This is a genomic window from Arthrobacter sp. AG1021, from assembly GCF_003633665.1.
In the GTDB taxonomy this organism is placed as follows: Bacteria; Actinomycetota; Actinomycetes; order Actinomycetales; family Micrococcaceae; genus Glutamicibacter; species Glutamicibacter soli.
Genome location: NZ_RBLB01000008.1, coordinates 401,200 through 458,870 on the forward strand (window position 1 = coordinate 401,200; position 57,671 = coordinate 458,870).

At 62.9% G+C, this 57,671-nt stretch carries 52 protein-coding genes and 1 pseudogene (2 of these 53 only partly in view); 36 read left to right on the forward strand and 17 right to left on the reverse strand.

From position 1 onward, the window contains the following. A protein-coding gene (locus tag DFO58_RS10260) for a CDP-glycerol glycerophosphotransferase family protein (RefSeq protein ID WP_183043157.1) crosses the window boundary here: on the forward strand, positions 1 to 385 show its final stretch. Its footprint begins 2,387 nt before the window's first position; 385 of the gene's 2,772 nt are visible here — the last part of the coding sequence; its start codon lies beyond the left edge, outside the window; the stop codon is at positions 383 to 385. A 32-nt stretch (positions 386 to 417) separates the two neighbouring features. After that, positions 418 to 1,554 (forward strand): glycosyltransferase, encoded by a 1,137-nt coding sequence (locus DFO58_RS10265; protein ID WP_183043158.1) that lies wholly within the window; start codon positions 418 to 420, stop codon positions 1,552 to 1,554. A 367-nt stretch (positions 1,555 to 1,921) separates the two neighbouring features. Here DFO58_RS10265 and istA read toward each other — a convergent pair whose 3' ends face one another. Together istA and DFO58_RS10275 are read right to left on the reverse strand one after the other, a co-directional pair. Further along, complete coding sequence (istA, locus tag DFO58_RS10270) at positions 1,922 to 2,866, reverse strand: IS21 family transposase (RefSeq protein WP_120990565.1); 945 nt, start codon at positions 2,864 to 2,866, stop codon at positions 1,922 to 1,924. Positions 2,867 to 3,179: 313 nt separating this feature from the next. Further along, on the reverse strand, positions 3,180 to 4,409 hold the full coding sequence (locus DFO58_RS10275; RefSeq protein WP_147407249.1) for a CDP-glycerol glycerophosphotransferase family protein: 1,230 nt from the start codon (positions 4,407 to 4,409) through the stop codon (positions 3,180 to 3,182). 295 nt (positions 4,410 to 4,704) lie between these two features. Here DFO58_RS10275 and DFO58_RS10280 point away from each other — a divergent pair, with 295 nt between their 5' ends. Genes DFO58_RS10280 through mutM form a run of 4 tightly spaced genes read left to right on the forward strand, consistent with a single transcriptional unit; the run spans position 4,705 to position 7,075 of the window. Beyond that, a complete protein-coding gene (locus DFO58_RS10280; protein WP_120990569.1) occupies positions 4,705 to 5,226 on the forward strand; it encodes a DUF177 domain-containing protein in 522 nt (173 codons plus the stop codon). Positions 5,227 to 5,228: 2 nt separating this feature from the next. Next, complete coding sequence (gene rpmF / locus DFO58_RS10285) at positions 5,229 to 5,432, forward strand: 50S ribosomal protein L32 (protein ID WP_013348816.1); 204 nt, start codon at positions 5,229 to 5,231, stop codon at positions 5,430 to 5,432. A 3-nt stretch (positions 5,433 to 5,435) separates the two neighbouring features. Next, entirely contained in the window at positions 5,436 to 6,134 is a 699-nt protein-coding gene (gene rnc, locus DFO58_RS10290) for a ribonuclease III (RefSeq protein ID WP_047118939.1), read from the forward strand. Positions 6,135 to 6,145: 11 nt separating this feature from the next. Further along, positions 6,146 to 7,075, forward strand: coding sequence for a bifunctional DNA-formamidopyrimidine glycosylase/DNA-(apurinic or apyrimidinic site) lyase (gene mutM / locus DFO58_RS10295; protein WP_120990570.1), 930 nt, complete (start codon positions 6,146 to 6,148; stop codon positions 7,073 to 7,075). Between the two features lie 3 nt (positions 7,076 to 7,078). Here mutM and DFO58_RS10300 read toward each other — a convergent pair whose 3' ends face one another. After that, entirely contained in the window at positions 7,079 to 7,894 is an 816-nt protein-coding gene (locus DFO58_RS10300) for a serine hydrolase (RefSeq protein WP_120990572.1), read from the reverse strand. A gap of 151 nt (positions 7,895 to 8,045) precedes the next feature. Here DFO58_RS10300 and smc point away from each other — a divergent pair, with 151 nt between their 5' ends. Continuing rightward, complete coding sequence (gene smc, locus DFO58_RS10305) at positions 8,046 to 11,615, forward strand: chromosome segregation protein SMC (RefSeq protein ID WP_120990574.1); 3,570 nt, start codon at positions 8,046 to 8,048, stop codon at positions 11,613 to 11,615. 68 nt (positions 11,616 to 11,683) lie between these two features. Further along, the gene (locus DFO58_RS10310; RefSeq protein WP_120990576.1) at positions 11,684 to 13,126 is read left to right on the forward strand and encodes a glycosyltransferase; all 1,443 of its coding nucleotides are present in this window, start codon (positions 11,684 to 11,686) and stop codon (positions 13,124 to 13,126) included. Between the two features lie 68 nt (positions 13,127 to 13,194). On the opposite strand, the gene DFO58_RS10315 is transcribed toward DFO58_RS10310, so the two are convergent. Continuing rightward, the gene (locus DFO58_RS10315) at positions 13,195 to 14,427 is read right to left on the reverse strand and encodes an MFS transporter (RefSeq protein ID WP_183043159.1); all 1,233 of its coding nucleotides are present in this window, start codon (positions 14,425 to 14,427) and stop codon (positions 13,195 to 13,197) included. 168 nt (positions 14,428 to 14,595) lie between these two features. Here DFO58_RS10315 and ftsY point away from each other — a divergent pair, with 168 nt between their 5' ends. The 3 genes and pseudogenes from ftsY (at position 14,596) to DFO58_RS10335 (ending at position 18,998) form a co-directional block, all read left to right on the forward strand. Next, entirely contained in the window at positions 14,596 to 15,786 is a 1,191-nt protein-coding gene (gene ftsY, locus DFO58_RS10320) for a signal recognition particle-docking protein FtsY (protein WP_047118943.1), read from the forward strand. Positions 15,787 to 16,240: 454 nt separating this feature from the next. Beyond that, positions 16,241 to 18,295 (forward strand): annotated as a pseudogene (locus tag DFO58_RS10325) (acyltransferase family protein). 160 nt (positions 18,296 to 18,455) lie between these two features. Further along, complete coding sequence (locus DFO58_RS10335; RefSeq protein WP_120990582.1) at positions 18,456 to 18,998, forward strand: hypothetical protein; 543 nt, start codon at positions 18,456 to 18,458, stop codon at positions 18,996 to 18,998. A 26-nt stretch (positions 18,999 to 19,024) separates the two neighbouring features. On the opposite strand, the gene DFO58_RS10340 is transcribed toward DFO58_RS10335, so the two are convergent. Beyond that, positions 19,025 to 19,675, reverse strand: a complete 651-nt coding sequence (locus DFO58_RS10340) for a DNA-3-methyladenine glycosylase (protein ID WP_120990584.1) — start codon at positions 19,673 to 19,675, stop codon at positions 19,025 to 19,027. 127 nt (positions 19,676 to 19,802) lie between these two features. Here DFO58_RS10340 and DFO58_RS10345 point away from each other — a divergent pair, with 127 nt between their 5' ends. From DFO58_RS10345 to DFO58_RS10370, 6 genes are all read left to right on the forward strand, one after another. Further along, positions 19,803 to 20,447 carry a hypothetical protein gene (locus tag DFO58_RS10345; protein ID WP_120990586.1) on the forward strand — a complete coding sequence of 215 codons (645 nt, stop codon included), beginning with the start codon at positions 19,803 to 19,805 and terminating at the stop codon, positions 20,445 to 20,447. Positions 20,448 to 20,744: 297 nt separating this feature from the next. Then, the gene (locus DFO58_RS10350; RefSeq protein WP_353616382.1) at positions 20,745 to 21,935 is read left to right on the forward strand and encodes an ammonium transporter; all 1,191 of its coding nucleotides are present in this window, start codon (positions 20,745 to 20,747) and stop codon (positions 21,933 to 21,935) included. Between the two features lie 242 nt (positions 21,936 to 22,177). Next, a complete protein-coding gene (locus tag DFO58_RS10355; RefSeq protein ID WP_120990589.1) occupies positions 22,178 to 23,692 on the forward strand; it encodes a peptidoglycan DD-metalloendopeptidase family protein in 1,515 nt (504 codons plus the stop codon). A 167-nt stretch (positions 23,693 to 23,859) separates the two neighbouring features. Beyond that, complete coding sequence (ffh, locus tag DFO58_RS10360; protein ID WP_047118949.1) at positions 23,860 to 25,422, forward strand: signal recognition particle protein; 1,563 nt, start codon at positions 23,860 to 23,862, stop codon at positions 25,420 to 25,422. Next, on the forward strand, positions 25,409 to 26,635 hold the full coding sequence (locus DFO58_RS10365; protein ID WP_120990591.1) for a hypothetical protein: 1,227 nt from the start codon (positions 25,409 to 25,411) through the stop codon (positions 26,633 to 26,635). Before ffh ends, DFO58_RS10365 begins: the two co-directional genes overlap by 14 nt. Before the next feature lie 99 nt (positions 26,636 to 26,734). Beyond that, positions 26,735 to 27,925 (forward strand): hypothetical protein, encoded by a 1,191-nt coding sequence (locus DFO58_RS10370; RefSeq protein ID WP_120990593.1) that lies wholly within the window; start codon positions 26,735 to 26,737, stop codon positions 27,923 to 27,925. 85 nt (positions 27,926 to 28,010) lie between these two features. Here the strand turns inward: DFO58_RS10370 and DFO58_RS10375 are convergent, their stop codons facing one another. Both DFO58_RS10375 and DFO58_RS10380 read right to left on the reverse strand, forming a co-directional pair. Continuing rightward, on the reverse strand, positions 28,011 to 29,723 hold the full coding sequence (locus tag DFO58_RS10375; RefSeq protein ID WP_120990595.1) for an AMP-binding protein: 1,713 nt from the start codon (positions 29,721 to 29,723) through the stop codon (positions 28,011 to 28,013). A 171-nt stretch (positions 29,724 to 29,894) separates the two neighbouring features. Continuing rightward, positions 29,895 to 31,604 (reverse strand): AMP-binding protein, encoded by a 1,710-nt coding sequence (locus DFO58_RS10380; protein WP_120990597.1) that lies wholly within the window; start codon positions 31,602 to 31,604, stop codon positions 29,895 to 29,897. A 230-nt stretch (positions 31,605 to 31,834) separates the two neighbouring features. Between DFO58_RS10380 and DFO58_RS10385 the strand changes: the two genes are divergently transcribed. Further along, positions 31,835 to 32,704 (forward strand): VOC family protein, encoded by an 870-nt coding sequence (locus DFO58_RS10385; RefSeq protein ID WP_120990599.1) that lies wholly within the window; start codon positions 31,835 to 31,837, stop codon positions 32,702 to 32,704. Between the two features lie 646 nt (positions 32,705 to 33,350). Here the strand turns inward: DFO58_RS10385 and DFO58_RS10390 are convergent. Further along, on the reverse strand, positions 33,351 to 33,929 hold the full coding sequence (locus tag DFO58_RS10390; RefSeq protein WP_120990601.1) for a hypothetical protein: 579 nt from the start codon (positions 33,927 to 33,929) through the stop codon (positions 33,351 to 33,353). A 21-nt stretch (positions 33,930 to 33,950) separates the two neighbouring features. Then, positions 33,951 to 34,124, reverse strand: coding sequence for a hypothetical protein (locus tag DFO58_RS18465; RefSeq protein WP_157359285.1), 174 nt, complete (start codon positions 34,122 to 34,124; stop codon positions 33,951 to 33,953). 587 nt (positions 34,125 to 34,711) lie between these two features. On the opposite strand from DFO58_RS18465, the gene cls reads away from it, so the two are divergent. Then, the gene (cls, locus tag DFO58_RS10400; RefSeq protein WP_286163555.1) at positions 34,712 to 36,199 is read left to right on the forward strand and encodes a cardiolipin synthase; all 1,488 of its coding nucleotides are present in this window, start codon (positions 34,712 to 34,714) and stop codon (positions 36,197 to 36,199) included. 3 nt (positions 36,200 to 36,202) lie between these two features. Here cls and DFO58_RS10405 read toward each other — a convergent pair whose 3' ends face one another. From DFO58_RS10405 to DFO58_RS10425, 5 genes are all read right to left on the reverse strand, one after another. After that, positions 36,203 to 37,387 (reverse strand): thiolase family protein, encoded by a 1,185-nt coding sequence (locus tag DFO58_RS10405; RefSeq protein ID WP_120990605.1) that lies wholly within the window; start codon positions 37,385 to 37,387, stop codon positions 36,203 to 36,205. A 136-nt stretch (positions 37,388 to 37,523) separates the two neighbouring features. Beyond that, positions 37,524 to 38,789, reverse strand: coding sequence for an iron uptake transporter deferrochelatase/peroxidase subunit (gene efeB, locus DFO58_RS10410; protein WP_120990607.1), 1,266 nt, complete (start codon positions 38,787 to 38,789; stop codon positions 37,524 to 37,526). Between the two features lie 10 nt (positions 38,790 to 38,799). Next, entirely contained in the window at positions 38,800 to 39,951 is a 1,152-nt protein-coding gene (efeO, locus tag DFO58_RS10415) for an iron uptake system protein EfeO (protein WP_120990608.1), read from the reverse strand. A 46-nt stretch (positions 39,952 to 39,997) separates the two neighbouring features. Continuing rightward, positions 39,998 to 40,885 carry an iron uptake transporter permease EfeU gene (efeU, locus tag DFO58_RS10420; protein ID WP_120990610.1) on the reverse strand — a complete coding sequence of 296 codons (888 nt, stop codon included), beginning with the start codon at positions 40,883 to 40,885 and terminating at the stop codon, positions 39,998 to 40,000. Positions 40,886 to 41,559: 674 nt separating this feature from the next. Continuing rightward, a complete protein-coding gene (locus DFO58_RS10425; protein WP_053798023.1) occupies positions 41,560 to 42,189 on the reverse strand; it encodes a LysE family translocator in 630 nt (209 codons plus the stop codon). Positions 42,190 to 42,449: 260 nt separating this feature from the next. Here DFO58_RS10425 and rpsP point away from each other — a divergent pair, with 260 nt between their 5' ends. From rpsP to lepB (DFO58_RS10455), 6 genes are all read left to right on the forward strand, one after another. Next, positions 42,450 to 42,860 carry a 30S ribosomal protein S16 gene (gene rpsP, locus DFO58_RS10430; RefSeq protein WP_047118964.1) on the forward strand — a complete coding sequence of 137 codons (411 nt, stop codon included), beginning with the start codon at positions 42,450 to 42,452 and terminating at the stop codon, positions 42,858 to 42,860. 2 nt (positions 42,861 to 42,862) lie between these two features. Beyond that, positions 42,863 to 43,105, forward strand: coding sequence for an RNA-binding protein (locus tag DFO58_RS10435; RefSeq protein WP_047118965.1), 243 nt, complete (start codon positions 42,863 to 42,865; stop codon positions 43,103 to 43,105). A 143-nt stretch (positions 43,106 to 43,248) separates the two neighbouring features. Then, the gene (gene rimM, locus DFO58_RS10440; RefSeq protein WP_053798022.1) at positions 43,249 to 43,791 is read left to right on the forward strand and encodes a ribosome maturation factor RimM; all 543 of its coding nucleotides are present in this window, start codon (positions 43,249 to 43,251) and stop codon (positions 43,789 to 43,791) included. Continuing rightward, the gene (gene trmD, locus DFO58_RS10445; RefSeq protein ID WP_047118967.1) at positions 43,791 to 44,615 is read left to right on the forward strand and encodes a tRNA (guanosine(37)-N1)-methyltransferase TrmD; all 825 of its coding nucleotides are present in this window, start codon (positions 43,791 to 43,793) and stop codon (positions 44,613 to 44,615) included. The genes rimM and trmD overlap by 1 nt, the downstream gene beginning before the upstream one ends. 259 nt (positions 44,616 to 44,874) lie before the next feature. Further along, on the forward strand, positions 44,875 to 45,234 hold the full coding sequence (gene rplS, locus DFO58_RS10450) for a 50S ribosomal protein L19 (protein WP_053798020.1): 360 nt from the start codon (positions 44,875 to 44,877) through the stop codon (positions 45,232 to 45,234). Positions 45,235 to 45,247: 13 nt separating this feature from the next. Next, complete coding sequence (gene lepB, locus DFO58_RS10455) at positions 45,248 to 45,895, forward strand: signal peptidase I (RefSeq protein ID WP_120990612.1); 648 nt, start codon at positions 45,248 to 45,250, stop codon at positions 45,893 to 45,895. 110 nt (positions 45,896 to 46,005) lie between these two features. On the opposite strand, the gene DFO58_RS18670 is transcribed toward lepB (DFO58_RS10455), so the two are convergent. Further along, positions 46,006 to 46,248, reverse strand: a complete 243-nt coding sequence (locus tag DFO58_RS18670) for a hypothetical protein (protein ID WP_147407250.1) — start codon at positions 46,246 to 46,248, stop codon at positions 46,006 to 46,008. A gap of 350 nt (positions 46,249 to 46,598) precedes the next feature. On the opposite strand from DFO58_RS18670, the gene DFO58_RS10460 reads away from it, so the two are divergent. From DFO58_RS10460 to DFO58_RS10510, 11 genes are all read left to right on the forward strand, one after another. Beyond that, positions 46,599 to 48,434, forward strand: coding sequence for a S1 family peptidase (locus tag DFO58_RS10460; protein WP_183043161.1), 1,836 nt, complete (start codon positions 46,599 to 46,601; stop codon positions 48,432 to 48,434). Between the two features lie 311 nt (positions 48,435 to 48,745). Beyond that, positions 48,746 to 49,159 carry a hypothetical protein gene (locus tag DFO58_RS10465; RefSeq protein ID WP_120990616.1) on the forward strand — a complete coding sequence of 138 codons (414 nt, stop codon included), beginning with the start codon at positions 48,746 to 48,748 and terminating at the stop codon, positions 49,157 to 49,159. A 151-nt stretch (positions 49,160 to 49,310) separates the two neighbouring features. Next, a complete protein-coding gene (gene lepB, locus DFO58_RS10470; RefSeq protein ID WP_120990618.1) occupies positions 49,311 to 50,012 on the forward strand; it encodes a signal peptidase I in 702 nt (233 codons plus the stop codon). A gap of 1 nt (position 50,013) precedes the next feature. Continuing rightward, a complete protein-coding gene (locus DFO58_RS10475) occupies positions 50,014 to 50,757 on the forward strand; it encodes a ribonuclease HII (RefSeq protein ID WP_120990620.1) in 744 nt (247 codons plus the stop codon). Next, positions 50,757 to 51,077, forward strand: a complete 321-nt coding sequence (locus tag DFO58_RS10480) for a DUF2469 domain-containing protein (protein WP_047118974.1) — start codon at positions 50,757 to 50,759, stop codon at positions 51,075 to 51,077. Before DFO58_RS10475 ends, DFO58_RS10480 begins: the two co-directional genes overlap by 1 nt. A gap of 96 nt (positions 51,078 to 51,173) precedes the next feature. Continuing rightward, positions 51,174 to 51,539 carry a YraN family protein gene (locus DFO58_RS10485; protein WP_120990622.1) on the forward strand — a complete coding sequence of 122 codons (366 nt, stop codon included), beginning with the start codon at positions 51,174 to 51,176 and terminating at the stop codon, positions 51,537 to 51,539. Beyond that, the gene (locus DFO58_RS10490; protein WP_120990624.1) at positions 51,536 to 53,077 is read left to right on the forward strand and encodes a YifB family Mg chelatase-like AAA ATPase; all 1,542 of its coding nucleotides are present in this window, start codon (positions 51,536 to 51,538) and stop codon (positions 53,075 to 53,077) included. Before DFO58_RS10485 ends, DFO58_RS10490 begins: the two co-directional genes overlap by 4 nt. 38 nt (positions 53,078 to 53,115) lie before the next feature. Continuing rightward, a complete protein-coding gene (dprA, locus tag DFO58_RS10495) occupies positions 53,116 to 54,372 on the forward strand; it encodes a DNA-processing protein DprA (RefSeq protein ID WP_120990626.1) in 1,257 nt (418 codons plus the stop codon). A gap of 31 nt (positions 54,373 to 54,403) precedes the next feature. Next, positions 54,404 to 55,396 (forward strand): tyrosine recombinase XerC, encoded by a 993-nt coding sequence (locus DFO58_RS10500; protein WP_120990628.1) that lies wholly within the window; start codon positions 54,404 to 54,406, stop codon positions 55,394 to 55,396. A gap of 141 nt (positions 55,397 to 55,537) precedes the next feature. Next, the gene (locus DFO58_RS10505; protein ID WP_047118978.1) at positions 55,538 to 56,041 is read left to right on the forward strand and encodes a DUF3145 domain-containing protein; all 504 of its coding nucleotides are present in this window, start codon (positions 55,538 to 55,540) and stop codon (positions 56,039 to 56,041) included. A 281-nt stretch (positions 56,042 to 56,322) separates the two neighbouring features. Next, entirely contained in the window at positions 56,323 to 56,697 is a 375-nt protein-coding gene (locus DFO58_RS10510; protein ID WP_120990630.1) for a VOC family protein, read from the forward strand. Positions 56,698 to 56,711: 14 nt separating this feature from the next. Here the strand turns inward: DFO58_RS10510 and DFO58_RS10515 are convergent, their stop codons facing one another. Beyond that, positions 56,712 to 57,287 carry a dihydrofolate reductase family protein gene (locus DFO58_RS10515; RefSeq protein ID WP_120990632.1) on the reverse strand — a complete coding sequence of 192 codons (576 nt, stop codon included), beginning with the start codon at positions 57,285 to 57,287 and terminating at the stop codon, positions 56,712 to 56,714. Positions 57,288 to 57,438: 151 nt separating this feature from the next. Next, positions 57,439 to 57,671: the final stretch of a beta-ketoacyl-ACP synthase II gene (gene fabF, locus DFO58_RS10520; RefSeq protein ID WP_047118981.1), read on the reverse strand. 1,015 nt of this gene lie beyond the right edge of the window; only the last 233 of its 1,248 coding nucleotides appear in the window; its start codon lies beyond the right edge, outside the window; its stop codon occupies positions 57,439 to 57,441.

Genomic DNA, 57,671 nt, shown 5'->3' on the forward strand with positions numbered 1-57,671 from the left:
TAAGATTTCAATCCACCCTAAATTTGCGGGAAAAATTGTCGATGTTTCTGGAATTGATGACATTTCGTCGCTTTTTGCTGTTTCGGACCTACTTATCACCGATTACTCAAGTGTGATGTTTGATTACTGCACGTTGGATCGCCCGATTCTTATATACGCCTACGACTACGAAAATTATGTTAATGACGAACGCGGAACCTATTTTTCACTAGAAGAATTCTCTCCTGGTTTGATTGTCAAGGATCAGCAGTCGCTTCATAAGGCTGTTTTGGAAAGATTGACAGTTGATCTCGACAAAGATGAACGGCATAAATTTTCGCAGCGCTTCGCAGGGTTTGAAGACGGGGATTCTGCGGATCGTACGGTTGAGCGGGTATGGGGATAATAGTGAACTTACCTTTTAGAAGAGTTGTCCTCATGTCTAATCAGGTTGATAGGCTTGGCGGAGTATCACGTTTCATCGAACGAGTTTCATCTGAGTTTTTAAGACGCGGTTTTTTGGTTGAAATCATTGGAGTTAATCCGACTCCAAAAGATGAGCTTGTTGAAGTTAATCGACCGGCAGAAATGCTCGTGGATTGTCTATGGGATGAACCTGCGCCAGAGAATTGGACACTGAATCGTCGTCGTGATCGCTTGAACCCCTTTAGACGGCGCCGAAATGCTCGCCGTCACGAACTTCGGTCGAATGGATGTCGAAAGCTATCCAAAAAGTTGGTCGAATGGGGTCCCGAAACCGTGATCCTGTGTACGCAAGTATTTGGTATGGAGCATCTGATTGAGGCCGGGTACGATCCGCTTGACCGTTCCCTTCCTCGGGTTATCGGACAATACCATGGTTCTTATGAAATGTGCGTCCAAACTGGCGACTTGCGTCGAGTGTTAAAGAACTACAAAGATGTTGATCGTTTTGTGTGTTTGACTGCAGACGATGCAGCACTATTCACGAGGGCTGGTCTGAATAACGTGTCCTGGCTTCCGAACCCGGTTGCTGATCCTTCGACGGTGGTCCAGGAGCGTGAAAATACATTCGTTACTCTAGGGCGCTATGACAAACAAAAATCATTGCACTACGTTGTAAAAGCTTGGGAATCGGTTTACTCGGATTTGCCCGATTGGAAGGTTGAGCTTTATGGGGAAGGTCCGCTTGGGGCTAGTCTGCAAGAGATGATTGATGATCTCAAATTACCACGTATTCGTCTGATGGGTAAAACGGACATGGTTGGTGAAGTACTTTCTTCTTCCAAAGTTCATTTGCTTTCTTCCCAATATGAAGGTTTACCAATTGCAATTGTTGAGGCTTCACTTGCTGGTGTACCAACAATTTCATTCGATTGCGCTCCCGGGATTCGAGATTTAATTATCGACTCCGAATCGGGGATTGTTGTTAGGCAGAATAATGTATCCGAATTTGCGGCTTCAATGGAGAAACTGGCCTTAGAGCCAGAAACTCTAGCTCAATACTCGGATCGCGGCCGAATGCACGCACAGCAATATTTGCCATCGGCGATATCGTCCAAGTGGATAACACTTTTCAACGACTTGCAACGTTAGCCTTATTGAATGTTGGAATGGGCACATCAATTCAGGCAATTATGTACCAACAACCTTGTGTTACAGGTTGCGCGTTTCATTGCGTTTCAGTGTTTTGGTATCCGTGCCGAAAGTCTAGGCACCACGGTGCCATGTCTGCACTTTTCCAGTGGCACTTTGATGTTGGGGATATTTTGTGATGGGCTCGACTGGTCGCCGCATCAACTGGTGTGGCGATCAGTTCACCGGGACAGTAAAGCGCTTGGAGGTACTTTTATTTTGCGGATATGTGTATAACCAACCAGTGGCTGCGTCCCGCCCCGGGAATGGAGTATTTGCGCGCTCCTGCCGTGACTTGCACCGCTCTTGATCCCCAATGGCGAAGAACTCATCCTGATGCGAACCACTGCCTGCGGGAGCGTGGCTCGCCACGGAAGGGGGTGCGCTCATTGAGCCAATCAACCCGTTCGGCGACGGCACCGTTCGGATCATCCATGGACGCGAACCGTTGGTCATCGAGGTAGCGGATGATCCACTTCGTCACCACCTGCACCCCGGATTCCATGTTGCCTTTGTGCTGCTGCCGGTACGGTTCCGTCGGGACCGCCGCCGTCCGGTAGTGCTCTAGGAAAACTGAGTAGGATTGATTTACCTCCCGTACGCTCTCGTAACGGCTGATCGTGTTGGAGGCTGTCGAGGCGTTGTCTGGGATGATCACTTGGGCAACGCCTTGCGCATGTTCAAAAGCCCTGCGGTGCGCATCGCACCACGAGCCGAGCTTCTCGTCCAGATACCCGTAGGCGAAGAGCAGACCCGAGTAGGGCAAGGTGGCCACGACGATCGAGACTTTCGTGGCCCGGCCGGTGATCGGGTCGACGATCTGCATTTTGGTGCCAGCCCAGTTCACCTGCATGGTGTGTCCTGGCTCGTGAGCGATCGGACTGGTCAGGTTTCTTTGCTGGACTTGTTCCGCGACGAGTTGGCAGAACCGTTCGTATTGATAGTGCCGCTGCGTGCCGGTGGCTTCGGTGCGCAGGTAGCGGGCCCAGAGCACTTTTAGCGGGGGTTTCTTCCTCCCTATTCGGGCTTTGATCACTGCGTCGATATCAATCGGAACAAAACTGGTGGAGACAGCTTTGCGCCCATCGGTGAAGCATTGCTCGAGTACTTCGTCGCTCAGGTCCTTGAGCTGTTCCGGCGTGCTGAATTCTTGCTCGTCGATGACTTGACGGGCTTTAGAGATCGTTCGCGGTGAACAATTCAGCAGTGTTTGAACCTGCTGGTAGGAACGCCCCTGCAAGAGCAGGAGCATGATTTTGCGGTAATCAGCCATGATGGATGATTCCTTTCGACGGCCACGACTTTGGTGTCGTGGGTGTCAGGATCATCTTGGCGTCGAATCCGGCTAAGTGCTATCCGATCGTTACGTCAGTGCTATCCGCTACGCCCATCCGATACGCGTACAGATACTACCATATACTTCTGCTAAACAGCACCTAAACTATGCTGCAATTCTTAGCATGCGCCTGAGACTAAGTGATTGGTCTGCTCAGCACTGTGGTCACCGCTTTGACGCTAGTCAGCCTGTACGACTCCCGAAAATTAAGTGTTCTACACCTGTTGCTAGAGCCATCTAGAACGGGTCATTAAGCCCGCCCGGATTTTTCATTGAGAGAATGCGATTCGTCAATGATCTCGACAGATGCATTGAGGAACCGATTCATGCTTGCATTCTTCGACGTGTCACCGAAATAGTGCTCAACCAGATCGGCATATGAATCATCGGTCTGAGCCAGGCGTTCGCGAATCACCGTTGGTCCATTGGCTGCATTATTTGAAATCAATGAGGGGACCCGCAATAGCGCAGGGGAATCATCGACACTTGCTTCGGCACTCAATGGTTTAGTGATCAACAAGGGTTTTCCCGTAGCCAAGAAATCATAGGCAACCGCTGAAATATCGGTGATGCAGATATCGGACATCGCCCATTGCCAGCCCCACTGCGGAGACTCGTCGTAAAACAGGGTACCCGCACTATCCGCGTTGGCCTCGGTCAACCGGGTTTGGATCTTGTTCAGCGCAGCGCCATAACCCGAATCATTGATGCCGCTCCGTGGATGCGGACGGAAGATCACGTTGAATCCGCCATCCTTAATGAGGCTTTCTATCAATGCAACACCATGACTCTGTACACTTCCGTACCGCATAGACGGGCGATCGCCTTCCCAGGTGGGTGCGTAGAGAACTGTAGGAAGTTCAGGATTAACCGAAATCGGCGCGGGATAATCGACATCAATCTGCGGACGTCCTACCAAGCGTGTTCGTTCAGCAACGTTGTAACGAGTCAGATTCTTGGCGAGCCGCTCCTGAGCCGCCACGCCGGCGGAGAATACGTAGTCGTAAGCCTTCATCTGGTTCGACCACATGTAAGCCTTTTCGCTTTCACCATGGCAGATGAAGACATGTGCCGGACTGTTGAATCGCATCATTTGGAAATTGCGGATGTTCTGATTGACGTAGAAGACTGCATCAATCTGTTGGCTGGCCAGCAAGTTCTCGATATCACCAATAGTCTTGGCGTAGAAAACCGGCAAGGGGCTCTCCTTGCCCAGAGCAATCGCAGTCTTTGGGTTCCTGACGATGATAACCAGCGGCATCTTCTGAGCGAGCTGACGTAGCGGTTCGTACCACTGGCGTGCCTGATATGCATTGACCATTGAGTCTGCGAAATAGAGGGCTGCCCTGTATCGACGGTTGCCACTAGGCTGCGCAAGGTAGACCGATGGATTGGAGTGCACTTCCGCATATGCGCGACGAGTTTCCAGTTTTTTGGTCGCGAATCGAGCGAGCGTTTTCGTCGCGGAGACCAGATTCAATGAAGTACCTTCTGTCTGGGGGAATCAAAGACTTAACTGATGTAAATTCTATGCGCTTCTGGTAGGAGAAAGCTGATAAACGCCTGATGGAACCCTAGTGCGAACTAGAACACATTTGAATCACAGCCTCGATTTTGGGCAATGGGCACTCGGCACGTTATGATGAGATGTCGGACTATGTTCTATAGGAGTCATCATTAGCGATAAGCGTTCTGATCGATCGTCACATGGCGAAGTCGATCGCAACTCGCCTTTGGTTGTATCAGCCAAAGAGCTCGGCCGTTCGCCTGGCTCGATGAAAATTCTTAGCGAGCAGGTTCCGGCACCCACGGATGTGGGAAATGCACTCATCGGTATTCGTGGAGGATCTGAGCTCGACTTAGATCTTCGCCTTGAAGCCGTACATGAGGGGATTCTGGTATCGGGTACCGCTACCGCACAGATTGCGGGGGAATGTGGACGTTGCCTGGAGCCCATCGAGTACGATTTCGCGGCTGATATTCAAGAGCTCTTCTACTATGAAGGCAGCGAAGAATTCGAAGACGATGATGAAGTGGATCAGTACTGGGTCGTTGGTGACTTGATTGACATCGACCCGGTAGTGCGGAGCGCAATTGGGACCGCACTGCCATTCCAGCCGGTTTGCCGGGAGGATTGTTTGGGTCTCTGCAGTGAATGCGGAGTGAATCTCAATGATGAACCCGAACATCACCATGAGGTACTGGACCCGCGTTGGGCAGCGCTTGCGCCGCTGGCCGACATTGCCGCAGAAGATGTGGCACCCGATAATACGTCAGACAAGAGAGAAGAGAAGTAGTCGTGGCTGTTCCAAAGCGGAAGATGTCCCGTGCGAATACTCGTGCACGCCGTTCTCAGTGGAAGGCTACCGCGCCTAACCTGGTTAAGACCGTTGAAAACGGTCGCGTAACTTACAGCCTGCCTCACCAGGCAAAGGTTGTCACCGACTCGGCCGGTACCGAGCTGTTCCTTGAGTACAAGGGTCGCAAGGTCGCAGACGTCTAAGACATGTCTTCAAAAGAAGAACTGATGAAGCGTCTCGGAATCGACATCGATTCCGAGACGCTTCGTCTTGCCCTGACCCATCGTTCGTATTCGTACGAGAACGGTGGAATACCAACCAACGAACGCGTCGAATTTCTTGGCGACTCCATCCTCGGTTTTTCGGTTGCCGAATACCTCTACAAGAAGTATCCGGACCTTCCCGAAGGCGACCTGGCCAAGCGCCGTGCCGCAATCGTCAGCACCCGTGCCTTGGCCATCATTGCCCGGGACCTCGGAGTAGGGGAGCACATCTTCCTCGGACGCGGTGAAGCTCAATCCAACGGTGCCAATAAGGCTTCAATCCTTGCAGACACCATGGAAGCCTTGATCGGCGCCACGTATCTGGATCAGGGAATGGATGCAGCTCGTGCGTTGGTCCTTCGGTTCGTGACGCCCTTGCTGGAAGACGTTCGCCTTCTTGGCGCGGCGACTGACTGGAAAACTGTCATCCAGGAAGAAGTCGCAGCCAAGAAACTTGGTGACATGCGCTATCAAGTGACCGGATCCGGTCCTGACCATGCACGCACCTATGAAGCAACGCTTGTAATCTCTGACGAGCCTTACGGCAGCGGCCACGGCCCGTCGAAGAAGGAAGCGGAGCAGGAAGCTGCTCGCAACTCCTGGTTGCAACTGCACCCTGGCGAACAGATTCCACGAAGCTAAGGTCGGTTTCATTGCCGGAATTACCTGAAGTTGAAGTAGTCCGTGCCGGACTGGACAAGTGGGTTCGGGGCCGCCGAATTGAATCGGTGCAGGTCCTGGACCCACGTTCGGTCCGTCGGCATCACGACGGCCCACTCGATTTTGAACATTCCTTGACTGGTTGTACAGTAAGTACCGTCGCCCGACGTGGAAAATTCCTGTGGATGGAGCTTGACGGACTCCCGGAACCAGCCGCATTGATGGCCCATCTCGGGATGAGCGGCCAACTTCTGGTTGAAGAACCTGCCGCTCCTGATGAAAAGCACCTCAAGGTTAGACTGACCCTCAGCGACATGCCTGACGCGCCCGCCGAGCTGCGATTCGTCGACCAGAGGATATTCGGCGGCATGTTCCTGTCGCCGCTAGCAGCAACCTCTGATGGCGGCCCTGGCGGTGCGGGCAGCATGAGCAAATTCATCCCACAGGCCGCCGCCCATATTGCGCGAGACGTACTGGATCCGGTGCGAAGTGCGGAAGATCTCTATGCCTCCCTGCGCAAAAAGACGACTCAGCTCAAACGCGCAATCCTTGACCAAGAAGTCATCTCGGGCGTTGGAAACATCTATGCCGACGAGGCGCTCTGGGCCGCCGGGCTTTCCGGCCTGCGAAACACTGCCACCATCCGCCGCTTCGAGGTAACGCTTCTGAATGAGGCGCTGATTGACGTGATGACCCGTGCGCTGGAAGCTGGCGGGACGAGCTTCGACTCGCTCTACGTCAACGTCAACGGCGCCAGCGGCTACTTCTCCCGATCCCTGAATGCCTATGGGAGAGAAGGGGAACCATGCCTTCGATGCCTAGACCAAGGACACCAGTCCTTGATCCGCCGCGACCCTTTCATGGGGCGGTCCTCTTACAGCTGCCCTGTATGCCAACCGCGGCCGCGGCGAATCCCCAGATAAGTTTTAGGCTGCGTAGGCCTTGAGCACACGCTCGTTATAGCCTGCCCACGCATCCGCCGCCCACGGTCCGAAATTGCGGTCTGTGAGGGTCACGCAGGCCAGACGGTCTACGGGATCCACCCAGAGGAACGTTCCCGATTGGCCGAAATGCCCAAAGGTCTGGGAAGGATGCGACGCTCCGGTCCAGTGCGGATTCTTCGAAGAACGAAGCTCGAATCCCAAACCCCAGTCATTCGGGTTCTGCCGTCCATATCCGGGCAGGATGCCAGCCAAGCCCTCAAAATGGACCCGGGTTGCATCGGACAGGGTCTCTGGAGAAACGAGTGTCGGGTTCAGGAGCTCGGCCGCGAACTTAGCAAGATCCGCCGCGCTGGACCGACCATCCTTTGCGCAGCTTCCCGCGATTTTGGTGGAATTCATACCGAGCGGAGCGAAAACCGCCTCCTGCGCGTAGTCGGCAAAGTTGATTTCTGTTTCCTGCTGCAGGTGTTCGGCCAATTTTTCGAAACCGTAGTTGGAGTACCCGCGTTTGGCGCCCACCGTGAAACGGATGACATCTGAATCGAAGTCGTACCCAGCGGTATGAGCCAGCAAGTGGTGGACGGTAGATCCTTCAGGCCCGGCAGGATCTTCCAGGTTGATCGCTCCTTCTTCCAAGGCAATCAGGCATGCATACGAGCTCAGCAACTTGGTGACCGAAGCCAAGGCATAGACCTTGTCAAGGTCGCCATGCTGGCCAGCAATTGAACCCCGCCCATCGATGACAACAGACACTGCATTGACCACCGGCCAGTTTTCGATCTCTGATAAGACGTCCACGAAATGATCTACCCCTCGTTTTTGCTGAGCTCAAGGGCGAGCAGAAACCGGTATTCACTGAGTCGTTTCGATAGAATCATCTCGGAGAACATGGTCTGCGCGTCCATGACTAACACTATCGATATCGGGCCGAACTTAGGAATTTCACGCTGTGCATCTGAAGACTCTTACCGTTCGCGGATTCAAGTCTTTTGCATCGGCGACCACTTTTGAGTTCGAGCCTGGCGTTACGGCTGTTGTCGGACCCAACGGTTCGGGCAAATCCAACGTTGTTGATGCCCTGTCATGGGTCATGGGGGAGCAGGGGGCCAAAACGCTGCGCGGCGGCAAGATGGAAGATGTCATCTTCGCCGGAACGTCAGGGCGTCCGCCGCTGGGACGTGCCCATGTCTCGCTCACCATCGACAACACCGATGGACAGCTTCCCATCGACTACGCCGAAGTGACCATTTCACGAACCCTGTTCCGTGCAGGCGGCTCCGAATACGCAATCAACGGAAGCTCGTGCAGGTTGCTGGACATCCAAGAACTCCTGTCCGACTCGGGGCTGGGCCGTGAAATGCATGTCATCGTCGGCCAAGGCCAGCTGGACAGAATCCTCCATGCCACCGCCGAAGACCGCCGGGGCTTCATCGAGGAAGCCGCCGGGGTGCTCAAGCACCGGCGGCGCAAGGAAAAGACCCTGCGCAAGTTGCAGGCCATGCAGGGCAACATGGACCGGTTGGAAGACCTGAACTCCGAGGTCCGCCGACAACTGGCGCCCCTGGGCCGCCAGGCGAAGATTGCCCGCCGAGCGCAGACCGTCCAGCTGGACGTGCGTGATGCCAGGGCTCGCCTGCTGGCCGATGACCTGGTGTCGCTGAACAACAAGCTTGCCCAGGACATCAGCGACGAATCCAAGATCCAGGCACAGCAGCAGGACGTCACCTCGCGGCTTGAGCGCGTCCGCCGCCAGATCGCCGAACTTTCCGAGCGGAGCGAGATTCTCACGCCCCGGCTCGCCCTGATGCAGGAGACCTGGGTTGCGCTCACCACGCAGGCCGAGCGTTTTCGCTCGCTGACCGCGTTGGCGCGCGAACGGGGAAAACTGCTTGAAAGCAATCAAACGCATTTCGATTCGAGCCGTGATCCGGAACGGCTTGAAGCCCAAGCGGAGCGATTGAGCGAGGAACTCGAGGAGCTGGTCGAGGCAGTCGAAGACCGCCACGAAATCCTGGCCGAAGCCATCGAAGCCAAAGAGCAGGCCGAAGAACAATCGCGTGCAGAACAGCAGCGCATGGCCGCCATGCTGCGCGCGGCCGCTGACCGTCGCGAGGGAATGTCACGACTTGCCTCGCAGGTGGCATCGGCACGCAGCCGTGTGGATGTGACGCGCGCGGAGATCTCCAGACTGCGGGACAACGTCCAGTCCTTTGATGCGGATCTTGCGGCAGACGCGCGCTCGCACGAATCGGTCAGCACCGAACTCGACGAACAGCTCGCCGGCGAGCACCAGCTCAACGACCTGTTTGAAAAAGCAGAGGCTTCCTTCACCCGCTTAGCCGAAGACCAGAACCGGGATAGCCGGCGCCGGCAGGAACTGTCGGTCCGGATTTCCGGCCTCCGCGCGCGACTGGACGCCCTAAAGCTGAATTCGAAGCCGGATGACCGTTCCGCTCAGTTGCTCGAACGATCTCCGGACGTGCTCGCCGGGCGGCTGGGGGAGCTGCTGACGGTCACCGAGGGTTATGAGCAGGCCGTCGCCGCAATCCTGCGCGACTGCGCGGAACACCTGGTGGCGGGGCGCTCAGCCGACGCGATCGCATTGGTCAGGCAACTGGCGGATGACCAGTCCGCCAACGCATCCTTTGTCCATGCAGATGTCCCGATGGCCTCCACCCCCGACCTTGGCGAGCTGGCCATTGCGGCACGGGACATCGTGAGTTCTGCCGACGAGTTCTCGAATCTCCTGGACAATATCTTCGCCCACCACTACGTCGTCACTGACCTCGATGCTGCTCAGCAGATTTTCGAAGCGCACCCGGAAGCCAAACTCACGACCTTCGAAGGCGTGACTTTTTCCAGGCTTTGCAGTTCCATTGGAGATTCAGCCGGCGCCTCGCTGATCGCCCAGCAAGCGTTGGTCGAGCAGACGTCAGCGGAGCTGGGCCAGGCCCAGGAGGAACTAGCGCAACTGGAAATCGAACTGGCTCGGCGTGCACCGGTGCTGTCCGATGCACAGCATGCCAGGGATGAAGCCTCGGGGCAGCTGGCCGAATCCGATGCGGCAATTGAGGAATTGTCCAACTACCTGGCCCGTCTGGGCCACAAGCTTCGTTCGGCGCAATCCGAGAAGAAATCCTTGCAATCCAGGCTTGACGCTGCCATTGAAAAACTTGAAATTGAACAAGAATCCTACGAGGAAATCAGCCAGCGCATGGACATGGCGTCGACCGATTCCGAGGACGAGCCCGTCGACGAGGCGACGCGGGCTGCATTGGCGGACGCCGCGGCAGCTGCACGGCAGCAAGAACTTGAGGCCAGGCTTGCGCTGCGAAGCAGCGAAGAGCGGGTGACCGCGTTGCGCTCCCGGGTCGAGGGCCTGCGCCGCACCGCTGCCGCCGAACGCACCCATCGGGAAGTGGCGCTGAATCGCGCCGCCGAGCGCAAGGCGCAAGCTGCGAAGGCACAGCGCGTGGAACAGGCTTCCGAACGCGTGCTTCGATTCATTGAATTGTCATTGACGATGGCCGGCCAGCAACGGGACGAGCTTTCGGACAAGAAATCCGAACTTGAAGAACTGCTGGCGAGCAACCGGACCGAGGCTGAGCAGCTCGCAGCCGAACTCTCCCGGCTAGCCGATGCAGTGCATCGTGACGAAATACTCCGCGCCGAGTTGCGTATCAAGATCGAGAATCTGGAAACGAAATCCCTGGAAGAACTCGGGTACACCCCCGACCACCTGATCGCGAATTTCGGTCCTGATCAATTGATTCCCGAGACGTCAGACCCCGATGACAAGTGGGCCGAGCTTCGAGTCAATGTGGATGAAGACGGCAATGCGGTCGGCACGAAACCCTTCGACCGCGCCGAACAGGAAAAACGGCTCAAGAAAGCTGAACGTGACCTTGCCGCGCTGGGCAAGGTCAACCCGCTGGCGCTGGAGGAATTCGCGGCCTTGGAGGAACGGCATAAATTCCTTGCCGGACAGCTTGAAGATCTGAAGAAGTCGCGAGGCGACCTGCAACAGATCATCAAGGACGTGGATTCACATGTGGAGCGAGTCTTCACCGAGGCGTACAACGACACCGCGGTGCAGTTCAAGAGGATCTTCGACAGGCTGTTCCCCGGGGGCGAAGGGCAGCTGGTCCTGACAGATCCCGAGAACATGCTCACGACCGGTATCGAGGTTGAAGCCCGTCCGGCAGGCAAGAAGATCAAGCGGCTGTCTCTGCTATCAGGTGGCGAACGCTCGCTGACCGCAGTGGCGCTTCTGGTGGCGATCTTCAAAGCCCGTCCTTCGCCGTTCTACGTCATGGACGAGGTCGAAGCCGCGCTCGATGATGTGAATCTGGGACGGCTCATCACGATCTTCGAGGAGCTTCGTGAATCCTCGCAGTTGATCGTGATCACGCACCAGAAGAAGACGATGGAAGTCGCTGATGCCTTGTACGGCGTGACCATGCGCGGGGATGGCGTCTCCACTGTGATCAGCCAGAAGATGGACCGCAGTGCGTCCTGAGGCAAATAAGCCAGTTGGTGGGCTAGAGTGTGCTGAGACTTTCCTACTAGCCTGAGAAGAGCTCTGACATGGTGTCTTCGGTTCCAGCCGAATCCGGATCTGCAACGCGGGAATCCGGCACGTCGGTTTTCGTCAGCATCGTTGTGCCCGTCTACAACGCGATGCCGTACCTGACTGACCTTCTGAGCTCTCTGGATGCCCAGACCTTGGACACTTCGTTGTTCGAGGCGATTTTCGTGGACGACGGTTCCACCGACAATGGCGGGCAGGTCCTGGACGAGTACGCGGCCGGCCGCGAGCACGTCACAGTCATCCATCAAGAAAACAGCGGATGGGCCGGCAAACCCCGGAACGTGGGCATGGACAGCGCCAACGGTGAATACATTTTCTTCGTCGACTCCGATGACTGGCTGGGTGCCGAGACATTAACGCGCATGCGGGATTTTGCGCTTGCACATGACTCCGACGTCGTGGCTCCACGGCTGGTTCCTGCCGGAGGGCGCAAGGGCGGGGGGAGTACCTTTGCGCAAACGGTCATTGATGCGCCGCTGGAACACATGCTTAAGACCTTGATGCCGCAGAAGATGATCCGCGCTGAATTGTTGCGTGCCAATAACATCCGGTTCCGTGAAGACAAGGTGCGCCTCGAAGACGGAATGGCTTTGGTCAAGGCTTATTGTGCAGCGCACCGCAACAGCATTCTCGGCGACTACGAGTACTACTACATCAGGGCTCGTTCTGACGGAGCCAACATCAGCATGGCTCCAATCGATCCTGCAAGCTACACGGCATCGCTGGCGCATATTGCGACCACGCTGATGGAAGATGTTCCTGATTCGGACTACGCCAAGGATCTTGTCGCAGGGCTCTTCTCAAGAAAAGGACTCAAAGTCTACCGAGGCCAGCGTTTCTTGAAGTACCGCGAAGCCAAGCGCAAAGGATGGATTCAAGCCCATCGGGAATTTCTTGCCGAGTTCCTGCCTGATGACCTCCACCGATTCGAGGGAATTCGCCGGGAGAAAGTCGTTTGTATTCTCAACTCCGACCATGACGGACTCATCCGTCTTGCCCGTTTGGAAGCCAATGAAGAACGGTCTCCAGTCCTGGAATCCGTTGCGGCTGAAGCGCGCTACCTGAAATTCAGCGCGAGAGTCCCGAACTATGTTTCGAAGCCCGTGAGCTTGGTCGCCGAACAACGCAAGACCAAAGAGCAACAGCGCATTTCGCTTCATTCCAGCGATGGCCAGGGGGCGGACGAGCAGCCGATTGCTGCCAAGTTGCCCTTGGACGGTGCGCAGGGGCTGCTTGATTTGTCGGTGCTGCTGGCCGATGGGCGCCTCAAGCGCATTGAATTCCCACAAGGGGTGCCGGAAACGACGCACCTTGGGGCCCGGGTTTACCGCACCGCAAACGGGTACGTCAGTGTGGATGCCCGCCAGCTCAGAGCCGGAACGTTGCAGCGAGTCATGAACCGGGTAGGCAAGGTTTTCGGTCGTAGCTCCAAGCAGTAGGCGGAGCAGCAAGCGATGCGGCATTGCGCATCAGAAACCTGCTGCCAAACACTGCCGAATCTGCAATGCTAAACGGCTGGGACCGCCTTCGGGGTGCGGGGAACCACGATCCACGCAAGAACTCCGACGAGGCCTACGAGGGCAGAAAGGCCAAAGGCCAACTGGTAGCTCCAGAAGTCAGCCATTGCGCCGGCAATCAGCGGCCCGATAATAGAACCCAAGTCGGTGCACATTTGAAAACCAGCAAGTGCTTTGCCTCCGTTGCGACCTGAACCAATGACATCCGCAACCGAGGCTTGCTGGGCCGGGCCCAAGGTTCCCGCACCGAATCCGGCGATCACCGAACAGATGATGAAGCCGGCGAAAGACGTGAAGATCCCCATCGCGCCGATGCTGACAATGAGCACGCTCATGCCCAGCAACACGGGAATCTTCCTGCCGATGCGGTCGGTGAGCTTGCCGGCGAACAACAGCGCGCAGCCGTTGCCCACTGCAAAGATGGCAAGGGAGATCCCGGCGACGGACTGGCCTTGTGCTTGGCCGAAAACTGCAAGGGCGAACAGCGGGATCATGCTGTTTCGAACGCCGAAGGCCAGCCATCCGTAACTGAAGCCTGAAAACAGGGCTGCCCGGTAGGTTGTGGATCCCATGGCCTGGCGCATGGTGACGACTTCGATCGACTGTCCAGCTGCAGCAGGATTGTTGGCTTGCTCGTCAAGGTCGCGGCGGCGGCCCAACGCCATGTAGACGACTGCCGCGGCAATCACCAAAGCCACGCCGTAAATCACGAATGGCAAGCGCATGCCGAGCGGGGCCAAGACTGTTCCAAGCACAGGCCCCGCCACATTGCCAAGCAGGAATGATCCGGCGTACAGACCAGAAATTCTTCCCCTCGACTCGTCGGGAGAAAGCCTGGCAATCAGTGCCATCGCTGAAATGGTGAACATCGTAGATCCGAAGCCGCCCAAGCCTCGGGCCAGCAGAAGCTGCGTGTAATCCTGTACCGCGGCACAGAGCAATGTGGAGACCGCGACCAGCAGTACGCCAGTGACATAGATGCGAGGTTCACCCAGTTTCCCCACAAGTACGCCAGCTACCGGTGCAAAGATCAACCGGGTGAACGCGAAGATACTGACAATGACAGTTGCCGCCGCAGCTCCCACATCGAAACTCACCGCGTACTGGGGGAGGATCGGCGCGATCAAGCCGAATCCCAAAGCAATGATGAATGCCGCAACCAGCAGCACTCGAATTTCGGCAGGAATGGGCGGACGAGCCGGTGCCTTCTGTGTAAATGCCATAGTCATTGCCGCGATGTCAGGGCCCTGCCTGAGGCGGTCAGCCTTTCTGTCAAGAATTAGGGGTCCGGGGACCACAAGCCATTCTATGCCCTTCCACCCGAGCCTGTCGGATGGACGAATTTGCCTCTGAAAACGGCAAAACGCCGAAGATATGAGACGATTTAGAGCGTGACCGATTCGCTATTACTTACCATCATCATTGTCGCGGTCGTTGTAGTGGTGGGCATTGTTGCCACCGCCTTCGTAGCCAAGGGCCGCAAGCCTAGGACTCCATACACAACTGAGCGCGACGCTGACGACGTTCCCAGCGCCACCGTTGCTGGAGGCGAAACTGACACCCTTGAAGGCTCAGTCGCCACCACGGATGGCACAGATGCGCCGGTTGGCGTCGTCGAGCCTGAGGCTCCCGTTGCCCCAGCCCTAGACGTACCTGAACCTGTCCAAGGTCGTCTAGCCCGTCTGCGCGCACGACTGACCAAGTCCAACAACATGTTCTCCAAGGGCCTTCTGGCCCTGCTTAGCCAGGACTCCATCGATGAGGACGTCTGGGACGAGATCGAAGAAACCCTGCTGCTGGCGGACCTCGGTACCGAACCAACCCTGGAACTCGTCGACGCACTGCGCGAACGGGTCAAGGTCGAGGGCAGTCGAGACCCGCAACGGGTCAAGGCAATGCTTCGCGAAGAACTCCTCAAGCTCGTTGATCCGAGCCTGGACCGCACGTACCTCCCGGAGCCGCATCCGGACCGTCCGAGCATCATCATGGTGGTGGGCGTGAACGGCGTCGGCAAGACGACGACCATCGGCAAGATGGCACGCGTGCTGGTCGCGGAGGACAAGGACGTGCTCCTCGGCGCGGCGGATACCTTCCGCGCGGCGGCAGCGGAGCAGCTTGCAACCTGGGGCGACCGCGTTGGCGTGCCGACCGTTCGCTCGGAAATTGACGGTGCAGACCCAGCTTCGGTTGCTTTCGAAGCCGTGTCGGCTGGAATCGACCAAGAAGTCGACATCGTCATGATCGATACTGCCGGCCGCCTGCAGAACAAGGTTGGCCTGATGGACGAGCTGGGCAAGATCAAGCGGGTCGTCGAAAAGAAGGCAACTGTTGACGAAGTCCTGCTGGTCCTCGACGCGACGACTGGTCAGAACGGTCTTTCGCAGGCCAAGGTGTTCTCCGAAGTCGTGAATGTCTCCGGCATCGTGTTGACCAAGCTGGACGGCACTGCCAAGGGCGGCATCGTGGTAGCGATCCAGCGCCAGCTCGGCGTTCCGGTCAAGCTGGTCGGACTGGGTGAAGGCCCGGATGATCTGGCCCCATTTGATCCTGAAGCATTCGTAGACGCCCTGCTCGAAGGCTAGTTGACAGGATGCTAGGTTGCAGCCCCGCCTCGGCGGGGCTGCAGTTTTTTAAAACGGCAGGCAGGAAAATCCGACGTTGGTGACACGCGAGGCCGTTGTGAGATGGAACGCAGCGAGTGGTGACCATCATGTACCGTAAATTCCCTAATCAGAGCCTAAGCGTCCGATAAGCTTGATGCGTCAACGTCTATGTTTTCTTCTGTATTACTCAGAAGCCGCCCAGAAAGCGTGTGTAGACAGGGTGACGGGGGACGTCAGTGGCGACGCTTGCGCAGTCAGGAATGCCACCATGCACCTGATGCGACTGACGGCCGTTGAACTTGGGATCGCCGTACGGAAAGCTACAGGGATCAGACTGCCAGTGACATCGACACAGGACCACGGAACACCCAAGCCTCGAATCACGTCAAAACAAGGCGCAAAAACTTTATCGTTCAGACTCGACATTCAATGATTGCGCGCCATTGCAGTAGGTGCGGTTGTTCTGTACCACTTCTGGCCGAACCGTCTTCCTGGTGGATTCATTGGCGTGGACATGTTTTTCGTTATTTCGGGTTTTCTGATCACCTCGCACCTCATCTCCAAGCCGCCGACTGGTTTGCGTGACGTGGCCCAATTCTGGATGCGTCGAGTTAAACGTCTGCTGCCTGCCTCGTTCCTAGTTATTCTGCTCAGCGTTCTGGGCGTGTGGCTATTTGCACCGGAAACCCTATGGCGTGACTGGGGATTGCAGGCACTGGCGGCAACCTTCTATTTCCAAAATTGGTACCTTGCGCTGAACAAGGTCGACTACCTGGCCGAGGCGGATGCCCCTAGCCCGTTCCAGCATTTCTGGTCGCTGGCCGTTGAAGAACAGTTCTACTTCGTCTGGCCCGTCTTGCTTGGGTTGGTCATCGCGGCGGCTGCTTATCTTGGAAAGTCTCGGAAGAAAGCACTTCTTGCCGTGCTCGGGGCAGTGTTCTTCCTCGGGCTCGGATACTCAATCTATGCCACTTGGTCCAACTCGGGGCTCGCCTATTTCTCCACATTCACCAGGGTGTGGGAGTTCGCTGCCGGCGGGCTCGTCGCGGCCCTGGGCGCCAGCGTTTACAAAGCCAAATCCGATACAACAAGTTTGGTTGGAGCTTGGGCCGGTATCGTCGCGATCGGCTTCAGCCTGCTCTTCTTCACCGGCGAAATGCCGTTCCCGGGGTACATCGCACTGATTCCCGTTCTGGGAACGGCGCTGCTGATCCTTTCGCACTCCACTCATAGGTACTCGCCAAACCGTCTGTTGTCGGTACGCCCGATGCAGTTCATTGGCGACAACTCCTACGTAATCTACCTCTGGCATTGGCCGCTGATGGTACTGCTTCCGTTTACTCTCGAGAATTTCTACTGGTACCAGAAGATCGGCGTTCTGGCGCTGACGCTTCTGATTGCTGTCTCAACCCAGAAGCTGGTCGAAGTCAGGTTCCGGAAGTTCATTGATGCCTCTCCCAAGCTAAGCGCTTCGCGATTCCTGCTGGCTGGCAGCCTGGTGCTGACGCTGATCGCCGGCGGTTTTTACCAGTACAGCGGAGTCCAGCTGGAACGCAGCACCGACATCAACAGGGCGGTTGCCCAAGTGACCAAGGAAGTCGGGAAGTCCTGCCTGGGCGCGAACTCTTTGTCGGAAAGCTGCGACGAACCACAAGATGACTCGACCAGCTTCAATTCGCTCGCTCCTCAGCCGGTGGCTGCCAAGAGCGACAAGCCGTTCCTGTACGCAGAAGATTGCTTTGCCAGTCAGGAGACCGGCTTCTCTGAGCGCCCCGTATGCCATTATGGGGACGGGAAGACCAAGGTTGCGCTGGTAGGCAATTCTCACGCCGGCCAATGGATGCCAGCCGTGCAGAACATGGCCGATGAGCATGACTGGAGCGTGGATACCTACGTAGTCAACCGTTGCGCGGTCATGGGCCTGCCGCAGGAGTTCGACGCACAATCCTCGACAGAAGGTTGCGAAGAGCTTGGTGGTTGGGTGACCGAACAGATCGAGGAAGAAGACTACGACCTGGTGATCAGTTCAAACCGCCAATCGTTGCCTATCGCCGGATACGATTTGGAAGAATCTACCGCTCCGGCAACCGAGGCCTATGAAAAGCTCTTGGGCAAGTGGGCTGATAGCGGAGCTGATGTCGCTGTAATTCGTGATACGCCTTAGCCCGGTGAGACTCTTGACAACGTACCTGACTGCGTCGCGGAGAACCTCAGCGATCCCGGGGAATGCAGCGGCGCAGCCGACGAATGGATCCCCGAGGATCCGCAGGCTGATGCCGTTGAGGCCTTGGATAACCCGAAGGTGGTCTCCGTGGACATGAACGATCAGCTGTGTCGCGAGGACCGCTGTTACTCGGTTGTTGGCGGCCTTGTGGCGTATTGGGACCATTCGCATCTGAGCGAAACGTATGCCGCTTCCCTCAGCGGAACGCTTTCACAACGCATGAAGGACGAGCTCGACAGCGACGAACTTTTCCCGGCGTCCTGATTGATCCCGTGCGGCTCACGTTTTCGTGTGGGTCGCGCGGGATCTTTTTGATCTATTTGAACCCGCGGTATTTTGATAGCTATTCGATTAAAAATGTGAAGATAGGCGGCTTTGAAAGTTATGGTCAATCGTATACATCACTAGTATCGAGGATTCCTGAGTGAATCGGTTCGGAGACCAGCAGCTGAACCTCGCGGATGTGGCCACCATGGATCCGCAGTCCGGGGCCAAAGTGCTCGTCGACGCTGAATCGCAGGTCGTCAAGGAGTTGGGCGAGCCGGGGAAACTGACGGTAGTCGGCACGACGAAGCCGTCGTTCGAGATCACGGTCAAGGACGTCAAGGTCATGAATTCCTGCACGCTTCGCGGCAGCGGCGAGAAGATCAAGCCGGAGAACGGCTACTTTCTGCTGGTCGACGCCGAGGCATGGCTTGATTCCTCAGCAGAGAAATACGTCGACGAAGAAATCGCCTTGATGCCTTTGGATGCGTCGGTCTTCGGAACCTCGGCTGGACTGAACCAGTCGGTCGACCGCAACGTTGCCACCGTCGCCGCGTTCTCCTGCGACGTCAAGGACGCCATGGATATTGCTGTCGGGGCGGGGGACCGGGTCAAGGGCAAGATCATGCTCGATTCACCGCACCGTTCCGGGCAGGTCGTGTACGACCCCGAAGGCACCGGCGGCTGGACTTGGGACTACTAGACCCCCGGCTGTAAAACTCCAAGCAGTCAAGCCCGTGGCGCATTGCGCCCGGGCTTGAATGCTGACACGGTCCTGTTCCCCGGAATCCAGAATCTCCACGGGAACTCCGGGCCGCCGGCGATGCCCGCGACGCCCACGCGCGGTCCGCAGGCGATGGCATCCGGAACCCCGATGGGTTCCTCCACGATGAACGGCGCCGCGAGAAGGTCCAGGCCGTCGTGCTGCGGACGGGTGATGCCCAACGCCGTGGCCAAGTTTCCCGGGCCTCGCGCCAGGTCGCGCTCCACGAGTGTCGCAGGGTTGGTTCCTTCAGGCCGCTTGTGCAGTCTGCGTTCCCTGGCGAGCTGAAGCCCCTCGATGATCTCCCCGGAGCGAACCAGAACACCGGAGGCAATGCCGGCAGGCGAGCACACCAGATTCAGCGCGAAGTGCATTCCGTAACTGAAATAGACGTAGGCATGCCCCGGATCCAGGAACATCGAGGCGTTGCGCGGCGTCATGCGGTCCTTGGAGTGGCTTCCCGGGTCATAACGCCCGCTGCTTCCCAGACCCATATAGGCTTCGACTTCGGTGATGCGCAGGCGAACTGTGCCTTCGGGGCTGCTTATGCCGAGCACCGCGCCAAGGAGCCGAGGCGCGACCTCGACCGCGTCCGCGGCGAAGAACTGACGATCCATGCCTCCAGTATTGCAGTGCGACCCCATTTTGTCGGTGATCACTGCCAAGATGAAGATTGCCGGGCGACAGGGGGTTGCCGGGTACTCGCACTTAAATGATTGGGGGATCATCGTGAAGAAAATCGCGATGTCCGTTGCCGCAGCAGTTGCGGCGCTTGTTTTGGCCGGTTGCGGCGTGTCCACCGAAGAACATGAGGCCGTGCAGGCTTCGGCCGCCACGGTGACCGTCGAGAAGCAGGAGCTGGAGACCCAGCTGGCCGATACCACCACGAAACTGACCGCGGCCCAGGCCGAGGCCGAAGAGCTGCGCAGCGCCAACGACGAACGCGAAGCAGCCGAGAAGGCGGAAGCCGACAAGAAGGCCAAGGAAAAGGCCGATAAGGAAGCCAAGGCGAAGGCCGAGAAGGCCAAGGCCAACAAGGCCAAGAAGATCACCAGCCGTGAGCTGGCGCAGATCGTGAAGAAGCCGGACTCCTACCTGGACAAGAACGTGATCATCTACGCCCGGGTCACGCAGTTCGATTCGGCGACCGGTTCGTGCACCTTCCGCGCCAACGTCAGCCATGCACAGGTCGGCAAGTACGACTACGAGCACAACACGATTTTCAACGCCGGCGACGGCCTGACCAACTGCGACATCCTGGACGACGTCGTGGCCGAGGACATCGTCAAGGTCACCGCAACGGTGACGGGCTCGCTGACCTACGATACCCAGGTCGGCGGGTCGACCACCGTGCCCGAAATGCAGGTCGTGAAGATCGCCCGCCTGTAGCGCACAGCAATTCACCGCTCCACCGCGGCAGCCGTCCACCGGCTGCCGCGGTTTTTGCTTTGGTGCGTTTTTCGAAATACCCCGGTAACACAGCGGGAAAGAGACCGTTACGCACGGGCCCGGTTTGTCACACATTCGAAACCAGCGGTGGAGGCATGCGAAACATCGCTGGCCAAGAATTATGTATCGAGACGAACGCCGAGTAATCCGGTTAAGTCACAGAATTATTCACCGATACACCAAATACCGTGAGGGGATGTGGACTAGATGGAGCTGGATGTCGCCAGTCTTTGGATCTTGATCGCCGCAGCACTCGTTCTACTAATGACCCCGGCCCTGGGGCTGTTCTACGGGGGAATGACCCGTGCCACCGGCGTCGTCAACATGATGCTCATGAGCTTCTCCGCAGCGGCCATCACCGCAATCGTCTGGGTGCTGTGGGGGTACTCAGTTTCCGCCGGCGAACCGGCCATCGCCGGAATCATCGGCAACCCGATCAGCGACTTCGCCCTGCACGCCACCCCCGAATCGGGCCTGCTGGCGGCGGGCTTCGCCGGAACCTTCGCGATGATTTCCGTGGCCATCATCTCCGGAGCCATCGCCGACCGTTCGCGCTTCGCCCCGTGGCTGATGTTCGTGCCCCTGTGGGTCACCCTCGTGTACGCGCCGGTCGCCTTCTGGGTCTGGGGCGGCGGCATGCTCTCCGCCGACGGGTTCCTGGGCAAGATCTTCGGCGAAGCCATCGACTTCGCCGGCGGCGCCGTGGTCCACACCAATGCCGGCGTGGCAGCCCTGGTCCTGGCCCTCAAGCTCGGCCAGCGCCACAACTTCCACGACCGCCCGCAGCCGCACAACACCCCGCTGGTCATGCTCGGGGCAGGACTGCTGTGGTTCGGCTGGTTCGGATTCAACGCCGGCGCCGCCACCACCATCGAGCAGGCCGGACTGATCTGGGTCAACACCCTGGCCGCTCCGGGTGCCGCGGTGCTGGGCTGGATCATGGTGGAGAAGCTGCGCGGAGCCCGCCCGAGCTCGCTCGGCGTCGCTTCCGGCCTGGTCTCCGGCCTGGTGGCCATCACCCCGTCCTGCGCGGACATCGCACCGTGGGCCGCGATGCTGCTCGGCGTCCTGGCCGGCGCAGGCTCGGCCTGGGCCGTGAACCTCAAGTGGAAGCTGGGCTACGACGACTCGCTCGACGTGGTGGGTGTTCACCTGGTTTCCGGCATCATCGGCACCCTGTTCCTCGGATTCTTCGCCATGCCGACCGCCGAAAGCGCTGGCGGCCTGTTCTACGGCGGCGGAACCGGCCAGCTGGTTGCGCAGTTCATGGCGCTGCTGGTGGTGATCGTGTTCTCCGCGGCCATGACCTGGGTGATCGCCACGGTCATCGAGAAAATCAGCCCATGGCGCGTCCCGGCAGAGATTGAAATCGCCGGCATCGACGCCACCGAGCACAACGAAAGCGGGTACCAACTGATGACCAAGTAGCCGCGGTGGGCTGGTGATTCACCGGCACAACTGCACAGGGGCAGGGCTCCGGGACACCGGAACCCGGACGGAACCGCCGGTGGGCCAAGCAGCCACCGGCGGTTCAGTTTGTTGGAAAAACCTTGGAGATCAGGCTCCGCCGCGTCGTTGGGGCAATCAGGCCCGGAAAACTCTGGCTATGCGGGCCCAGACTCGATACGCTGGGAGCCACTTTGGATTTGCAGTTTGGGGACTGGCAAATTATGAAAAGGCGTCATCAGGTAAACCACGAGCCGGCCATTCCGGGCAGACCGCGCGAGAGAAAGCGCGCCCTGTACGGGGCGGCCAGCCTAGTGCTGGCACTGGGAATCTCCAGCACGCTTGCCACACCGCTGATTGCGGGCCCGGATCATTCGCGTGCCGTGGGCATGGAAGCCTCGTCCGGCGCGCTGATGGATTGGGACATCAGCTCCGATGCAGTCTACGTCGACCCGTATGCCCCGCTTGCGGTATTCGGCGGCGCCGGCCAGCTCCTGGACATCGACGGGCGCCCGTCCTCCGTGATGAAGAACGCGCAGCGTCCCGGCGCTAGCGCCGGGCAGCAGGACCAGCTGGTCGGCGGGACCCGGGGCCTCGGAGCGCAGGTCCGCGCAGAAAACGCCTCCACCTTGCTGGTCGGAGAGGTAGCGCAGATCGGCCAGCTTCCCGGCGGACTGGAACTCATGCCACCGGTCAAGACCCGGCGGATCTCCAGCCCCTACGGCTGGCGCGCAAATCCCACCGGCCCGGGCAACCAGATCCACATCGGCCAGGACTATCCCATTGCCTGCGGATCCCCGGTATACGCCAGCGAAGACGGCATCGTCACGGTGTCCTCCTGGGCCGGGCACTCGGGCAAGCGCATCACCATCGACCACGGGCACAACGTGCAGACCGGCTACAGCCACAATTCGGTGCTCATCGCCGCGGTGGGGCAGCGGGTCAAGCGCGGGGAGCTGATTGCCCGCGCCGGCACCACCGGCAACTCCACCGGCTGCCACGTGCACTTCGAGGTCATTATCAACGGCCGCTGGCACGATCCGCGCAACTACCTGCCGCTGAACCCCGGCCAGGCCCAGGCCATGATCGACTCCCGCCGGCTGACGGTCAGCGCCAACAGCGCACCCAAGGGCAGCAAGCCCTCGGCGCCCGCGAAGGAACAGCGCCCGGCCAAGGACGTCAACGACAACCCGGATGTCGTGGTGCCCGAGGACGACACCCCGATGGTTCCCAAGCCGAGCCCCTCGCCGACCCACAAGGCCCCGTCCACGGACAAACCCTCCAAGGACACACCGAAGGCCAGCGACAAGCCTTCGGCCAGCCCCACGCCGAAGCCCACCGGGTCCGCCAAGCCGAGCAAACCAGCCAAGCCGAGCAAACCGGCCAAGCCGACCAAGCCGGCGAAGCCCACCGAAACGGCGACACCCGATGCGACTGGGAAGCCGACGCAGCCGGCCACGCCGCCGGGCAGCGTGAAGCCCACCGAATCGGCTGCGCCGACCGTCCCTGCTACGCCTCCGGCCGGGCAGGAGGGCACCCCGCCGCGCTCCACCAAGGCGCCGAGCACGCCGAAGGCCCCGGTGCCGGACTCCAAGCCGGCCAGCGAGCCGAGCGAGTCCGCAGGCAGCAGCGCCGCGGCTGAACCTCCCGCCGCCACGACGGCCAAGGCCATGGAGCCCGTCGCCGCGGTGCAACCGGAATTAGACGCTGCCACTGCCGGCCGCGTGGACGGGGAATAAGCCCGGGCCGCGGGCTGCGGCGGTTCCGAGCGCCGGAAATCCGAGATCACACGATGTTGGGTGCGCCGCCGGTTAGCCATGGGGCGGATTGTTGATATTCTTGGTAGTCGAGTCCTGTGCGATTTTGTTTGCGCACCACAAGACCTATCGAAAGAAGTGCCCGGCACGTGTTTAATTCACTTTCCGATCGCCTGACAGCAACCTTCAAGAACCTGCGCGGCAAGGGCCGCCTGTCCGAGGCAGACATCGACGGTACCGTCCGCGAAATCCGTCGCGCCCTGCTGGACGCTGACGTTGCCGTCCCGGTGGTCCGCGCCTTCGTGGCCCAGGTGAAGGAACGCGCGCTCGGCATCGAGGTTTCCGAGTCGCTGAACCCGGGCCAGCAGGTCGTCAAGATCGTCAACGAGGAGCTCGTGGCGATCCTCGGCGGCGAAACCCGCCGGCTGAACCTGGCCAAGAACCCTCCGACGGTCATCATGCTCGCCGGCCTGCAGGGCGCCGGCAAGACCACCCTGGCCGGCAAGCTGGCCAAGCACCTGAAGTCCGAGGGCCACACCCCGATGCTGGTGGCCTGCGACCTGCAGCGCCCGAACGCGGTCAAGCAGCTGCAGATCAACGGCGAACGCGCCGGCGTGCCGGTCTATGCACCGCACCCGGGCGTCTCCTCCGAATTCGACACCCCGACCGGTGATCCGGTGGCGGTGGCCCGCGACGGCGTGGCCGAGGCCAAGGCCAAGCTGCACGACATCGTCATTGTCGATACCGCCGGCCGCCTGGGCGTGGACACCGAGATGATGGCCCAGGCCGCGAACATCCGCGCCGCCATCAACCCCGACGAAGTACTGTTCGTCATCGACGCCATGATCGGCCAGGACGCGGTCAACACCGCCCAGGCCTTCCACGAGGGCGTGGACTTCACCGGCGTGGTGCTCTCCAAGCTGGACGGCGACGCCCGCGGCGGCGCCGCCCTGTCGGTAGCCTCGGTGACCGGCAAGCCGGTCATGTTCGCCTCCACCGGCGAGAACCTGGACGACTTCGAGATCTTCCACCCGGACCGCATGGCCAGCCGCATCCTGGACATGGGCGACGTGCTCACCCTGATCGAGCAGGCCGAGAAGAACTGGGACAAGGGCGAAGCCGAGCGGATGGCGAAGAAGTTCGCCGACCAGGAAGACTTCACCCTGGACGACTTCCTCGCCCAGATGGCCCAGATCAAGAAGATGGGCTCCATGAAGAAGCTGCTGGGCATGATGCCCGGCGCGCAGATCTCCCGCCAGCAGCTGGAGCAGTTCGACGAACGCCAGATCGACCGCGTGGAGGCCATCGTCCGCTCGATGACCCCGCACGAGCGCGTGGCCCCGAAGATCATCAACGGCTCGCGCCGCGCCCGCATCGCCAAGGGTTCGGGTGTCGCCGTCTCCGAGGTCAACCAGATGCTTGAGCGCTTCGCCGAAGCCCAGAAGATGATGAAGAAGATGGCAGCCGGCGGCGGCATCCCGGGCATGCCGGGTGCCGGCAAGGGCGCCGCCCGCAAGGCGAAGGCCAAGGGCAAGGGCAAGAAGCAGGTCAAGTACGGCAACCCTGCCAAGGCCGCGCAGGCCCAGCTGGAATCCCAGCAGAAGAAGGCCTCCGCGCCTTCCGGCGCAGCCTTCGGCCAGGGAGCCCAGGACTTCGACCCGTCGAGCCTGAACCTGCCGGCAGGCTTCGAGAAGTACCTTGGCAAGAAGTAGCCACGAGTCGCCACAGGGCGGCGTCCAGTCCGAAACGCTGGTCGCCGCCCTGACTCTTATCTTCGAGGACACCGAAGGCCTGGATGCCGAAGGCGCGGTGCGCCGCGTCCTGGCGGAGCGGGAGGCCATTTCCCTGGTCTCCGAAGCAGTGCCGTGGAACGGGCTGGTGCTCATCGAGGTCGGCATCACGGTGGATCCCGAAGGTCTGATCCTGCTGGCCAATGCCGACGGGAGCACCCGGTTGGGGCAGCAGGTGGAGGACTTCGCCCTGGCGCTGAAGCTCGGCACCGGTGCGTTGTACGCGGACCAGGACGACTATGAGGTCGAAAGCGGTGAACCGATCCAGGATGAGCGCCTCGAGCAGATGCCGCCCGGGCGCACGCTGCTTGCCGGGGCGCTGACCGAGGCTGACATGCAGCTGCTGGCCGCGGCCTCCAAGACCGAGTGGAACCTGCTGCTCTCCGAGGACCCCGAACGCACTTCCATCGCCGTGCATGACGGGTTCCTGGTCGGCGGGTACCCCGGCGCGGACCAGTATCCGGCCGTCATGATCAGCCGCTGCGGCCCGCGCTATACGGCCAGCTTCTGGTTCCCGCAGCAGAGCTCCAAGCTCTCCGGGGAACCGGCCTGGGTGCATATCTGGCCGGTGGCCGCCGGCCCGGCAGTGCAGCCTGCGGCCGGAACCGCCGCTGGGGCGCAGCTGCAGGTGCTGGAAACCCACTATTTCGCCACCGACCCCGCGGAACTGGACGACCTGGCTTCGATGAAGGTCTCTGGCGAGCATATCGAGATCCTCAAGCGCGTGCTCACCGGCGCCGGAAGCCAGCAGGCTGCTGAGCAGGTGCTTGCCGCCTTCGGCCACGACCCCGAGCCAGCGCGGTACCTTGTCCAGGCCGGCTTGCCCGAGGGCTCGAGATTGATTCAACCGATGGGTTTCGGCAAGGCCCTGGGCCGGGCCGTGGCCATGGAAGCCCGCGCTAGCAGTTCAACGCCGCGCTGGTTCAATTCGATGTCCTGGAAACCGTGGCTGCAGCTGTGCTGGGGCCTTATCGAGGCGCTGGTCTTCTCGCTGATGCTCGCCGGCACCGACTGGGACCGGCCCTGGGTGGCGGCTTGCCTGGTTGTCGTGATCCTTGCGGTCGGCTATGTGGATGCCGCGGGCAACGTGGTGTTCGGCGCGGTGCGCTGGGTGCGGGGTATGCGCCGGCGCTAGCGGCGGCCTGCGGCGGGGCAAATCCGCGGCGGGCGCCCGCCGCGCGCCTATGATTGAAGCTAAGCACCAGTCCCACCCATCCCAAAGGGGTTTACCTTCGTGGATTCCAGCGAGTTCAGCTACCTCAACATCGAGTTCATTTTCCTGGGCGACAGGCCCGACGCGGCCGAGGTGGTGCGCACCGCCCTGGCTGACCGGCGCCTGCTGGGCTTCGTCGGCGGCACCGTTGAACGCGAGCACGCCACCGAGGTCTGCGCGCAGATCGCCACGGTCAGCCCCGCCCGCGACGCGGTGCTCTACCGCGTGGACGCCAAGGGCAAGCTGCGCGAAGGCTCCCGGGTCACCAAGCTGGTGCACGAGCTGAAGAACTCCACCGAAGCCGACTACGTGCTGCTGGACGGCGAGGAAATCGACGGCCCGACCCCTGAAGAGGACCTGCTGGGCGACTACGGGTCCACCACCGAGCTGGTCCACGGGCGCAAGCTCAAGGGCTCCGAGCTCGTGGCCGCCTCCGGGCTGGAGGAGAACGTACTGACCTTCTGGAACCACGGCACCGGGCTGATGGCCATGTCCGCCGAGCCGGTGTCCACCGTGACCATCGCGCGCTCAAACCGCCCGTTCCTCTCGCTGACCCGCAACGGCAACACGCTCAGCGCCCTGGTCACCGGCGCCGGCTCCCGGCGCGACTTCTTCCCGAAGGCCGTGCACTACCACGTGGATCTGGAACGCACCACGATCATCGAGCCGGAAGCCGGCAGCCCGGCCGAGCAGCGGCTGGCCGAGCTGGAATTCTCGCTGCTGGGCTGGGAAGCGGTGGACGACCAGACCCTGGGCGAATTCCTCAGCGACCAGCCAAAGCTGCAGGAGGCGCTCGCGCTGGTCAAGGCGCCGGGCAGCCTGAAGAGCTTCAAGCGCTTCGTGGCCCTGCTGGGCTTCGATCCGCGCAGCGTGGACTACCTGACGGGCAAGCCGCTGCCGGAGAACATCCGCGTGGTCGCCACCGGCGGCCCGGTCAAGACCATCAAGGCCGCCCTGGCCGAGCACGAACGCGAGGCCAGCGGCCTGGCCAAGCTGCTCTACCGCGGCAGCTGGGGTCCGAAGGCGCTGATCACTTCCAGCCTGGCGGTGCTGGGCTCCGGGGCGCTGGCCCATCTGGCGCTGGCCAAGTGCTCCAAGCTGTCTTCGGTTCCGAAGCCGCTGCGCAACCTGCTGATGATCGCCTGGTACGCCGACGGCCTGTTCTACCTGGGCAAGGGAGTCCTGGGCGCGGTGAAGGCGCGCGGCAAGTAGCCGCACCCCGAATTTCGCATACAAAACCCGAGGGGCTCGGACAGCTAAGCTGTCCGAGCCCCTCGGGTTTTGCGCCGTCGCGGGCTCAGCCCAGGGACTTCAGCGACGGGAAATCGGTGTCCCGGTACTCCTTCGGCGGCACCTGGCCCTTGGCATGCTGGTCGCTTTCGGCCAGGCGCAGCTCCACGCGGCGGATCTTGCCCGAAATGGTTTTGGGCAGCTCGGAGAATTCCAGGCGGCGGATGCGCTTGTACGGGGCAAGGTTCACGCGGCAGTAGCCCAGGATGCTTTCGGCGGTTTCGGCGGTGGGCTCATGGCCCGGCGCCAGCACCACGAACACCTTCGGCACCGACAGCTTCATCGGATCCGGCGAGGGGACCACGGCGGCTTCGGCGACCGCCGGGTGCTCCAGCACCACCGATTCCAGCTCGAAGGGGCTGAGCTTGTAGTCGCTGGACTTGAACACGTCGTCCGCGCGCCCCACATAGGTCAGCACACCCTCGGCGTCGCGTTCGGCGATGTCCCCGGTGTGGTAGACCGCGCCGCGGGTGGCCTGATCGGTTTTCGCCGGGTCCTCGAAGTAGCCCTTCATCAGGCCCACCGGCCGCGGGTCCAGCCGCAGGCAGATCTCGCCGACCTCCGCCAGCTGGCCGGTGGTCGGGTTGCGCAGCTCGATCTCGTACCCGGGCATCGGGCGCCCCATGGCGCCCACCTTGACCGGCTCTCCCGGAGGGTTGGCGATCTGCACGGTGGTTTCGGTCTGGCCGTAGCCGTCGCGGATGACCTGGCCCCAGGCGTTGCGCACCTGCTCGATGACCTCCCGGTTCAGCGGCTCGCCGGCGGAGACGAGCTTGCGCGGGGGAGTGCGCAGCACCGAAAGGTCGGCCTGGATGAGGTAGCGCCACACGGTGGGCGGGGCGCAGAAGCTGGTGACGTTCTCGACATCCATCTGGTGCATCAGCGCCTTGGGGTCGAAACGCTCGTAGTTGTAGACGAACACCGTGGCCTCGGCGATCCACGGGCCGAAGAAGTTGGACCACGCGTGCTTGCCCCAGCCCGGGGAGGCGACGTTCAGGTGCACGTCGCCCGGTTCCAGTCCGATCCAGTACATGGTCGCCAGGTGGCCCACCGGGTAGGACACGTGGGTGTGCTGCACCAGCTTGGCCTGCGAGGTGGTGCCGGAGGTGAAGTAGAGCAGCAAGGTCTCGTCCGCGCGCGTCGGGGTGTCCAGCGCGAAGTCCGCCGGGGCCTGGCGCGAGTCGTCGAAGTGCAGGGTGCCTTCACGTGCTTCGCCGCGCACCTGGGCGGTGGTGTAGTCGCCGGGCACCTGCTCAAGCTTGGGCAGCTGCTCGTAGCTGGTGACGATCCAGTTGGCCTTGCCGCGTTCAATGCGGTCGGCCAGGTCCACGCTGGTCAGCTGCGTGGTGGAGGGGATGATGATGGCGCCCAGCTTCATGCCCGCGAGCATGATCTCCCACAGCGCGACCTCGTTGCCGAGCATCACGATCATGGTGTCCTGGCGCTTGAACCCGTTCTCCGAGAGCCAGCGCGCCACCTGGGTGGAGCGCCGCGACAGCTCGGCCCAGCTGTAGCGGGCGCTGCTGCCGTCCGGCTCGGTGAGGATCAGCGCCGGGGTGTCCGCGCGCGCCGGATCCTTGGCCACCGCGTCGAACCAGTCGTAGGCGAAGTTGAAGTCCTCGAACTGCGGCCAGCTGAAGGCCTTGCGCGCACCGGCGTAGTCGTCGCGGTGGGCCAGGAGGAGGTCGCGCGCCGCACGGAATTTCTCGGTGTTACTCATCAGAGTCCTTTCGGCGGCAGCTGGACTGCACGGTGAACAGGGTGAACGTTTCCTTGATCAATATACTCTGGTGCTCACTTTGGACGAATTGTTGCGTCAGGTTGTGCGGTCGACTTGCGCAACACGTGCAATATTGATCAATACGACACCCTGCCGCCAGCACTCCCGGTGTCAGCTGGATTTCAATCCCGGGAAGTCCGTGTCCCGGTATTCGGTGCCCGGAGCGGTGCCGCCGCGGTGGCGTTCCTCCTCCGCCCGGCGCAGCTCCACCCGGCGGATCTTGCCCGAGATGGTTTTGGGAAGCTCCGCGAATTCCAGGCGGCGGATCCGCTTGTAGGCGGCCAGGTGCTCGCGGCAGTAGGTAAGGATGCTTTCTGCCAGCTGAGCCCCGGCGGTGTAGCCGGCGGCCGGCACCACATAGGCCTTGGGCACGGACAGCCGCAGGTCGTCCGGCGCGGGAACCACCGCCGCCTCGCCGACCCCCGGATGCTCGATCAGCACCGACTCCAGCTCGAAGGGGCTGAGCTTGTAGTCGCTGGACTTGAACACGTCATCCGCCCGCCCCACATAGGTGAGCACCCCGTGCTCGTCCCGCTCCGCGTTGTCCCCGGTGTGGTAGACCCCGCCGTGGAATGCCTGCGCGGTCTTCTCCTCGTCCTCGAAATAGCCGTTCATCAGCCCCAGCGGCCGTGGATCGGTCACCAGGCAGATCTCCCCGGTGTCCGATTCCTGCCCGGTCAGCGGGTCGCGCAGCACCACCTGGTAGCCGGGCATCGGGCGGCCCATGGCGCCGATGACGATCCGCTCGCCGGGCGGGTTGGCGATCTGCACGGTGGTTTCGGTCTGCCCGAAACCGTCGCGGATCACCTGGCCCCAGGCACGCTGCACCTGGTCGATGACCTCGGCGTTCAGCGGTTCGCCGGCCGAGACGAGCTTGGCCGGGGGAGTTGCCAGCTGGGTCAGGTCCGCCTGGATCAGCAGCCGCCAGACGGTGGGCGGGGCGCAGAAGCTGGTGACCTTCTCGCGGGCCATCTGCTCCATCAGCGCTCCGGCGTCGAAGCGCTCGTAGTTGTAGACGAACACCGTTGCCTCGGCGATCCACGGGGTGAACAGGTTGGACCACGCGTGTTTGGCCCAGCCCGGGGAGGCGACGTTCAGGTGCACGTCGCCTGGCTCCAGGCCGATCCAGAACATGGTGCTCAGGTGCCCCACCGGGTAGGACACGTGGGTGTGCTCCACGAGCTTCGCCCGCGAGGTGGTGCCCGAGGTGAAGTAGCGCAGCAGCGGTTCTTCGGCGCGGGTCGGGGATTCCAGGGTGAACTCCGTTGGCGCGGTGAATGAATCCGCGTAGGACAGGATTCCCTCGGCCGGGGTGCCGCCGATCTGCACCAGTGTGAAGTCCTCCTCCAGCGAGGCGAACTTAGGGGTCTCGGCTTCGTTGGTGATGACCCAGGTGACGTGTCCGCGCTGGATGCGGTCGCTGAGGTCCGCGGGGGTCAGCTGCGTGGTGCAGGGGACCAGGATGGCGCCGAGCTTGATGCCTGCCAGCATGGTTTCCCACAGCTCGACCTGGTTGCCCAGCATCACCGCGATGGAATCCGAGCGGCGCACCCCGGAATCGCTGAGCCAGCGGGCCAGCTGGGTCGAGCGCTCGGACAGCTCGCGCCAGGTGCGCCGGGTCGAGGAGCCGTCCAGCTCGGTGATCACCAGTGCCGGGGTGTCGACGCGCTGCGGGTCGGCGGCAACCTGGTCGAACCAGTCGAAGCCGAAATTGAAATGGGTGAAACGCGGCCAGGAGAAATGCTCGCAGGCGTGCTGGTAGTTCTCGCGCCACGCGATCAGCTGATCCCGTACCGTGAGGAATTCCTCGGTCACATCCATTTGCATCCTCCAGCTCGCAGATTCGCCGCCCATTTCCTTTGTGATGACGGTCACTGGCCAATATACTTTGACGTCCTATCAAAGGGGAAGGGTTTCCGCTCCCGGGGTGTCGTGCCGCGGCCACAAAATTGGGATGTGGGGCACATTTGAATTAAAAGATTGAAGCTTCAACTAAAGAGGCGTACTCTGGAATCAAGCAAGACAACCCGCCCGCAGAAAGGACGCCGACCATGGCACCCCTGAAGGAAGACAAGCTCTCCGCGCAGCTGTCGATGAATGCCGTGCAGCTCAAGGTCGGCGACCTGGACATCATGAGCACCTACTACCAGCAGGCCCTCGGTCTGGAAGTGCTCAAGGAAAGCGCCGCCGGCACCAGCCTTGGACGCGGCGCCGAAACCCTGGTCCAGCTCACGCCTGCCCCCGGGCTGCAGCTGCCGGCTCGCGGCGAAGCGGGCCTGTTCCACACCGCCCTGCTCTTCAAGACCCAAGCCGATTTGGCCGCCACCGTGCTGTCCGCCGCGAAGTACAACCAGAGCAGCTTCGTGGGCAGCTCGGACCATCTGGTCTCCGAAGCCTTCTACTTCACCGATCCGGAAGGCAACGGCATCGAGCTCTACTTCGACCGCCCGCGCGACACCTGGACCTGGACCGGAGACCAGGTCTCCATGGACACCATCTACCTGGACCCGAACAACTTCCTGAACACCCACCTGACCGAGGAAGCTGTCGCCGGGCAGAAGCGGGCTGGCGCCGAGGTAGGCCACGTCCACCTGCAGGTCGGCGACGTCGCGACGGCCCACCAGTTCTACGTCCAGACCCTGGGGTTCGACCAGACCGCGGCCCTGGGCAACCAGGCGCTGTTCGTCTCCGCCGGCGGCTACCACCACCACATGGCCATGAACGTCTGGAATTCCCGCGGCGCAGGACCCCGCAAGGACACCCTGGGCCTGGGCGAGGTGCTGATCAACGTCCCGACCCAGGACGAGATCGGCAAGATCGCCGAACGCCTGGACTTCGCGGGTGTGCAGAACCATCACACCGGATCCGAGCTGCAGTTCAAGGATCCGTGGAACAACCAGCTGCGCGTCGCCGTGCGCTAGGCACCAGCCTGTCGCGCAGCTTGAATCCGAGCCACCCGGGCAACGCTCTCAGCGAAGCGCTGCCCGGGTGCATTCTCAGGCAGGTACCAGCCACGCTTGAAGGACGGGTTGTTGTCGGCAGTCACGAACGGCGCTCCGGATCCATCCAGCTGTGTTCGCTGCATACTGCACAGTCCGAGACGAGGCAACCAATGCTGGACTCGACCCGGGAATCCGTGGGCTTCGAAACGGACTTCGCCGCTGCGGGCATGGCCTGTGGTTTCAGAAGATGCTTGGTCAAGCAATAGAAGAAATCCGCAAGGCAGATCTTCGTCGACAGCTTCCCTCGTTCGCGCAGGCATGGCGGCAATTCGGGATAGGGGGATCCGCGTTAAATGGCACCAAGCAAGCATGCCCGCCCCCTTCAACAAATGCCGCTGCGTGCTAGAGGCATACCGCGGCCATGCCGCCGATTTCATGTTCCGCCTGTCAAGTCACCCTGCATACATCGAAGCGTTCTATCTGAACATGTGCAGTCGCAATCCTTAAGATGTTTCGCCGGAATTGATTCGCAGCTTGGCGACTTCGATCAGGTGACTATGCGACGCGACATGGCGACGCCCACTGGAACGGATTTTCGCCCGGGGGTGGTGGCGGGGAGCCCGGGCTATTCCACCCTGAATTCGAAACGTCCCTCGGTCGAATCAACCAGGCAAAAACCGGGCTCCTCTAACACGGCCAGCATGCAGGCACCAAAACCGATGATCTCCACACCACCCGTGCTCGGGCGCTCCTGCAACAGCCGTTCCAGGAAAGCCTTCAGCTCGTAGCGGCCGAGCTGGGAATTCCCTAGTTCATAGGTGTACTTCGCACCGACGCACGAGTTTGCTTCGCCCAAAGGCGGAGCCGTGAACTTCTTGGTTTCCTTCAGCGACAGCATGGTTGCCTTCAGTACCCTGTACGCCTCGGTCTGGGCGTAGGCCTTGGCACGGGCAGCCCCGGTCGGGCCTGGGTCAACTCCGGTGAGCCGCTCATCGTCGCCAATCACCCGGTAGAAGGTGGCGCCGCTGGACTGCGAAGGGCCGAAGACCCATGGGAGGGCGTTAGCGAATTCAAGCTGGTTCTTCTTCCCCATAGCCAAGCTGATGGAGGTCCCTGTGCTGCCCTCGGAAGTGGCGAAAACATGCGACTGGCCATTCACTGCCTGGTCGCTGAAATCGATGATCTCATTGTGCACCTGCGTCATGGGCTGCTCGCCATGCGGATACTATTCGATGCCGGTGCTCAGCACCGCCATTTCCGCTCCCTTGGCATTGCGGGTGCTGTAGGTCGACTTGAGGTCCTCGTGTATCTGGCCTTCGAAATATTCGCCGGTCCCCACAAGTCTCCAGTCCGCCGGCACCTCAAGTTCGACATGCCCGTTGCCCACCTTGTGCTTCACTGTCCCAGCGGCCTGCGCCGTGGCGCTCGCCGCTACGGAATTGGTCGGCGAAGCAGACGCGGAAGTTGTGGGCGAGGCGGAAGCTGCAGGCGAGGGGTCCGGCGAAGGCTGCGACGGCGATATGGACCATGAGCTGAGTGCAAGGCCCAGAGCCGTGGCGGCCGAGGCGGCCGTGAACCGGCGGGTGATGGAAATGATGGCCTCTCCCCACAGATGTTGAAGTCTGATTGTCATCGTGGCGTACCGCGACGATATTGATCCTAGGCGCGAATTGGGCCTTGTCTCTGGTCGGTGGATAAATAGGACACCGGCTGGAGTGGAAATCGGTTCGGAAGAAATCGCTGCCCGGAGTCCTGATCGCAAAGATCGGGGCACCGGGCATTATTCAAGTTATCTGCATCCTCAATATATCTATGTGCCAATCACGCGGTTCTCAGAGGCCAAGGCACCGGCTGAGAGGTTGAACACCCTCCGGTTGCGCGTAATCTGCGGGAAAACGCGCACGTGGACATAGGATTTCGTACGGGGCCGCTGTTGGCCTTCCGCGGCCTGTCCGGTTGCGCATCGTGGAACTGAGAGGCAGCGCATTGAATATAGCTGACGAAGTTGGCGTGGTTTTCCTGATCCTGCACCTGGTCATCGGCCTGACCGCCGCCATCGTCATCTCCTCGCGGCGCAAGCCGACCACGGCCATCGCCTGGATCATGACGATCATCTTCATCCCGTACCTGGGCGCCTTCGCCTTCTTCCTGATCGGCTTCGGCCGGCTTCCGCGCCACCGCCGGGAGAAGCAGCGGCAGGTCAACGAGCTGATGCACGCCGCCTCTGGGCTCAGCGGGTACCGGGCGCAGTTCGACTCACCGGACTGGCTGGGTCCGACCGTGGCGATGAACGAGAAGCTCGGCGCGCTGGGCATGGTCTCGGGAACCTCCGCCACGCTGATCGGCGGCTACGAGCAGTCCATCGCCTCCATGGTCCGCGCGGTCGAGAAGGCGCAGTCATTCATCCACGTGGAGTTCTACATCCTGGTCAGCGACCAGACCACCGGCGAGCTCATCGCCGCGCTGGGCCGCGCCGCCGCCCGCGGGGTCGCGGTGCGGGTGCTCTTCGACCACGTCGCCACCCTGACCCTGCCGCGGCGCAAGGAAACCATCCAAGAGCTGGACCGGCTGGGCATCCAATGGCACCACATGCTGCCGCTGAAGCCCCTGAAGGGCCAATGGCAGCGTCCGGATCTGCGCAACCACCGCAAGCTGCTGATCGTGGACGGGGAAGTGGGCTTCACCGGCTCGCAGAACCTGATCGACTCCAGCTACCTCAAGCCCAAGAACCTGCGCCGCGGCCTGCACTGGAAGGAGCTGATGGTGCGGTTGGAAGGCCCCATCGTCTCCGAGCTGGACGCGGTGTTCATCACCGACTGGTACAGCGAAACCGACGAGCTGCTCGAAGGGGAGAAGTACCGGGTGCGCGAGGCGAGCATCCACCATGAAACGCCCAGCACCCACCAGTCGCGCACCGTGCACGGGCTGGACGCCCAGGTGATCCCCAGCGGCCCGAGCTTCGAGAACGACAATAACCTCAAGCTGTTTGTCTCGCTAATCCACAATGCCCGGCACCGGGTGAGCATCACCAGCCCGTACTTCGTCCCGGACGAGGCCACCTTGCAGGCCATCATCACCGCCGCCTCCCGCGGGCTTGACGTGGAGCTGTTCGTCTCCGAGGTCGCCGACCAGGCGATGGTCTACCACGCGCAGCGCTCCTACTACGCCGACCTGCTGGCCGCCGGGGTGAAGATCTACCAGTACCCCTCGCCCACCGTGCTGCACTCCAAGCACTTCTCGATCGACGACGAGGTCGCGGTGATCGGCTCCAGCAACATGGACATGCGTTCCTTCAGCCTGAACATGGAGGTCTCGCTGCTGGTGCGCGGGGCGCAGTTCGTCGCCGAAATCCGCAAGGTCGAGGACGGCTACCGGAAGATCAGCTTCCCCATCGACCTTCAGCGCTGGAAGCGGCGGCCGTGGCGGGAGAAGATCCTGGACTCGCTGGCCCGGCTGACCTCCGCCCTGCAGTAGTCCTCAGGCCCGCTTCAGCAGCGCCGCGATGCCCTGGCCGCCGCCGATGCACAGCGTCACCACCGCATGCTCCAGATCCCGGCGCTGCAGGTCCATCGCCGCGCGCAGGGCGAGGATCGCGCCGGTGGCGCCCACCGGGTGGCCCAGCGCGATGGCCCCGCCATAGGGGTTGACCTTGCAGGGCTCCAGCTGCGCGTCGCGGATCACCGCCAGCGCCTGCGCGGCGAACGCCTCGTTCAGCTCGAACACATCGATGTCCTTCGGGCCCAGCTTGGTCTCGGCGAACAGCTTGCGCAGCGCGAAGGTCGGGGCGTACCCCATGTAGGCCGGATCCATGGCGGTCACCACCACATGCTCCACCGTCGCCAGTGCCGGCAGCCCGTGCGCCCGCACGTACTCGCCCTTGGCCAGCACCAGCGCCGCGGCCCCGTCGTTCACGCCCGAGGAATTGCCCGCGGTGGCCGTGCCCTCGGGGGAGAAGGCCGGTGTCAGCGCGGCCAGGGAATCCAGGCTCACGCCCTGCCGCGGGTGCTCGTCGACATCCCGGCCTTGGCCGCCTACTAGGCTGTGCTCGATGATCTCCTGCGCGAAGGCCTGGCGGGCGATCTGGCTGCCTGCCAGCTGCTGGGAGCGCAGCGCGAACTCGTCCTGCGCCGCCCGGCCCACCTGGTACTTGCGGGCCACCGCATCCGCGGTGGTTCCCATGTGCTTGTTGCTGAACGGGTCGGTCAGCATGGCCAAGGTGCCGTGGCGCAGCGTGCGCGGGGCCAGCGAGCGGGCCTGCCCGGCCGAGTAGTCCAGGTACGGCATGCCGGTCATGGACTCGTTGCCGCCGGCCACCGCCACTTCGTTGGCGCCCACCACCAGCGACTGGGCGGCGCTGAACACCGCCTGCAGCCCGCTGCCGCACAACCGGTTCACGTTGAACGCGGTGGTCGACTGCGGCAGGCCGGCGCCCAGCGCCACCCGCCGGGCGTTGTAGGACTCCGGGCCCACCTGGCCGATGCAGCCCATCACCACCTCGTCCACCGCCTCGGGCTCCAGCCCGCTGCGCTCCAGAGCACCGCGGACGGCCGCCGCGCCGAGCTGCGCGGTGTCAAGCTCCCGATACATGCCGTTGAATCTGCCCACCGCGGTGCGCGCCCCGGCCAGGATGGTGATCTTGTGCTGCTGCAGTACCGTGCTCATGGGACCCTCCGCTTCGAAACAGCTGTTCCGCCCTGCCGATGTTCGACCCAGTCTAGGCACGCCGCGGCGCAGGCAACAGCGGGCCCGCGCGATCCCATGGGGAAAGATCGCGCGGGCCCGCAGCCTGCTCAGGTCTTCAGCCCTCGAAGAGCTGCTGGCCCAGGTACTGTCCGGGTTGGATGCCCGGCGGGATCGCGTAGAGCCCGGAGGAGGTGTGGCGCAGGTACTCGTTCATCGCGTCATTGGCGCTCATGGCCTTTTGCAGCGGCACGAAGTGCGTGCGCGCGTCGATCACGAAGGCGATGAAGAACAGGCCGGCGTCCAGCCGGCCCAGCCCGTCCGAGCCGTCGGTGTAGTTGAAGCCGCGGCGCAGCATCCGCGCCCCGTTGTGCGCGCTGGGATGCAGCACCGCCACGTGGGAGTCCACCGGGATGATCGGCCCGGCCGACCCGGCCATCGCGAAGTCCGGCTCGCTGAACTCCTCGCCGCCGGACAGCGGAGCGCCGGTGGACTTGATGCGGCCCACCACGTTCTCCTGCTCGCGCAGCGCGGAGCGGTCCCAGGTCTCGATCTGCATGCGGATGCGCCGGGCCACCATGTAGGTGCCCCCGGCCATCCACGGCTGGTCGGTCGAATCCTTGCCCACCCAGACGTGCTTGGCCAGCGCGTCGGCGTCCTCGGCCAGGATGTTGGCGGTGCCGTCCTTGAAGCCGAACAGGTTGCGCGGGGTCTGCTGCGCCTGGGTGGTCTTGGCCGTGCGGCCAAAGCCGATCTGGCTGAAGCGCACCCGCACCGTGCCGAAGCCCAGCCGCGAGAGGTTGCGGATCGCGTGCACCGCCACCTGCGGGTCGTTGGCGCAGGCCTGCACCACGATGTCCCCGCCGCTGCGCTGTTCCTCCACCATGTCCCCGGAGAAGTGCGGCAGCTCGATCAGCGCCTCGGGCAGCTTGCCCTCCAAGCCGAAGCGCGGCTTGCCGTGCTCGTCGAGGAACAGCGAGCGGCCGAAGCCCACGGTCACCGTCAGGTGCGCGGCGCCCAGGCCCTCGGCCTCCCCGGTGTCCGCCGGCGGGGCGTCGTAGGAGCCGGTGTCGGCGCCGCCCACCGGCTGCCCGGCGGCCATCTGCTCGATCGCCGCGGTCCAGTGCCTGAGCAGCGCGACGAGCTTGCCGCGGTCCTGCGTGGTCACGTCGAAGCCGACGATGTGCATGCGGTCCTGGGCCTCGGTGGTGATGCCCGCCTGGTGCTCGCCGTAGAACTCGATGGTGTCGGTTGCCTGCTTCTCGGGCAGCTGCCCGCCGAAGGCCGCGGCGGCCAGCGCGCCCACGGCAAGGCCCGCCCCGCCGGCGCCGGCGCCGGTGAGCAGCAGCCGCCGGGAGATCCCGGCCTTCTTCTCTTCGCCCATGGTGCCCGCCCTACTTGACCACCGCGGCGGTCAGGCGGGAGAGCGGCTCGGATAGGGCGTCCACCCCGGCGGCCAGCTCCTGCACCTGCTCGGTGCCCAGCTGATCGTAGTACTTGAAGCCCTCGCCCACGCGGTAGGCGTCCAGCTGCGCCTGCAGCTTCTCGAAGTTCTCCTTCAGCTGCGCATCCAGCTCGTCATCGGTGCCCTCCAGCAGCGGGGCCAGGTCCTCGTAGGCGATCTTCGCGCCCTCCAGGTTGGCCTGGAAGTCCCATAGGTCGGTGTGGGAGAAGGCCTCCTCCTCGCCGGTGACCTTGCCGGTGGCGACCTCGTCCAGCAGCTCCTTGGCGCCGTTGGCCAGCTTGTCCGGGGTGAACTCCAGCGCCTGGGCGCGCGTGACCAGCTCGGTGGTGTGCTTTACGAGCCCATCCGCGATCTGCTGGCGCTGCGCCTGGCTCATCTTGGTGTAGCCCTTCGGGGCCCACAAATCCTTCTCCGCGCGGTGCCAGCCGGTGAACTCCTGGCCCTCTTCCAGGTCCGCCTCGCGGGCGTCGAGGATCGGGTCCAGGTCGCCGAAGGACTCGGCCACCGGCTCGATGCGCTCCCAGTGCATACGCACCTGCGGGTAGAGCTGTTTGGCCTCGGCTTCCTCGCCGGCGGCGAAGGCCTTGGCGAAGTCCTCGGTGCCTGCCAGCAGCTGCTGCGACTGGTCCTTGACGTAGGCGGCGTACTGGACCACGGCGGTCTGCTGCAGCGCGGCGCGGTCCGCGGAGACCTCCTGGCCGGCGGCCGCGGCGGTCACGGTGAACGGCGAACGGATGCCATCGCCGACCATGCCCGGCTTGCAGGCGGCGAAGTAGCTGCCCTCGGGGGCCATGACCACCAGGTCGCGGGTCACGCCGGGGCCGATGTTCTCCACCTCGCCCACGATGCGCAGGCCGTCCTCGGCCAGCAGGTAGAACTCGTTGACCTTGGTGCCCTCGTTCTTCACGGAGAACTTCAGGGTGCCGCCGGCGGCGGTGCCGGTGGCCAGGGTGCAGGCGTCGTCGCTCGCGGTGACGGCGATGGAGCCGTCCGCGCTGGCGGTGGCGTTGTTGTCGGTGCAGCCGGTCAGGGCCAGGGCGCCGAGCGCGAGCAGGGCGGCGGGTGCCAGGAACTTGGTCATGGGTGGTGGATCCTCGATAGTGCGAATGGTTGGTGCGGTGCGCCGCTCAGGCGTTTTCCGGAGACTGCGCTGGCGACTGCGCGGACGACTGCGTCGGCGCCGGCTTCGATGCGGGCTTGGCGCCGGCCTTGGTCCCGGAGCGCAGGGCGCGCAGGTAGAAGAACATCACCGGCACAATGTAGAGCGCCCAGGCGATCACCTGCAGCACGGTCATCGCCGGGGTGAAGTTGAAGATGCCCTGCAGCAAGGTGGCGGCCACGCCCGAAGGCGGCAGCTGCGCGCTGAGGTCGAAGGCGAGGTTGTTGATGCCCGGCAGCACGGCGGCTTCCTGCAGGTCGTGCACGCCGTAGGTGAGCACGCCCGCGGCGACCACCACCAGCAGCACGCCGGTGTAGGCGAAGAACTTGGACAGCTGGATCTTCACGATGCCGCGGTGCAGCAGCACACCGAGCAGGATCGCGGTGGCGATGCCCAGCCCCGCCCCGAGCAGCGGCTCCCAGGTCTGGTCGCTGGTGCGCGCCGCGGCCCAGATGAACAGCGCCGTCTCCAGGCCCTCGCGGCCCACCGACAGCGCGCCGACGATGACCAGCCCCCAGGCCGGGCCGTCGGCCGCCTTGTCCACCTGCTGCTGCAGGTCCTTGTTCAGCGTCTTGGAGGTCTTGGCCATCCAGAAGATCATCCAGGTCACCAGGCCCGCGGCCAGGATGGACAGCGTGCCGCCGATGATCTCCTGCGCCTGGAAGGTCAACCCGCTCGGGCCGAAGGTCAGCAGCGCGCCGAAGCCCAGCGACACCGCGACCGCGACGCCCACGCCGGCGTAGATGCGCGGCAGCAGGTGCCGGCGGTTCGTTTTGGTCAGGTACGCGATCAGCAGGACCACGATCAGGACCGCTTCCAGTCCCTCGCGCAGACCGATCAGGTAGTTTCCGATCATCTTGTGCTGCCTTCATCTTCTTGGCGCTCCCGCGAAGGGGTATTTGTCGATCGCGGGTGACCGCCGGAACCCGCGATTGCGATGCGGGCCACAGGTCGATCAGTCTAAGGTTAGCCTAAACAACTACCTGCGAAAAACGATCAGAGCAGATTAGCTTTCCCTGGAATGCCGTCAAGCGCATTAGCTCGACAGCTGCGCTTCACCTGTCGTCATCAACGTTTTTGACGCACCGCGTGGTGATGCCCGGCGCAGGGAAAGCAAGTAGAAGGCGAGCACCGCCCGCTAACTCGCAGTTTCTTTCATCCGCCTCCGGAGAAAGTCAAAGCTTCTTCTGTCATTTTCCTTATGGGACCGAGGGTGTATTGTGCCCGGGTGCACCTCGCCGCCGGAGATGCTTGAGTGCCATCATGATGATTGGTGGGAGCATGGCGGGAAGACCAGTTGCCGTAATGCGTCGTGTTTGTGCCGTCGGCATCATTTAGCGATCCATGCCGGGTTGCTGACCTTGGTCAAGATCGGGGGATTGGCATATATCTTGTTCCCGAAGCATGTGGATCCGTTGCAGATACCGCAGCGGAACCGGCTCTACGCCGCTGCCTAAAACCCATGTATTCATCGTTTGGCTGAGAATTCCTTGAGCGAGGCATCTCCACGCCAGATCAGCGGCACCGAACCTAAGGCTTGGAGAGCGCCACCTTGACGCCGAAGCCGACCAGCACGGTTCCGGTAATCCGGTCCATCCATGTCACGGCCTTCGGGGTGCTCAGCCATTTGCCGGCCAGCGAGGCACCGAGGATCAGCACGCCAGCCCAGGCCAAGGTCATCGCCACATGCACCGCCGACAAAGCAATACCCATCAGCAGTGCGTTGGCATCGGCCGGCGTGAACTGGGGAATGACAGCGATATAGAAGACGCCGATCTTCGGGTTCAGCAGATTGGTCACCAACCCGGTGCCGTAGGCCTTCCATTTGCTGCTGGCCACGGCAACGTTCGTTGGCTCCAGTTCCCGTCGCCGCAGCGAGCGGTAGATCATTTGGCCGCCCAGGAACATCAGGTACGCGGCACCGGCGTAGGTCAGGATTTGGTAGGCGAGCTGGGAGGCGGCCAGTACCGCAGATGCCCCGGCGGCCGCAATGACGCCCCAGGCGAAAACCCCGGAACAGATTCCGAGGGCGGCCACCAGTGCGTCCAGCCTGCTGCGCGTGACCGCCGAGCGCAGGATCAGCGCCGTATCGACGCCGGGGACCAGCGTCATCAGCGCGGCAACGACGGCGAAGGAGAGCAATGCGGAAGTGACGGTCATACAATAAATCGTAGAGCCCGCCGAGCCGGCTGCTTCCGCTCCGAACCCGGAGTGATGAACCTCATTCGCAGAACCGGCACGCAGGTGTCGGGAATAATTGGTTTGAGCGCCGGGTCTCTGGCATAATTGCAGGGTACTCGATTTGTTATGGACCCTCTCTCCGTTTCGAATCCTGTCCTTTTAGAACCAGGTCAGTAAGGCCTGCCCCACAGGTGCACAAAGCTTGGTTCGACCATGTTGAGAAACAGGAGACCACAAAAGTGGCCGTAAAGATTCGTCTGAAGCGCTTCGGTAAGATGCGCGCACCTTTCTACCGCGTTGTCGTCATGGACTCGCGCGCCAAGCGCGATGGCCGTGCCATCGAGGAGATCGGTAAGTACCACCCGACCGAGAACCCTTCGATCATCGAGATCGATTCGGACCGTGCACAGTACTGGCTGTCCGTTGGCGCTCAGCCAACCGAGCAGGTACACGCACTGCTGAAGATCACCGGTGACTGGCAGAAGTTCAAGGGCATCGATGGCCAGGAAGGCACCTACAAGGTTGCCGAGCCTAAGCCAGCATTCGTTGCTCCTGAAAAGGGCTCGGTTATCCTCAAGGAAGCCATCACCAAGAAGGCTGAAAAGCCAGCTGCCGAAGAGGCAGAGGCTGAAGCTACCGAGGCTGAGTAATCATGCTCGTTGACGCGCTAGACCACTTGGTCCGCGGGGTTGTCGAGGAGCCGGAGGACGTTCAGGTTGCCCTGAAGTCCACCCGCCGCGGCGACCTGCTCGAAGTACGTGTGAATCCTGATGATCTCGGTCGCGTGATCGGACGCCAGGGTCGCACTGCACGGGCACTGCGCACAGTGATGGCAGCGTTGGCCAAGGAGCCGATCCGTGTTGATGTAATTGACACTGATCGTCGCCGAGGCTGAACAACTTAGAGGCCCGGCCTAGGCCGAGCCTCACCACTAAAGGAGTTTCCGCTCTACAACGCGGGAACTCCTTTAGTGTTTCACCCCAAAATTTTTATCCTTCACCATCTGAAGCCATCCACCGAAGAAAAGGTTCAGCGAACATGCGATTGCAGGTAGCCCGCATCGGCAAGCCCCACGGCATCCGCGGCGAAGTCACGGCCCAGGTCCTCACCGACGCACCCGAAGAGCGCTTTGTCGCCGGCGAAGTCCTGCATGTCACCGACGGCCCGGTTGAGTCGCTGACCATCAAGAACGCGCGTTGGAACAAGGCAATCCTGTTGCTTTCCTTCCAGGAGATCGCGGACCGCAACGCCGCTGAGACGCTGCGCGGCGCCCGCCTGGAGATCGAGGTCGGCGAGGAGCCGGAGGACGACTCGGACGAGTGGTACGAGCACGAGCTGCAGGACCTGAAGGTCATGCACGACGGCGTCGAGGTCGGCGTTGTCACGGCGCTGCGCACCAACCCCGCCCAGGATCTGCTGGTCTTCGAGAACGCCGACGGCGAGGAAATCTACCTGCCGTTCGTGGACGAATTCGTCCCGGAGATCGATACCGAGGCCGGTACGCTGACCATCACCCCGCCTCCGGGCCTGCTGGAGCTGAACTCCGAGGATTCGGAGCAGCCCGAGGGGGAATCCAAGTAATGCGCCTGGACGTGATCTCGATCTTCCCCGAATACCTGAACCCGCTGCAGCTTTCGCTCATCGGCCGCGCCGCGGAAGACGGCATCCTGGACCTGAACGTCACCAATCTGCGCGACTTCACCACCGACAAGCACCGCAAGGTGGACGACACCCCGTACGGCGGCGGCGCCGGCATGGTCATGATGCCCGAGCCGTGGGGCCAGGCGCTGGACGCTGTCCGCGCCAAGGCTCCGGCCGACAAGAAGCCGGTGCTGATCGTGCCTTCGCCCGCAGGGGCGGTCTTCAACCAGCAGATGGCCTACGACCTCGCCGAAGAAGAGCATTTGGTCTTCGCCTGCGGCCGCTACGAAGGCATCGACGAGCGCGTCATCGAGTACGCGCACGAGAACTTCACCGTTATTCCCGTCTCCATCGGCGACTATGTCCTCAACGGGGGAGAAGTCGCGGTCATGGTGATGGTCGAGGCCATCGGGCGCCTGATTCCCGGTGTCATCGGCAACCCCGAGTCGCTCGTCGAGGAATCGCACTCGGATGTGCTGCTGGAGTACCCCGTCTACACCAAGCCTGCGTCCTGGCGCGGCCGCGAGGTTCCCGAGGTGCTGCTGGGCGGCAACCACCACCGAGTAGCCCGCCACCGCCGCGACGAGCAGATCAAGCGCACGGCCGACCGCCGGCCGGACCTGATCACCCAGCTCGACGTGGAAAGCCTGAACCGCCGGGACCGAGATGCCCTGTGGCACAACGGTTTTGCCGTGGTTGAAGGCGAGATTCTGCCCAAGTCCCAGCTCGATTGGGCTACCGGCGCAGGAACCGAATCCGAATAAACTCCTCGCGAGGCCAACATCACGGCGGATTGCTCCGCCGCGGTGTTCACCTCAGGGATATTTATATGGCAAAATTGACTCTTGGTGTGTTTTGTCCGAATCCTGCCGCAGGGGGATCCCGGACTTCAAGAACCGCCGCATCGGTTGCTAAAGCCAGCCGGTGGTAAACGTTCCGGGGAGTTCGGCGCCGTTTCAGGCGCTCGAAGAGCCCCGCTACGAGGATTCGGTGACCTGCGGCATTGATCCTAGGAGATGCACAATGCATATTCTTGACTCTTTGGATGCAGCTAGCCTGCGTTCCGACGTTCCTGCTTTCGGTCCTGGCGACACCCTCAAGGTGCACGTCAACATCATCGAAGGCAAGAACTCCCGTGTTCAGGTCTTCCAGGGCTACGTACTGGGCCGTCAGGGCCGCGGCGTAGGCGAGACCTTCACCGTCCGCAAGGTTTCCTTCGGCACCGGTATCGAGCGTACCTTCCCGGTTCACTCCCCAATCATCGAAAAGATTGAGGTTGTGTCCAAGGGCGACGTGCGTCGTGCAAAGCTGTACTACATGCGCGATCGTCACGGCAAGGCTGCTCGCATCCGCGAGAAGCGCGATTTCGGCGGCAAGAAGTAATCTGCGTTCTTCCATGAAGCAGATTGCTCGCCCTGAAGCGGCAATCACGAAGCGCCGGGCCTTTTACTGGGTCTGGCGCTTCGCTGTTCTCGCTGTCATTTGCGGGTTGGTCGCCGTGATCATCATCCGTGCATTCTTCGTCGATGTCTTCAGCATCCGCTCGGATTCGATGCAGTCAACGCTGAACCCGGGCCAGGCCATCTCCGTGGACCGACGCGCCTACGACGACGCCGAGCCCCAGCGCGGGGACGTCATCGTATTCGACGGTCGGGGATCGTTCTTGCCCTATGCCCGATCCTCGGTGGTTGACGACCTCGTGGGCGCCTTCAAGCTTTCGGGCAGCTCCCATTCCTATGTCAAGCGCGTGATCGGGGTGGGCGGGGATACCGTTGAATGCTGTTCGGCCGACGGCCGCGTCACCGTCAACGGCGAACCGATCGACGAGCCCTACCTCTTCAATGGCGATGCGCCAAGCGACATGAAGTTCTCAGTCGAAGTTCCTGCTGGCCGCGTTTGGGTCATGGGGGACCACCGTTCCGTGTCGCAGGATTCCCGATCGTTGCTCGGAGCCAGCGGCGGCGGCATGATCAGCCTGGACCGCGTCACTGGACGCGCAACAAATATCATCTGGCCGATTGACCAGCGCACCGAAATCCGTTAGCTATTGCATCACTGTCCGTTGCCACCAGCGTTCGCTACCCGTTCTGCTGCCGTCCGTGCTCCCGTACTGTACATTCGGCAGGCCCGGTGAAGAATAGTTTCTTGAGGGTTTCATTCGTATTTTGAAATCTCAATTTCACGGTTCGACATGGGCGACTTGCTGAACTCAAAGACTGATATTGCGTTGAAGCTTCGTAATCTTGCGGTTGCATCGAATAAGCGGAAACGGATTATCTTACTCTGAGCAATGCCGCGCTTAGATCTGCGCTGACTTGGCTCAAATATGCGCCGCCGGATCTGCGAATCTTGATCACTCAAGCCGGTAGCGACCCAGTTCTGATGTTCGATACTCATCTGACTAGACATTATGCTGTAATTCCCAAATATTTTCGGTTGCGCAGATGCTTGAAAACCGCGCAATTTCCCGGATATGGTTTCGTTTTGGTACCACTCTGAGGTTCGCCGTGCCCATTTTGCCGTGGCTTCTCGGAACACTCGCACTCTGACATCTGGGAGAAGCATTAATGCCAAAACTGAATAGCAAAACGGCGCCGCGTGGTCTGGCGACCATGGCTGCAACCGCCCTGATGGTTGGTGGCAGTTTCATGCCAGCTGCCGCGGCTCCTGAAGCGAGCCAAACGCCGCTTGAGACTCCGAGTTCGACCTCCACAGCACCATCGACTGCCGCGTCCACAGATCCAACTATGCCGACCGAAGGACTCAGCGAAGCGGTGCAGCGCGATCTGGGCAAAACCGTCGACGAGTTCAAGGAAGACGCCAAGCACTCAAAGCAGGCCGCGGAAATCCGGGAGAAATTGGGCGTCGAAGGCATTAAGGCAACCGCGACCGTCGAGGACGGCAAAGCCCAGATCACCGTTGGCGAGGCGGACGAAGACAGGGCGAAGGAAATTGTCGAGTCTACCGCTGCGACCTCTGCCACTGTCACCGCAGAAGTCGGGACGATTACTGACGTCAATGACGTCTACGCAGAAGTTCTCAAGAACGTGAAACCAACCGAGCTGACGCGCCTGACAGCGATCATGAACACCAGCAGCGGCCTGCAGATCATCGCCGACGGCTCTGCCGGAGCGGAAAAGCAGGAAAGTCCCGCGACCCAGGATCCGACGGGACTGATGTCGCTGACGCTGGAGGAATTCGTCGAGGAAGCCGATGGTGTCGCGCTCGTGGAAGGGTCAGGCCCGGCCAAGACTTCCGCAGGCGACGATTTCTACGGCGGCACCGGGTACTTTGTCGATCCCTCGGGTATGCCGTCGCCAAACATGGTAATTTGCTCGACGGGCTTTAACGCGTGGTCACCGTCCGGCGAGGACGCGATGCTGACCGCCGGACACTGCGCCCTGGACGGTGCGGGAAAGATCTTCGGGACTATGGTGCAGAGTGCTCCCGATACTTTAGAAGGTTTTGCGCCTCCTGTTGGCAGCTTCGGATTCAGCCAGTTCGGTGGAATCAACAATTCCGGGATTTCCCACGGGCAGTTGGACCAGCTAACCCCGCAGGAGCAGGACCATCTCAAGGAGAACACCGAACCTGGTACCGACATAGCGGTGATCGAGGGCATCGACCTCGAGCTCAATCTGCCACCAGCGGTGACCACGTGGTCGGCGGGCGGTCCTGGTGAAGACGCCATGACCGTGACTGGAGTTTCCAAGGCCGTTGCCGGGTCCGAGGTCTGCGCCTCGGGGCGCACTACCGGCTGGAGCTGCTCGAAAATCTTCGGCGAAGGCCTGTTTTTCGTCGCCGGTTATGCCAATGACCAGCGCCCAGTGTGGGGCTACGGAGCGGCCAACCCGGGTTTGAGCGTGGTGAAAGAAGGCGACTCCGGCGGACCGGCACTGGCAGGTTCCAGTGCGGTGGGCATTGCCTCGGCGTATAGCGCTGGCCTGAGCGACACCGATGACGATGACCTCGCGTTCTACACCTCGCTGGCCGACGTGCAGGCCAAGGGTTATATCCAGGGGTACCAGGTGAAGTTCTTCATCAACGCGCCGGAATTGGACTTGGCGGACAGCAAGCCGGATGTCGCCCCCGGCGCGGAGATCACCGGAACCGTGCAAGATGCGTCCAGCGGCACCGAGATCAACATCATCGTCGACGGGAAGGTGATCGACACCGTAGACGTGGACTTCGAGGGAGTATTCACCTTCACCGCGCCGCGGGAGGAAGGCGAATTCGCCTTCACCCTTCAGGCGGTCAACGGGCTAAACATCTCCGAGGAGACCCGCGCCAGCGTTGAGGTGGTGGCTCCAGAGCCGAGCCCGACGCCCGTTGAGCCCACACAGGACTCCGCCGCGCCGTCGGCTTCGCAGGATCCCGGGGAAACGAATGAACCGGCCGAGTCCGCTTCCCCGACGGCGTCGAATGCCACCCAAGGCAGCGTCGAATCCATCGTGGAGCCTGCCCCCGAGGGATCGCTGGCAGATACCGGCACGAGCAGCATGCCGCTGGTAGTTGCCGGCGGCATCCTGGCGCTGGTCGGCTGCGCGCTGCTGCTGCGCCGCGGCTCCCGCCGCCACAGCTAGGGGGAACCTGCCGCGGCCGGGGAAGCATTGCACTGGATGGGGTATCCTCCGGTGACCACACGACCCAGGCCGCGGTTCAGGTCGCCAGAAGACGAGGGAGCACCATGAGAAGCAGGTACGCCGCAGTACGATTCCCGGCGGCCTTGGCCGCCTCGGCCGCCGCCCTGGGCCTGGTGCTCACCGGGTGTGGCCAGCAGCAGGAAGCGCCGCAATCACGGTCAGCACAGCCTTCAGGCACCCAAATCTTGCCGCCAGGCACGTCGCCGGCACCGGCCCCGACGAAGGGAGCAGATGTGGACCAAACTGCCCTATTGTCACTGAACGAGCGCCTGTCCGGGGAACTGGGCGACGAATTCGTCCAGGGCTGGATACAGGACGGCAAGCTGCACGTCGCCGCGACCAGCGATACCGCAGTGAAGGCCATCGAGCAGGCCGGCGCGGTCGGGCACCTGGTGGAGTACAGCAACGCCCAGCTGCGCGAGGGCATCTCGCGGATCATGGCCTGGCAGGCGAAGCAGGAGCCGAGGCTGCGCTCGGCGATCCACGCCTACACGCTGAACCCGCGCACCGGGGGGCTGACCCTGGCGGTGGACCCCTCCCAGCGCCAGGCGGTGCAGGACGCGCTGGCCAAGGACAATCCGGTCGGCACGATCCCGCTGGACTTCACCGACAGCAGCGGCCCGGCCTCCCCGGCCCCGGCCACCGTCGGCACCCCGTCCGGCTAGCGCCGCCTGCCGGAGTTCGCGCCCGGTGGCCGCGGCCGGAGCGGCAATTATCTGGGCAATTCGCGCGTGCAGCGTGCCACGTGGCGCCGCCGCGCGGCTGCGTACGTAAGATGGAGGGTATTGACCACCAGCGAAAGGGACGCACCCAGCCGTGAGCGCCGAATCAGCCGAAAGTCCGCAGCAGGGCGGACCGCTCTACAAACTCTGGCGCTTCATCCGGGAGATCGTGATCATCGTCGCGATCGCCCTGGTGCTGTCCTTCGTCATCAAGACCTTCTTCTTCCGCGCCTACTACATCCCGTCGGGCTCCATGGAGAACACCTTGCAGATCAACGACCGGATCTTCGCGAACCTCATGGTCCCGGGCCCATTCGAGCTGGAGCGCGGGGACGTGGTGGTGTTCCGCGACGACCTTGAGTGGCTGCCGCCGCTTGAAGCCCAGCCCACCGCGGTGGAATCGGCGCTGTCCTTCGTCGGCATCCTGCCGGCCGCGGGCGAGCAGTACCTGGTCAAGCGCATCATCGGCACCGCGGGGGACACCGTGGAGTGCTGCACCGTCGACGGCAGGCTGAGCATCAACGGCACCCCGATCGACGAACCCTACATCTACCCCGGGAACACCCCCAGCGACATGGCCTTCAAGGTCACCGTGCCGGAGGGCAAGCTCTGGGTGATGGGCGACCACCGCGCCGAGAGCGCCGACTCCCGCTTCCACCCGGATGTCCAGGGCGGGTTCGTGGACGTCGACTCGGTGCAGGGCAAGGCCTCCGTCATCTCCTGGCCGCTCTCGCGCTGGGGCACCATCGACTCCCACGAGGAAGTCTTCGCCGCCGTCCCGACCCCGGGGAACTAGCATGCCTGCCACCGCGCCCAGAACTTCCAAGTCCTCCAAGGCCACCACGCTGGAGCACGAGCGCGCCCTGGCCGCCGCCCACGGCGTGCGCTTCATCGGCGCCGCCGACGAGGTGGGCCGCGGCGCCCTGGCCGGACCGATCAGCGTGGGCGTCACCGTGATCGACATCCAGGCCGTGACCGAATTCCCGCAGCTGCGCGACTCCAAGCTGCTCACCGCCGCCAAGCGCGAGGAACTGGTCGGGCCGGTGCGCGCGTGGGCGGCCGGCTACGGCGTGGGGCATGCCTCGGCCGCGGAGATCGATCAGCTCGGGGTCACCGGGGCGCTGCGCCTGGCCGGCACCCGCGCGGTGGCAGCCTGCGCGGTGGCCCCCGAGGCGGTGCTGCTGGACGGCAGCTACGACTGGCTGAGCGCCCCCGAGCAGGATCTCTTCGACCTGCTGGCCGCGGACCGCGAACCGGTGGGCCTGCACGTACCGGTGCGCACCATCGTCAAGGGGGACATGACCTGCCAGGCGATCGCCGGCGCGTCGATCCTGGCCAAGGTGGAGCGCGACGGGATCATGGCGCAGCTGGCGTCGGCGCACCCCGCGTTCGGCTGGGAGGTCAACAAGGGCTACGCCACCGCCGCGCACCGCGAGGCGATCGTCGCCCTGGGCCCCTGCGACTACCACCGCAAGAGCTGGAACTTGACTTCCGGCACGGGCAAGGACGAAGGTAAACCCACAGGATTGAAGGCAAAGTGATGGCTGGCGACGAACTGGAAAACTACGAGTCCGACATGGAGCTGCAGCTGTACCGCGAGTACAAGACCGTGGTCGGGCTGTTCAACTACGTGGTGGAAACCGAACGCCGCTTCTACCTGGCCAACCAGGTTGACGTGAAGACGCTGTCCAACGCCGGCGAAGTCTACTTCGAGCTCACGCTGACCGACGCCTGGGTCTGGGACATCTACCGCCAGGGCCGCTTCGTGAAGGCAGTGAAGGTGCTCACCTTCAAGGACGTCAACGTCGAGGAGCTGAACCGCGACGAGTTGCAGATCCCCAAGGAGGGGCTGGAGAGCTAACCGCGTTCTCCACAATCCGCGCCCCGCCGCACCGGCCCCGCCCCGCAGCCCCTGAGACTGGTCTGAACACGCACAGACCGATTCAAGGAGGCGGCGATGACCACTCAGCAGCAGGAACTCGGAGCCCGGGGCGAGCAGGCGGCCGCCGAGCACCTCGAAGCCGGCGGCTACCGGATCCTGGACCGCAACTGGCGGTGCCGCAGCGGCGAGCTTGACCTGGTGGTCCGCGACCCGGCCGGCACTCTGGCCGCAGTGGAGGTCAAGACCCGCTCCTCCCAGGGGTTCGGCACCGCATTCGACGCGGTGAATCCCGCGAAGTTCGCCCGGCTGCACCGGCTGCTGATCGCCTGGTGCAAGGCCCACAGCGCCTACTGCCCGCAGCTGCGGGTGGACGTCGTCGAGGTCTATCCAGCACCCGGCGGCTCCTTGGCCTGCCGGCACCTGCCGGACGTGCGCTCATGAGCACCGCCCGCACCCACGCGATCGCCTTCCAGGGCGTGCAGGCGGCGCTAATCGAGGTGGAGGCCGACTTGGGCAACGGCATCCCCGGCTTCGTGATCCTCGGCCTGCCCGACGCGTCGCTGAACGAGGCGCGCGAGCGGATCAAGGCCGCCGCGCGCAACACCGGCATCCCGATCGCCAACCGCAAGCTCACCGTCAACCTCTCGCCGGCCACGCTGCCCAAATTCGGCTCCGGCTTCGACCTGGCCATCCTGGTCTCCGCGCTGTCCGCGGACCGGCAGATCTCCCCGCCTCCGAACACCGTCTACCTGGCTGAGCTGGGGCTGGACGGCATGCTGCGTCCGGTGCCGGGGGTGCTTCCCGCCGCCCAGCTTGCCGTGGCACTTCGCCTGCCGAACCTGGTGGTCGCCCGCGGCAACGAGGCCGAGGCCCGGCTGGTGCCCGGAGCCCGCGTATTCGCCGCCGACCACCTGGGCCAGGTCCTCATCCACTGCGGGGCCGACGCAGCGGGGCTGAGCATCAACCTGCGCCATGCAGCCGGGGGCCGGCAGCCTGACGCGCCCGCGCCCCCGGAGCCCACCGACCTGTCGCTGGTCAACGGGCAGGGGGAGGCGCGCCTGGCCTTGGAGCTCGCCGCGGCCGGCGGGCACCACCTGATCATGGTCGGGCCGGCCGGCGCGGGCAAGACCCTGCTGGCCAGCGCCCTGCCCGGAATCCTGCCGCCGCTGGATGACCTGCAGGCGCTGGAAGCCACCGCGGTGCACTCGATCACCCACGGCTCCGAATCTCCCATCGCCGCGCTGCGCCGCACCCCGGCATTCATCGCCCCGCACCACACCGCCTCGCTCACCGCACTGATCGGCGGCGGCACCCGGCGCATGGTGCCCGGCGCGATCACCCGGGCGCACCACGGGGTGCTGTTCCTGGACGAGGTGGCGCATTTCAACACCGGCGTGCTCGACGCGCTGCGCCAGCCCATCGAGGAGGGCTGCATCACCCTGGACCGCACACGCGGCCACGCCCGGCTGCCGGCCCGCTTCCAACTGGTCATGGCTTCAAATCCCTGCCCCTGCGGGAGGAACTACGCCGCGGGCACCGGCTGCACCTGCACACCGATGGCCCGTCGCCGCTATTTCGGCCGGCTTTCGGGACCGATCCTGGACCGCACCGACCTGCAGGTGCGGCTGAACCCGGTGCCCGGCGGACAGCTGGTCGGGCAGCAGGCCAACGAGTCAAGCGCCGTGGTGCGCGACCGGGTGCTGGAGGCCCGCGCCCGAGCCGCCGCCCGCTTGCAGGGCTACGCCGTCGGCTGCAATGCGCAGATCCCCACCCGGATCCTGCGCCATGAGCTGGACTACCCGATGGCCACGCGCCGCGCCGTGGAAGCCGCCGCCGAACGCGGCGGCCTCTCGGCCCGCGCCACCGACCGCCTGCTGCGTCTGGCCTGGACCGTCGCCGACACCCAGGGCCACCAGCGCCCGGCGCCGGACGACGTCCAGATCGCCGCCCACCTGCGCCAGAACCTGCACACCGCCTAGCTGTACTGCACCTAACCCCGGGACAAGGAGCACCCATCATGAGCGCCGCACCGCAGACCCCCGTCCGGCGGCAGGACGCCGTCGGCCACCTTCCGCACACACTGTGCCTGGCCGCGCTGAACCAGCTGGTCGAGCCGAACGACGTCACCGCCGCGGCCCTGCTGGAGCTGATGACCCCGGCCGAGCTGCTGGCCCTGATCCGCCGTGAGGACCACGTGCCGCTGGACCTGGGGCTGAAGCTGGCCGAGGCCACCGGCCGGCAGCCGGCCTCGAATTCCGCCCAGGACCTGCGCGTCGCGCTCACCCGCTGGCGCAAGCGGCTGCCCTACGCCAACGAGCATGCCGCCCTGCAGGCCATGCAGCGCCTCGGCGGGGGACTGCTCACCAGCCAGGACCCCGGCTGGCCGGCCCAGCTGGACGACCTGGGCCTGGGCCGGCCGCTGTGCCTGTGGTGGCGGGCGGCCGACCCGGGGAACCTCGGCGGGGACCGCGAGCGCACGGTGTCCATCGTCGGCTCGCGCGACGCCAGCGACTACGGCAACCAGGTCACCTTCGAGCTGGCCCGGGCGCTGGGGCTGCAGGGCTTCACGATCGTTTCCGGCGGCGCCTACGGGATCGACACGTCAGCCCACCGCGCCGCGCTGTCCCACGACGGCTGGGAGTTCCCGAACCCGCCGACCGCCACGATCCTCGCCGGCGGAGCGGACCGGCTCTACCCGGCCGGAAACCACAACCTGCTGGAGCAGGTCATCACCCGCGGCGCGCTGTACTCCGAGGTGCCGCCGGGCACCACACCGACGCGTTTCAGGTTCCTGAACCGCAACCGGCTGATCGCCGCCTTCAGCAGGTTGACCATCATCACCGAGGCGCGGCACCGCTCCGGTGCGCTGAATACCGCAAGCCATGCGGTCGAGCTGGGCAGGGATGTCGCGGCGGTGCCCGGCAGCGTGTTCTCGCCGAACTCGGCGGGCACCCACCGGCTGATCCGCTCCGGAGCCGCCGAGCTGATCTCCAGCCCCGCCGAGGCGGCCGAGCTGCTGGGCCTCGGGCCAGGCGCACCCGCCGGCGTTGCCGCCAGTGAACCCGACGACCCGCGTCAGCGTCCGGTGGACGGGCTGCCCGCGGAGGTCGGCATGCTCTACGATGTCTTGTCCTTCACCAGGCCGATGAGCCCGGATGAGATCTCAGCGCGCAGCGGCGTCACGATCCTGCAGACGCTGCGCGGGCTGTCCACCCTGCAGGGCCGCGGCTTGGCGGTTCGCAACGACGCGGGGTGGAAGCTGGCGCGCACCTAACCCGCGGGTCCGTCGCGGTATCCTCGAAGGGATGAAGCAGGACACCAACGCCACCAAGACCCCGCAGCTGCCGGCCTCGTTCGCCGAACCGGTCGCCGACTATCTGGATTACCTGCGCTTGCAGCGCGGGCGCAGCGAGAACACGCTGCGCGCCTACGAGGTCGACCTGCGCACCATGGGCACGTTCCTGTACTCCACCCGGCAGGTCAGCGCACCGCACCATGTCGACGTGGAGATGCTGCGCGAGTGGCTGGCCAGCATGCACGAAGCGCAGATCTCGCGCACCACCATCGCGCGGCGCATCTCCTCGGTGAAGAACTTCTTCGCCTGGGCGCTGAAGCACCAGCTGGTGGCCGAGGATCCGGCCCTGCGCCTGGCCGCGCCGAAGAAGGAGCGCCGCCTGCCGCATGTGCTGCAACCCGGGCAGATCGACCGGCTGCTCGCGGATACCGGCGAGCACACCGGACAGGACGGCGCGGCGGACGAGGCCGCGCCGCAGAGCCCGCAGCAGCTGGCGGTCCACGCCCGCGACCGCGTGATCGCCGAGCTGCTCTACGCCTCGGGGCTGCGCATTAGCGAACTGGTCTCCCTGGACGTGAAGGATCTGGATTTCAGCCGTCGCACGCTAAAGGTTGTCGGCAAGGGCAACAAGGAACGGATGGTGCCGTTCGGCAATCCCGCCCAGCGGGTGCTGACCTCCTGGCTGCTGACCCATCGGGCCGTTCTGGTCGACGAGGAAAAGGCCCAGGGCGCCCTGCTGGTCGGCGTGCGCGGCGGCAGGTTGAATGTGCGCCAGGCTCGCGACGTGATTTCGCAGGCGCTGAAATCGCTGGGGGATACCGCCGCCAGCGGGCCGCATGCCCTGCGCCATACGGTGGCCACCCATTTGCTCGATGGTGGAGCGGATCTGCGCGCAGTCCAGGAGTTCCTCGGCCACGCGTCGCTGGCCACGACCCAGCTCTACACCCATGTTTCGGTGGACCGGCTGCGCCAAAGCTACCGGCAGGCGCACCCGCGCGCCTGAGGGAATCTACCAATTCCCTCCTAATCACCCTTCCGAGTAGCGAAAAGTGCTGTTCATCGGGCAAAATAGAACTATCGGCGGTAGCTGCACCACCACGATGTTGACGTAGGGGAAGACGATCAACACCGTACGGAGGATGGCATGTCTGCACCGATGACCAGGGGCGTAATTTATATTCATTCCGCCACTGCTGCGCTATGCCCACATCTGGAATGGGCAATCGGGTCCGTGCTCGGAAAACCGGTCAAGATGGAATGGACCGAACAGCACGCTGCACCCGGCTTTCGTCGTGCCGAAATTGAGTGGGTAGGACCCCAAGGCACTGGCGCGTTGCTGACCAGCGCAATCCACGGGTGGCAGCATCTGCGATTCGAAATCACCGAGGACCCGAGCCCGGGCGTCGACGGCAGCCGCTGGTCGGTGACCCCGGATCTGGGGATCTTCCACGCCACCATCGACACGGCCGGCAACGTCATGATCAGCGAAGAGCGCATCCGCTGGGCCTATGAAAAGGGCGACGGCAATCCCTCGATCTTCTACCAGGAAATGTCCATTGCCCTGGGCGAGGCTTGGGATGAGGAGCTCGAACCCTTCCGACATGCAGGGGAGAACTCCTCTGTTCGATGGCTCAACCAGGTGGTTTAGCCACTGGTTAACTAGTCTCCGAGTCTGCCCGAGTCGGCCCGGATCCAGCCCCGGTGGTGCGGGGTTGTTACCAAAAACAAAATGCGATCCCCCTGCGGGGGGATCGCATTTTATGCATCTGCCTTCTGACGACCCTCTGGTGCTAGGATCGACCGTGATGAAGACCAGTCAGGCCGCCACAGGCCGCTCCCGGAACGGCCATCTGGTCGTTCCCTGATCCGCGCTCCTCCCTGCGTATGCACCTTCCAAGCACACCGGAAACCGTACAACGAAAGGGAAACATGACCGCGCACTTCAACCACACCATCATCGCCTCGACCGACGCGGCCCAGATGGCCGAGTTCTACATCGAGCTGCTGGAAGCCGAGCGGCAGCCCTCTTGGAGGCCGTTCCAGAACATCGGCATCGGCGGCGGCGTGCTGCTGCAATTCGCCACTCCGCCAATGCAGTTCCCGTCGCAGCACTACGCATATCTGCTCGATGATGCGCACTTCGATCGGGCCTGCGCGCTGATCGGCGCGCGCGGGATCGAGCACTGGGCCGCTCCGCAGCGCCAGCTGGCCGGGCAGATCAACCGCGAGCACGGCGGCCGGGGCGTCTACCTGCTGGACCCGTCGGGCCACTACCTCGAGCTGATCACCTGGCCCTATCTGTAGCGCAGGAGCGCAGATCAGCGCAGCACGTCGAACACGTTCTTCTGGATGCCGTTGGAATAGACGGCGGAGTCGACGAGCTTGAGCTTCTGCGCGTCCAGGTCGGCGCCGCTGAACAGGCGCTTGCCGGCGCCGAGCAGCACCGGGAAAACCAGCAGGTGGTAGCGGTCGATCAGGTGGTGCTCCTGCAGCGAGTGGACCAGCGTCGCGGAGCCGTGGATGCTGATCGGCCCGCCGTCGCTGGCGCGCAGCCGGGCCACGTCGGAGGTCGAACGCAGGATCGTGGTTTCGCCCCAGTTGTCCACCAGGTCCTTGTCCTTGAGCGTCGTGGAGACCACGTACTTGGGCATCGCGTTGTAGCCGGGGAATTCCTCGGTCATCGCCGGCCAGACGGGGGAGAAGGCCTGATAGCTGCGACGGCCCAGCAGCAGCGCCGTGGCCTCGCCCTGTTCGGTGCCCTTCATCTCGTAGGCGGCCGGGTCGAAGTCCACCGAGCTCATGGTCCAGCCGGAGTTGCGGTAGCCGGGTTCGCCGCCGGGCGCCTCCATGACCCCGTCCAGCGAGATGAATGCGGTGGCGATCAAGGTGCGCATGATGCGGCTCCTAAAAGGTGGAAAATGATCGGTGGCCTGTCGAGATTGAGCGTAGCAACGCCCGGCGCCCGGCGACAATAGGGACGTGCAGTTAACGCGCCGCGGGCCGGAACCGAATGCTCGGTTCCGGCCCGCGGGGGCACAGCTGCTGCTAGATGCTGCGGATCGCGACGACGGCGTTGTGGCCGCCGAAGCCGAAGGAGTTGTTCAGCGCGACGATCGAGCCCTCGGCCGGCAGGTCGGCCGGAGCGCCGGTGACGACGTTCAGCGGGATCTCCGGATCCTGGTTGTCCAGGTTGATGGTGACCGGGGCCTTGCGGTGGTAGATCGCCAGGGTGGTCAGCACGGACTCCACGGCGCCGGATGCGCCAAGCAGGTGGCCCA

Coding starts and splice junctions, on each gene's coding strand:
- DFO58_RS10390 (WP_120990601.1), bottom strand. CDS start 33,929: ATGACGCAGGTGCACAATGAGATCATCGATTTCAGCGACCAGGCAGTG.
- DFO58_RS10500 (WP_120990628.1), top strand. CDS start 54,404: ATGAAGCAGGACACCAACGCCACCAAGACCCCGCAGCTGCCGGCCTCG.
- DFO58_RS10315 (WP_183043159.1), bottom strand. CDS start 14,427: ATGGCATTTACACAGAAGGCACCGGCTCGTCCGCCCATTCCTGCCGAA.
- istA (WP_120990565.1), bottom strand. CDS start 2,866: ATGGCTGATTACCGCAAAATCATGCTCCTGCTCTTGCAGGGGCGTTCC.
- DFO58_RS10425 (WP_053798023.1), bottom strand. CDS start 42,189: ATGACCGTCACTTCCGCATTGCTCTCCTTCGCCGTCGTTGCCGCGCTG.
- DFO58_RS10480 (WP_047118974.1), top strand. CDS start 50,757: ATGGCTGGCGACGAACTGGAAAACTACGAGTCCGACATGGAGCTGCAG.
- rnc (WP_047118939.1), top strand. CDS start 5,436: ATGTCTTCAAAAGAAGAACTGATGAAGCGTCTCGGAATCGACATCGAT.
- trmD (WP_047118967.1), top strand. CDS start 43,791: ATGCGCCTGGACGTGATCTCGATCTTCCCCGAATACCTGAACCCGCTG.
- DFO58_RS10510 (WP_120990630.1), top strand. CDS start 56,323: ATGACCGCGCACTTCAACCACACCATCATCGCCTCGACCGACGCGGCC.
- efeU (WP_120990610.1), bottom strand. CDS start 40,885: ATGATCGGAAACTACCTGATCGGTCTGCGCGAGGGACTGGAAGCGGTC.
- DFO58_RS10345 (WP_120990586.1), top strand. CDS start 19,803: ATGTCCGTTGCCGCAGCAGTTGCGGCGCTTGTTTTGGCCGGTTGCGGC.
- efeB (WP_120990607.1), bottom strand. CDS start 38,789: ATGGGCGAAGAGAAGAAGGCCGGGATCTCCCGGCGGCTGCTGCTCACC.
- dprA (WP_120990626.1), top strand. CDS start 53,116: ATGAGCGCCGCACCGCAGACCCCCGTCCGGCGGCAGGACGCCGTCGGC.
- rplS (WP_053798020.1), top strand. CDS start 44,875: ATGCATATTCTTGACTCTTTGGATGCAGCTAGCCTGCGTTCCGACGTT.
- DFO58_RS10380 (WP_120990597.1), bottom strand. CDS start 31,604: ATGGATGTGACCGAGGAATTCCTCACGGTACGGGATCAGCTGATCGCG.
- DFO58_RS18670 (WP_147407250.1), bottom strand. CDS start 46,248: ATGAGTATCGAACATCAGAACTGGGTCGCTACCGGCTTGAGTGATCAA.
- DFO58_RS10515 (WP_120990632.1), bottom strand. CDS start 57,287: ATGCGCACCTTGATCGCCACCGCATTCATCTCGCTGGACGGGGTCATG.
- DFO58_RS10490 (WP_120990624.1), top strand. CDS start 51,536: ATGAGCACCGCCCGCACCCACGCGATCGCCTTCCAGGGCGTGCAGGCG.
- DFO58_RS10435 (WP_047118965.1), top strand. CDS start 42,863: ATGCTCGTTGACGCGCTAGACCACTTGGTCCGCGGGGTTGTCGAGGAG.
- DFO58_RS10280 (WP_120990569.1), top strand. CDS start 4,705: ATGAAAATTCTTAGCGAGCAGGTTCCGGCACCCACGGATGTGGGAAAT.
- DFO58_RS10385 (WP_120990599.1), top strand. CDS start 31,835: ATGGCACCCCTGAAGGAAGACAAGCTCTCCGCGCAGCTGTCGATGAAT.
- DFO58_RS10355 (WP_120990589.1), top strand. CDS start 22,178: ATGAAAAGGCGTCATCAGGTAAACCACGAGCCGGCCATTCCGGGCAGA.
- DFO58_RS10265 (WP_183043158.1), top strand. CDS start 418: ATGTCTAATCAGGTTGATAGGCTTGGCGGAGTATCACGTTTCATCGAA.
- efeO (WP_120990608.1), bottom strand. CDS start 39,951: ATGACCAAGTTCCTGGCACCCGCCGCCCTGCTCGCGCTCGGCGCCCTG.
- DFO58_RS10505 (WP_047118978.1), top strand. CDS start 55,538: ATGTCTGCACCGATGACCAGGGGCGTAATTTATATTCATTCCGCCACT.
- DFO58_RS10375 (WP_120990595.1), bottom strand. CDS start 29,723: ATGAGTAACACCGAGAAATTCCGTGCGGCGCGCGACCTCCTCCTGGCC.
- rimM (WP_053798022.1), top strand. CDS start 43,249: ATGCGATTGCAGGTAGCCCGCATCGGCAAGCCCCACGGCATCCGCGGC.
- DFO58_RS10460 (WP_183043161.1), top strand. CDS start 46,599: ATGCCGACCGAAGGACTCAGCGAAGCGGTGCAGCGCGATCTGGGCAAA.
- DFO58_RS10475 (WP_120990620.1), top strand. CDS start 50,014: ATGCCTGCCACCGCGCCCAGAACTTCCAAGTCCTCCAAGGCCACCACG.
- DFO58_RS10485 (WP_120990622.1), top strand. CDS start 51,174: ATGACCACTCAGCAGCAGGAACTCGGAGCCCGGGGCGAGCAGGCGGCC.
- DFO58_RS10405 (WP_120990605.1), bottom strand. CDS start 37,387: ATGAGCACGGTACTGCAGCAGCACAAGATCACCATCCTGGCCGGGGCG.
- DFO58_RS10310 (WP_120990576.1), top strand. CDS start 11,684: ATGGTGTCTTCGGTTCCAGCCGAATCCGGATCTGCAACGCGGGAATCC.
- DFO58_RS10340 (WP_120990584.1), bottom strand. CDS start 19,675: ATGGATCGTCAGTTCTTCGCCGCGGACGCGGTCGAGGTCGCGCCTCGG.
- lepB (WP_120990612.1), top strand. CDS start 45,248: ATGAAGCAGATTGCTCGCCCTGAAGCGGCAATCACGAAGCGCCGGGCC.